This window comes from Pseudomonas azerbaijanorientalis (genome assembly GCF_019139795.1).
GTDB lineage: Bacteria > Pseudomonadota > Gammaproteobacteria > Pseudomonadales > Pseudomonadaceae > Aquipseudomonas > Aquipseudomonas laurylsulfatiphila.
Genome location: NZ_CP077078.1, coordinates 608,074 through 665,744, shown reverse-complemented (window position 1 = coordinate 665,744; position 57,671 = coordinate 608,074). Strand labels below are relative to the sequence as shown.

The window sequence follows — 57,671 nt, the reverse complement described above, 5'->3', positions numbered from 1 at the left end:
GTCCAGCCGCAAATGTTCACCGCTCAGGTGCACCTTGGGCTGTGGCGTGTACGGGGGAAAGCTGTACTGATAATCGTCTTTCGGCGAGTAGAACAGATGGTCGGCAAACCAGGCTTCATGGGCTATCCAGCCGAGAACCGCCAGTACCAGCGGCAACCACCAGGCCACCAGCACACCGATGACGATCAACAGCACCAGCGCAATCAACAGGCCGATGCGTTTAGTGCGCCGATGGCGCTTGAGCAGTTGCTGTTTGCGGCTCATGGCTTGACTCATACGGTGAAGACCGGCACAGGGTTGCACCAGCGATCCTTGTATTCACGGTCGGCGCGACCGAAAGAAAAACGCAACGGTTTGTCCTGCGCCCGGGCATGCTCCCAAGCGCTTTGCGTATTGAGAAAACTCAGCACGCTGCCGGGGCTGAACTCGCGAGTCTCGGGATCGACCCCGCCGTTGATGTACTCAACGCTGATCCACTGCGGGGTTTCGACGCGGTACACCAATTGAATCGCAATCGGCGCATCGTTGAGAAAAATCACCGAACCGATCAGCAACTCGCGCAGCAACTCGATGACCTCGGCCATGCGTTCGGCACCCGTCGCCGGGAAGCCCCAACGGCGCTGGAACAGGTCGCAATAAATCGCCGCCAACTCAGCGCTGGAGAATTCGGACACCGGCCGCACCATACCCCCGGCCTCTTCCAGCAGGCGCAATTCGCGGCGCTGGTTGTAGCGAAACTTCTTCGACAGCTCTTCGGGGGTACGAGCCATGGCCAGTTGCTCGGTCTGCAACCGGATGCCGGTGAACCGCCCCTCGTTCAACGCCGACAGATAGCGCCCGCGATGGCGCAAGGGCGCCTGGGCATCGGCAGCGGCGGGCAGGATGATCTCGGCGTTACCCAGGTCGAACAGGCCCTTTTTACCGCGACGCTTGAGCACGTCCTTGGACAAGGCCAGGTCGCGACCCCAGGTCGGGATCGCCGCCTTGACCTCATCACCCTGCATCCAGGCCAGGTAGCGCACCGGGATGTCGGCCAGTTGCGCCAGGCGCTCGACCACCATGGGATGAGTTGCGACGCTGCCGCCATAACGCTGCCAGGTTTCGGCGTAAATCGAGGCGTCGACTACCGCCCAGCCACGCTCGCGCCAGCCTTGAAATCGGTTGAGCATCAGCCCCTCTGTGCCAGTTCGGTAACGTGCGGCAAGTGCCAGAAAGCATCGCGCACTGCGCGGTCGGAAAAGCGTTCGCGCAAGCGCTCGAGCATCAACTCGGCACACTGCCGGCGTTGCTGATCGTCCATGGCAGCCAGGTGTTGCAGTCCCTGGGCCAGATGCCCGGCATCACCCAACGGGAACAGGATGCCCACGCCTTCGACCACTTCTTTCGCACCGCCGCACGCCGTGGCGAGCAAGGGTACGCCAGCGGCCATGGCCTCCAGCAGCACCATGCCGAACGGTTCGTGATCGGAACTCAGGGCGAACACATCGAAGGCCCGGAAATAGTTGCGCGCATCCGGCACCTGGCCGAGGAACAGCACCCGGTCGCCGATACCCAGCTCGCGGGCCTGAGCCTTGAGGTCTTCCTCCAGGCGCCCCTTGCCGAGAATCACCAACTGGCTGTTGGCCGGCAACTGCGGCAATGCCTCGGCGAAACCATCGAGCAGCGTGGCCTGGTCCTTGTCCGGATGCAGGCGTCCGACGTTGCCGACAATCCAGGCATCCGCCGCCAGCCCGAGGGTTTCCCGGGCCTCGCGAGCCGACACCTGCGTGGCTTGCAAGGCATCCACGTCGATGCGGTTGTACAACGTCTGAATTCGCGAAGCCGGCCACTTCGGCAGGCAACTGCGCATGTCGTCGCGCACCGCGTCGGACACACCGAGCAGGCTCAAACGCTTGCGGAATATATGGGCGAACAGTTTGCGGCTGCCGCGCTTGTAGTCTTCAAACCCGTGGTGCACGCCAATGACCGGCAACGACGTACCGAGCAAGGCAATATAGATAGGCTTGAAGCGATGAGCGATGCAAAAACTGAAGTTGCGCGACGCGGCGATCTTGCGCAGATCGCCGATGGCGCCCAGCTTCAGGCCACGAATGGCCTTGGAGCTGTACTCCATGAACAGCACTTCGTCGGAAGCGCAGCCCGCGGCAACCTCGGCATCGGCAACCCCGGTGAGAAACACCGTGGTCACGCGATAACCGGTCCCGGCGAACAGGCTGGCGTACTGCCGTGCGCAGTCCAGGAACGGCCCGTCATAGCCGTGGCAGAACTGCAGCACATGGCGCTCAGCCGAACGTGTCATAGGCGTTTGCGCCCTCTTTGACCACCAGGATGTCTTCCATGATCAGATACTGTAGATCCGAACCGAAGAACATGTTCAGCGCATCGGTCGGCGAGCAGATCATCGGTTCGCCGCGACGGTTGAGCGAGGTGTTGAGCGACACGCCGTTGCCGGTGAGCACTTCCAGCGCCTTCATCATGTCGTAGTAGCGCGGGTTGTATTCGCGCTTGAGCACCTGGGCGCGGGAGGTGCCGTCTTCGTGGACGACTTCCGGCACGCGGGTCTTCCATTCTTCCGCCACTTCAAAGGTGAAGGTCATGAACGGAGCCGGGTGATCGATCTTGATCATCTGCGGCGCCACGGTGTCGAGCATCGACGGGCAGAAAGGCCTCCAGCGCTCGCGGAACTTGATCTGGTGATTGATGCGATCAGCCACGCCCGGCACGCTCGGGCAACCGATGATCGAACGACCGCCCAGTGCACGCGGACCGAACTCCATGCGGCCCTGGAACCAGGCCACCGGGTTGCCATCGACCATGATTGTGGCGATCTGCTCCGGCATGTTGTCGAGCTTGCGCCACGTCGGCTTGTCGGCATGACGGGCGCAGGCCGCGATCACGTCTTCGTTGCTGTACGACGGGCCGAGGTAGACGTGCTCCATCTTCTCGACCGGTACGCCACGGGCGTGGGACACATAGGCTGCCGCGCCCACTGCGGTACCGGCATCGCCGGACGCCGGCTGTACGAACAGCTCCTTGACGTCGTCGCGGGCGATGATTTTCTGGTTGAGCTTGACGTTCAACGCACAGCCACCGGCATAGGCCAGTTTGCCGGTTTCCTTGAGCACGTCGCCCAGGTAGTAGTCGATCATCTGCAGCGCAATTTTTTCGAACAGCGCTTGAATGCTGGCGGCGTAGTGGATGTAAGGCTCGTCGGCGATGTCGCCTTCGCGCTTGGGACCCAGCCACTCGATCAGCTTCGGCGAGAAGTAGTAACCCTTGCCCTTCTCTTTATAGCGACGCAGGCCGATGACGTTGGCGTAGTCGGTGTTGATCACCAGCTCGCCGTTTTCGAACGAAGCCAGGCGCGAGAAATCGTATTTACTGGCGTCGCCGTACGGCGCCATGCCCATGACCTTGAACTCGCCGTCGAGCATGTCGAAACCGAGGAACTCGGTGATCGCGCCGTACAGGCCGCCGAGGGAGTCCGGGTCGAAGAATTCCTTGATCTTGTGGATCTTGCCGTTTTCGCCATAACCGAAGAAGGTCGTGGCGTACTCGCCCTTGCCGTCGATGCCCAGGATCGCGGTTTTCTCTTTGAAACCGGAGCAGTGGTAGGCGCTGGAGGCGTGGGCCAGGTGGTGTTCGACCGGCTCGATCTTGATCTTCTTCGGATCAAAACCCAGTTGCTCCAGGCACCAGACGATCTTGTTGCGATAGCGTTTGTAGCGACGGTTGCCCATCAGGATCGCGTCGAGTGCACGGTCCGGGGCGTACCAGTAACGCTTGGCGTACTGCCAGCGGGCCTTGCCGAACAGGCTGATCGGGGCGAACGGGATCGCTACCACGTCGACATCGGACGGCTTGATGCCAGCCTGTTCCAGGCAGAACTTCGCCGATTCGTAGGGCATGCGGTTCTTTGCATGTTTATCGCGTACGAAGCGTTCCTCTTCAGCCGCCGCGACCAGCTTGCCGTCGATGTACAGGGCTGCGGAAGGATCATGGCTAAGGGCGCCGGACAGGCCAAGAATCGTCAATGCCACAGGGGTCTAGCCTCTTTAGTCTGCATGCAGGCGCAAGCGCCTCAAAAATTAATGTGCCCTCGCAAGGGGCGAGAGACAGCTAAAGGGCGGGATTATAGCGTAAAAGCAGCGGCTAGCCTCTAGCTACAAGCGGCAAGCAACCAGGGTGGTGCCCTTGCGATTACTTTTAACCGCGCGAAGGCCGCCAGTAGACAAGGATATTGCCGTCCACGCTCTGCCGGTAAATCGTGTAGGGCAAGGCGGCGGTGTCCAGTGCGCCGGACAGGGCCAGGTCGAGCAAAATGAGCGGTACAAGGACACCCGTGGGATCGGGCGGTGCGTTCAATACGCAGAAGTCATAAGCGAGGCCGCTATAGACCCGGGGGATGGACTGGCAATAGGTCTTTTGCCTGCGCAGCCCGTGCGCGGCTTCGGCTTCATCCTGCAGGACCGTAGCGGCGGTCCCGCAGCCCATTAGCGACACGGATAAAACACCTGTTGAAACTGCCATTTTGATCGACAAAGCCTGCCCTCCAAGAACGACAGGCAAACTAGCATCGGGGCAATTTCGGCCACAGTTCATGGCTTCCCAAGATCGCGTAGGACGGTTCACAAGAACCTGTCTGCTCTCTCGGTTGGCAGTTCCGGCCTCTTCGCGGGCAAGCCCGCTCCCACAGGGATTTCTGAGCGACCGGAACCACTGTGGGAGCGGGCTTGCTCGCGAAAGGACCGAAGGTCCGATTCAGGCCGCGCTGGAGATGTCTTTGGGCAAACGCTGATCGATGACCTGATAAAGGGCACTGCCTTCAGGCCAATTGCGCATGAACCGCGCCCGATCCCGCGCATATGCCGGTGCATAACTGTTCAACGAGCCGTGCTGGCACATCGAGTCGAGGTCGATCAACGCCCAGCGATCCTGCTGCCAGAACAGGTTATGGCCCTTGAAGTCGCCATGACTGATACGCAAACGAATCAGCTCGGCAAACAGATGATCCAGCGCCGCCAGTTCGGCCTGCGGTGCGTCACCGCTTTCAACATAGGGCGCAAAACGCTCGATGATGTCCGGCCCCGGCAGATACTCGGTGATCAGGTACGCCCGGCTGCGCAGCCACAGGAAACGCTTCTCCAGCAACGCCAGCGGCTTGGGCGTGGCAATCCCGAGGAACGCCAGGCGATTGCCTTCGCGCCATGAATGCCAGGCCCGGCTCGGGCGCCAGAAACGCTTGAGCCAGTGGGCAAAACCCTTGATGTTGTAGCGTTTGATCACCAGCGTGCGGCCATCCACCTCGACCTTGCCAACACTCGCCGCGCCGCCGGTCTTGTACAGATGCCCCTGATCGAGCAAGGCATCGGCCTGCTCCAGCACCGGCACCATCGACGCCTCTTCCTCGCGGCGAATCGCCCGCAGTTCGAAAGCCCCGCGCCGGACACTGAACAGCGTGCACTCGCGGCCGACCTTGATCAGATAGTCCTTGAGGCGCCAGTTGCGGACCTTGTCGATCTGCTTCTGCAACGCCTCCATGGGCAAGGCGTGCTCGCCGTTGCTGAGCAGGTAATACACCAGCAACTCTTCAATGAAGGGTTCAATCGACTTCGGCAACTGGGCGAAGAACACCCCGAGGTTTTCCAGGACTTTCTGCCGCGACAGCGGCTGGCCAGGCGTCTCGCTGCAGATACCGGCACCATCGATCAGATACAGGCGGCCGCCCTGGCGCAGTAGATTGTCCAGGTGCAGGTCTTCCTGCCACAGGCCCTTGCGATGCATCTGCCCGATCGCACCCAACGCCTCGGCCAGCACTGCCCCTTGTCCATCGGACAGTACGGGCTGTTGCTCAACCTGCTTCCAGGTGTCGCCCAGGCTTTCGGCATGCTCCAGGAAATCAAACAGCAGCCAGCCACCCTCGCCGTCTTTCAGGCCGTCGGCCAACAACTGCGGCGTAGTCAGCCCCTGGTCGGAGAGCAGGCGCACGCCGTCCAGTTCACGCTGAAAATGCCGTGCAGCCTTGCTGCCGACCAGCAACTTGGCCAACACCGGCCGGCCACGCCAGACACCGGCACCGACATAACGCTGCCCCGGCAATACCCGCAACAGGCTCAACAGTTGCAAATCGGCGGGGCCGGCGGCATCGGCCAGCGAAACGCTCAGCGGCAAAGCCGGATGGCGGCCAGCGGATTTCAATTCGGACAAACGCATTAACGTGGCCCCTTTTGGCTGCGCCGTGCGGTCAAGCGCTGCAGCCAGCTGTCGATCAGCGAGCTGTCCTGCGGCTGATCCAGATAGGCCGCCAGCAATTGCCGCAGCTGCGATTCGCCCCACTCGGGCGCGCGGCGCGTCAGCGGTTCCAGGTCCTTGATTCGGTCGCGCTGCCCGTACAGCAGCGGCCGGGTCTTTTCCAGGTCGATCAATTGAGCCTGGTAGCCGTGGCCGGTGGCACGCATGAAAATGTGTTTGGGATAGAAACACCCGTGCACCTGGCGTGCCGCGTGCAGTTGCCGGGCCAGTTCGCCACTGGCCTTGAGGATCTCCGAGTGCTGCTCAGGGCTCAATTGAGCCCAGCGCTGCAACAGCGAGTCGAGGTCGTCCCAACCGTCCAGGGCGCGGGTCAGCAGGATCGCGCGGACTTCGCCATTGACCTTGCGCTGCCCGTAGAACACCGCTTCCAGCGCCGGAATGCCCATCTTCCGGTAACGGGAGATGTTGCGAAACTCGCGGGCGAAACTCGGCTCGCCGAACGGCGCGCGCAAGGTGCGGGTCAGGTAGTTGCTTTGACGCTTGAGGTAGTAGCCATGACCTTCCAGATCCAGCCGAAACACGCTGCTCCAGCCGCCGCGACCGGTGTTGGGTTCGTCCACCGCATCGAGCTCTTTGGCCCAGAGCGCCTCGAACGTGCCGAGACCATGGCGCTCAAGCAGCGCCCGGTCTTCAGCGGCCAGAAAATCAGTCATTCGCGTCCCTCGAAAAATCTCACCACATGCCGGATGCGCTTCTTGTCCGCAGCGTTGAGCCGGGTCCGGTTGCGGTATTGCAGGTAAAAGCGCAGGCGCTGGGTAGCCGACAGTTGATACTTGGCGACCTTGTCCAGGCACGCCAGATCCTTGGTGATTCGGTACTTGAGCCAGAAACCGCGCCAAAAGTCGCCGTTGGGGCAATCGATCAGAAACAGTCGAGCCTCGTCGTCGATCAGCAGGTTGCGCCACTTCAGATCATTATGGGTGAAGCGGTGGTCGTGCATGGTCCGGGTGTACTGGGCCAACTGACGACTGACGGCATCGACCCAGGCCCGATCCGACAGTTTCGGATCGCGTCGCTCGGCCAGTGCCGACAAGTCTTCGGTACGCGGCAGTTCCCGGGTAATCATTGCGCCGCGAGCGTAGGCCGCACCGCGACGTTCCAGCCCCCAGGCCACCACTTCGGCCGTGGGGATGCCCCACTTGGCGAAACGCTTGAGGTTCTGCCACTCCATCTTCACCCGAGGCTTGCCGAGGTAACGCCGCAAGCCTTTGCCAGCGCCCACGTAGCGTTTGACGTAATAGTTGACGCCATTGCGCTGAACGCGAATGACCTCGGAGAGCAGGTCCTTGGTCAACCGCTCGCCCTGAAGCGCAAACACAGCCTCAAGGCTGCCGAAGTCATCGGCCAGATCGCTGTAGGCCGGCTCCAGTTTCCAACCCGACATCAGAGCGCATCCCCGTATCGCTGTTTACGCTCGTAGAGCTTGTTGGCCTTGCCATCGAGCCAGCTCAGCAGCCCGGCTTCTTCGCTCAGGATCTGCCGCAGCGGCTGCTGGAAATAACCTTTGAGAAAACGCAATTTGTCGCGGCGGGTCAAGCCGATGTCCAGGGCGGAAAAGTACAGGGCGGCCAGATCCTTGTTGCGCCAGCGCGAGGTGATCGCCGGACGGGTCTGGGCGCGGTGCAGGTCGATCACCGAAAGCTTGAAGTCATCAAAGGTCACCGGTTTGTCGGTGTGCAGCAGGAAATGGCAGATGTAGCAGTCGCGGTGGTTGACCCCGGCGCGGTGCATCATGCCGGTCATGCGTGCGACTTCGGCGATCAGCGCGCGCTTGAGTTTTGGCTCCGGCGGCTGCTTGACCCAGTTGACGCTGAAGTCTTCGAGGCTGACGGTGGGCGCCAACTCTTCGGTAACGATGAACGAGTGCTGGTCGGCCGGGTTACTGCCCTTCTCGCCATACGCGACAGCGGTCATGGTCGGCACGCCGGCTTCCTGCAGGCGCTGAATGGCCCTCCACTCCTGGCCGGCACCCAGTACCGGGAGCTTGGCCGTGAGCAGGTTCTTGAAGATTTCGCCCCAGCCGATGCCACGGTGGATTTTCACGAAAAACCCGTTGCCGTCGACTTCCGTGCGCAATGTCCGGCGTGCTTCCAGCTCGCGGTACACCTCGCCCTTGAGCCCCTCGACTTCGGCGAACGGGTCGCGTCCGGCCCAGAGGCTCTTGAACGGTTCAGCCAGCATCAACTTCATTTAAGCGTGCTCCGCCAGAATCACATCGGCCGCGTGTTGCGGCATGCTGTAGAGGTCGGCCGTTTCGGCGAAGGCCAGACCATTGCGGCTCCAGGCCGCCCTTGCTTGAGCGTCGTTCAACATACCGGTCAGGTATTGCGTCAGCTGCGCCTGATCGAAGGGCTCGTCCAACACCAGGCCAGCATCGGCCTCGGCGATGTAATGGGCGTAACCGCACACCGCGCTCACCAACACCGGCAAGCCGGCCACCAATGCTTCGAGCAGCACGGTGCCGGTGTTTTCGTTGTACGCCGGGTGGATCAACAGATCGGCACCCAAAAGGAAACGCGGGATATCGCTGCGCCCCTTGAGGAACGTGACGTTGTCACCCAACCCCAATGTCGCACTCTGCATCTGGAATAACTTGGGGTCATCCTGGCCAATTACAAACAGCCGGGTGCGCCTCCTCAGCTCGGCAGGCAATGCCGCCAGCGCCTTGAGGCTGCGATCGACGCCCTTGGTCTTGAACCCGGAGCCGATCTGCACCAGCAGCAGTTCGTCGTCCTTGAGATTGAACTCAGCGCGGAACCCGGCGCGAATGTCATCGGCATCGGCCGGTCGGCGACGGTCCTGGGCGATACCCGGTGGCAGCAGGTGGAAACGCTCCAGCGGCGTGTCGTAATGCTTGATGAACAGCGGCTGCTGGACCTCGGAAATCATCAGCACTTCGGTCTTCGCATCCTTGGCGAACACCGCGCGCTCGTATTCGGCGAAGTGGCGATAGCGGCCCCAGCGGCGGTAGAGCGAGTTGCGCAGGTTCTGCGCCTTGTCTTCGAAGCAGCCGTCGGCGGCGTAGTAGACGTCCAGGCCCGGCATCTTGTTGAAGCCGATCAAGCGGTCGACCGGTCGCTTGGCCAGGTCCGCTTCCATCCATTCACTGAGTTTTTCGTTGCGTCGATGGTTGAAGAACGCCTTGACCGGCGCCACCAGCACTTCGAAACCCGGCGGTACGTCGCCCTCCCAGATCAGCGTGTAGACGCGAATCTGATGACCGCGTTTCTGACACTCCAGGGCAATGCGCATGAAATCGCGCTGCAAGCCGCCAAACGGAAAATATTTGTACAGGACAAATGCCAATTGCATCAGCGCAGCTCCTCAGCCATTAACAACGTGCTCAGTCGGCTGGCGACACGCTCGGGGTTCAGACGCGTGAAGCACAGGGGCCACTCGCGTTTCAGGTCAAATTGACGGGCATCTTCGGCCGTCGGTTGATAGGTGCATTTCTTTTGCAGGCAAGGTGCACAAGGGAAGTCGCTGGCCAGGTGAATCTGCACTTTGCCGTAGGCGCCGGTCAGGCCCGGATTGGTCGGACCGAACAGCGACAGCGTCGGCACATCCAGCGCGGCCGCCAGGTGGCCCAGGCCGGTATCCACCGCCACGCAGGCTTGCGCGCCCGCCAGCACCTTGCCGACACCGGCCAGGTTCAATTTGGGTAACACTTCGGCGTGCTTGAAGCCCGCAGCGATGCGCTCGGCCCGGGCTTTCTCCTGCGCATTGCCCCAAGGCAACTTGACCCCAACGCCAAGGTAGCCGACCCGCTCGGTCAGTTCGCGCCAGTAAGCTTCAGGCCAGTGCTTGGTGTCCCAGGTCGTGCCATGCAGAAACACCACGTACGGGTTCTTGCGCGGCAATTCCACCAGGCGCTCGACATTCAGACCGTAGTCGCCCATGCCTTTTGGCAAGTCATAGCCCAACGCGATGGCGAACAACTGACGCACTCGCTCCACCGCGTGCTGCCCGCGGGCAACGGCCAGACGCCGATTGTAAAAGCGCGCAGCGATGGGCTCGCGCGCCGAGCTTTTATCGAGGCCGGCCACCGGTGCCTTGACGTAACGGGTCAGCCAGGCGCTTTTCAGCAAGCCCTGGGCGTCGATCACCAAGTCGTATTTCGTGGCGCGAACGCTTTGCTTGAAGCGCTTCCACTCACCGCTCTTGATGGTCTGCCAGATGTTTTTGCGCCAGCGACGGATCGCCACCGGAATCACCTTGCCCACCGCCGGATGCCAGGTCGGGATTTCGGCAAAGCCTTCTTCCACCACCCAGTCGAATTTGATGCCGGGAATCGCCCGCGCCGCGTCGGTCAACGCCGGCAACGCATGAATGACGTCGCCCAGCGAAGAAGTCTTGATCAACAGAACCCGCAAGCTATTTGACCTCGACCACAGTGCCTTGCAACCGCTGCAAGGCTTCGTTCACCGCCTGCGGCATGAGCTGGCGCAGGCAGTTGTAATGGCCGAAACGGCAGGTGCGATCGAAGCACGGGCTGCACTCGATGCCCAGGCGTACGATTTCGACATGCTCGGCCAACGGTGGCGTGAAACCCGGCGACGTCGAGCCGTAGACCGCGACCAGCGGGCGGTTCAGCGCAGCGGCGACGTGCATCAGGCCGGAGTCGTTGGACACCACCGAGTCGGCACAGGACAGCAGGTCGATGGCTTCGGCCAGCGAGGTGCCGCCGCTGAGGTTGACCGATTCTTCGCGCAGGCCGGGAATCAGCCGCGCGCGGATCTCTTCGCCCACGGCGTGGTCGTTTTTCGAACCGAACAGCCAGACTTGCCAGCCTTCACGAATCTTCGTTTCGGCGACCTTGGCGTAATGCTCCGACGGCCAGCGCTTGGACTCGCCGAACTCGGCGCCGGGGCACAGGGCCAACACCGGACGGTCGAGGGTCAGGCCGAACCTGGCCAGTGCCGCCTCGCGGGTGACCGGGTCGATCTGCAGCGTCGGACGCGGATAGGGTTTTGGCAACTCGACGCCCGGCTCGTAGGCCAGAGCCATGAAGCGCTCGATCATCAGCGGATAACGATCTTTGTCCAGCGTGCGCACGTCATTGAGCAGGCCATAGCGGAATTCGCCACGCCAGCCGGTGCGTTTCGGGATGCCGGCAAAGAACGGCACCAGCGCCGACTTCAGGGAATTGGGCAACAGGATCGCCTGATCGTACTGGCCGGCCAGGGATTTACCGATGCGCCGGCGCGTCGCCAACTCCAGCACGCCATGACCGAGCGGAAAGCTCAAGGCCTGGCGAACTTCGGGCATGCGCTCAAGAATCGGCCGACTCCACTCGGGGGCCAGCACGTCGATTTCGCACTGCGGGTGGCGTTGCTTGAGACACTGGAAAAGTGTCTGCGCCATCACCATGTCACCGACCCAACTGGGCCCAACGATCAGAATTTTCATGTGGTTTCCATAAACGAACCGGGGAGGCCTACGCCTCCCCGCCTCGAGAATCTCTGCGGGAACATGCTGGCTTGCGATGGGTCATCACCTTCAACATTGCTGTCGACTGTCACTCCGCTATCGCGAGCAGGCTCGCTCCCACATTGGGTATTGGTGTACTTCGATCGGCATGACACTGCAGATCTACTGTGGGAGCGGGCTTGCCCGCGAAGGGGCCATCACATTCAATATCTCTATCGACTGACACTCCGCCTTCGCGAGCAAGCCCGCTCCCACATTTGAATCCAGTTGCTCCAATGACGCGTTTCAGCGTAGCCCCAGCTCACGCCAGATCCGCATGACCTGCTGCCGTTCGTCCACGAACTGGTCGGCCGGTATCACCCCCGGGTTCTTCTGCAGAGCCTGCCGGTGGGCGGCGGAACGGTACGCTTTATACGCTTCACGCAACAGGCTGGCATCTTCGACGGGCATCAGCCCTTCGTGCTCCAGCTCTTCCAGAATGCGGATGTTATCGGTCCAGCGCAGCAATGGCGGGTGTGTTTCGGACCACGCCAGGGCCGCGTATTGCACCATAAATTCAATATCGACGATACCTCCGGCGTCCTGCTTGATATCGAACGGCGCCGTGGCTTCGAAGGCATTTGCCCCGGTACCGGCCACCGTGCTCTTGCTGCCAAGATTATCGCGCATCTTGGCCCGCATCTCGCTGACCTCCTGGCGCAAGGTCGGCAAATCACGCGTCTTGCCCAATATCGCGGCACGGACTTTCTCGAAGGCCTGGCCGACATCCTGACTGCCCACCAGCACCCGCGCCCGCACCAGCGCCTGATGCTCCCAGGTCCAGGCTTCGTTCTCCTGATAACGGGCAAACGCCCCCAGAGAACTCACCAGCAATCCCGACGCACCGGACGGCCGCAGGCGCATGTCCACTTCATACAACTGCCCGGAGTTGGTCTGCGCCGTCAGCAGGTGAATGATCCGCTGCCCCAGCCGAGTGAAAAATTGCGCGCCGTCGATGGGTTTGGGCCCATCGGTTTCAGCTTGCGGATCACCGTCGTGGATGAACACCAGGTCCAGGTCCGAACCATGCCCGAGTTCCAGGCCGCCGACTTTCCCATAACCGACAATGATGAAGCCGGGATCGCACAAGGTGCCATCGGTGCGTAGCGGCGTGCCGTACTTGGCCACGGTCTGGCGCCAGGCCAGTGCGAGCACCTGTTCCAGAATCGCTTCGGCGAGCCAGGTCAGGTAGTCGCTGACTTTCATCAGCGGCAGGCTGCCGGCGATTTCCGATGCGGCCACCCGCAAGCGGTGCGCCAGCTTGAAGTGACGCAGCGCTTCCATTTGCTGCTCGAGGTCGTCCTCGGGAATCCGCGTCAGGCGCTCGCGCAACTCGGCTGCCAGTTCTGGTGCCAGTGGCGGCTTGAACAGTCGACCTTCGTTGAGCAATTCGTCGAGCAGCAGCGGGAAACGGGTGATTTGCTCGGCGATCCACGGGCTCGCGGCGCACAGCGTCAGCAAACGCCGCAAGGCGCCAGGGTTCTCGGTCAGCAGCACCAGGTATGCAGAGCGACGGGCCACGGCTTCAACCAGCGGCAACACGCGTTCCAGCACCAGATCCGGATTGGCGTGTTCCACGGCCTGCGCCAGCAAACGCGGAATAAACGCATCGAGACGTTCGCGCCCCAGACGCTGCATCGCCCGCAATTGCGGACTGCTGCGCAAGCCGGCCAAGGCGTTCAAGGCCTTTGGCGCATCCTTGAAACCACCCTCTTCCAGTTGGCGGCAAGCGGCCTCATCGTCCTGAGCCTCTTCCCACAGCGGCAACCACTCACCGCCGACCACCACTTCGCTTTCGGCACCCTGCTCTTCGTCGGGATCGGCGATCACCTGCCCGAAGTGCCAGGCAACGCGACCACGCCAGTACATCAGTTGTTCGTGGAAAGCCGTCCAGTTGGCGAAACCCAGCATAAAGGCAATGCGCGCCTGATCCTGCTCGCCATCGGGCAACATTTGCGTCTGGCGGTCAGCGATCGCCTGAATCGCATGTTCGGTGTAACGCAGGAATTCGTAGCCTTCGCGCAGCTCGCTGATCACCGCCGGCGGCAGATAACCCTGACCTTCCAGCGTGCTCAGCACCTTTAGTAGCGGGCGCTGCTGCAAGCTCAGATCGCGGCCGCCGTGGATCAGCTGGAACGCCTGGGCGATGAACTCGACTTCACGAATACCGCCGGATCCGAGCTTGATGTTGTCGGCCATGCCCTTGCGTCGCACTTCCTGCTGGATCAACTGCTTCATGGTGCGCAGCGCTTCGATGGCCGAGAAGTCCAGGTAACGCCGGTAAACGAATGGCCGCAGCATCTCTTGCAGTTGCGCGCCAGCCACCTGGTCGCCGGCCACCACCCGCGACTTGATCATCGCGTAGCGTTCCCAGTCGCGACCCTGGTCCTGGTAATACTGCTCCAGCGCATTGAAGCTCAGCACCAGCGCGCCCGCCGAACCGTAGGGGCGCAAGCGCATGTCGACGCGGAATACAAAGCCGTCGACGGTCATCGGGTCCAGGGCCTTGATCAGCCGCTGGCCCAGACGAATGAAGAACTCCTGGTTATCCAGCGCGCGCTTCACGCCAACGGTTTCGCCACCCTCGGGATAGGCGAAAATCAGGTCGATGTCCGATGACAGGTTCAACTCCACGGCACCGAGCTTGCCCATGCCGAGGATGACCATCTGCTGCGGCTCGCCGCTGCGCCGCCCGGTCGGCACGCCGAACTGCTGGCAATGCCGCACGTACAACCACTGATAGGCCTGATCGATGCTGGCATCGGCCATGTCCGAGAGGTCGCGGCAGGTCTGGATCAAATCGGCCTGGCGGGTCAGGTCGCGCCAGATGATCCGCACCTGATGGCGCGCGCGCTGGCGGCGCAGGGCACGGCCAAGCAGATCGTCGGTCTCGGCCGTGCTCACGGCGGCCGCGATCTGCGCGCACAACTCACCGGGGGCGTAGCTGCGGTCCAGCTCACCGGACTGCACCAGTTGCAGCAACATCAAAGGGTCACGAACAGACTGTTCAATCACGAAATCGCTGGCGGCAGTGACGCGGGCAAATTGTGCCCAGCGCTCTGGCGACCAGGCAGACAGCCCGTGGTCATCGTCCAGAGTGGCGACGGCAGCCCGGAACGACTGCTCGGCGCGGGTGACAAACGGCAGGAGAATGGCCGGCAGTTCGGCAAGCGAAGGGAGGCTCATGGTCTATCCTTGATCGGCGTACAACGGACTGCATGTAGTGGTTTGCGAAAACCCACTACATGAAGGAGTGTCGAACAAAAGTTAGAAATAGCTGAAATTTCTTTTATTTTGGCAGCCAGCATCAAGCTTTTACCTTTTGTAGTTGGAAAAAGACCAACCTTAACGATTATTCTCACAACGCAGCCGGGGGCCACAAGCCGCTCATCTGTAGTTTTACTACTCGTATATACATTAGACGGGCTGAAATGCCGGATGATTTGTAGTAAAACTACACGCCGCCGGAACAACCTGTCGGCAATCCAAGAATTCATAACGTCTGCCCACAAGGCCAGTCGCTAACTCAGGCAACCGATTCTGGTAGCCTTTCCGCCCTGGAGCAAGCCATGCAAGACCTCGATCCCGTCGAAACCCAGGAATGGCTGGACGCCCTGGAATCGGTTCTCGACAAAGAAGGCGAAGACCGTGCTCACTATCTGATGACCCGTATGGGTGAACTGGCGACCCGCAGCGGTTCGCAGTTGCCTTACGCCATCACCACGCCTTACCGCAACACGATCCCCGTTACCCACGAAGCACGCATGCCTGGCGACCTGTTCATGGAACGCCGCATTCGCTCGCTGGTACGCTGGAACGCGATGGCCATGGTGATGCGTACGAACCTGAAAGATTCTGACCTCGGCGGTCACATCTCCAGCTTCGCTTCCAGTGCGACCCTTTATGACATCGGCTTCAACTACTTCTTCCAGGCCCCGACCGACGAACACGGCGGCGACCTGATCTACTTCCAGGGCCACACCTCGCCAGGCGTTTACGCCCGCGCATTCATGGAAGGCCGCATCACCGAAGACCAGATGAACAACTTCCGCCAGGAAGTCGACGGCCAGGGCCTGTCGTCCTACCCGCACCCTTGGCTGATGCCTGACTTCTGGCAGTTCCCGACCGTATCCATGGGTCTGGGCCCGATCCAGGCGATCTACCAGGCACGCTTCATGAAGTACCTGGAACACCGCGGCTTCATCCAGCCAGGCAAACAAAAAGTCTGGTGCTTCCTGGGCGACGGCGAGTGCGACGAGCCGGAATCCCTGGGCGCGATCTCCCTGGCCGGCCGCGAGAAGCTGGACAACCTGATCTTCGTCATCAACTGCAACCTGCAGCGCCTCGACGGCCCGGTTCGCGGCAACGGCAAGATCATCCAGGAACTCGAAGGCGTGTTCCGCGGTGCTCAGTGGAACGTGACCAAAGTCATCTGGGGCCGTTTCTGGGACCCACTGCTGGCCAAGGACGTCGACGGCATCCTGCAACGCCGCATGGACGAAGTCATCGACGGCGAGTACCAGAACTACAAAGCCAAAGACGGCGCGTTCGTGCGCGAACACTTCTTCAACACGCCGGAACTCAAGGCGATGGTTGAAGACCTGTCCGACGACGAGATCTGGAAACTCAACCGTGGCGGCCACGACCCTTACAAGGTCTACGCGGCGTACCACGAAGCGGTCAACCACAAGGAACAACCGACCGTCATCCTGGCCAAGACCATCAAGGGTTATGGCACCGGTGCCGGCGAAGCGAAAAACACTGCGCACAACACCAAGAAAGTCGATGTCGACAGCCTGAAGTTGTTCCGCGATCGTTTCGACATCCCGGTCAAGGACGACGAGCTGGAAAACCTGCCGTTCTTCAAACCGGAAGAAGGCAGCGCCGAAGCCCGTTACCTGAGCGAGCGCCGTACCGCACTTGGCGGTTTCGTGCCTCAGCGTCGCGCCAAGAGTTTCAATATCCCGACTCCGCCACTGGACACCCTCAAGGCGATCCTGGACGGCTCGGGCGACCGTGAAATCTCCACCACCATGGCCTTCGTGCGGATCCTCGCGCAACTGGTCAAGGACAAGGAAATCGGCCCGCGCATCGTGCCGATCATCCCGGACGAAGCCCGTACCTTCGGTATGGAAGGCATGTTCCGTCAGTTGGGCATCTACTCCTCCGTCGGCCAGCTCTACGAGCCAGTCGATAAAGACCAGGTGATGTTCTACAAGGAAGACCAGAAGGGCCAGATCCTCGAAGAAGGCATCAACGAAGCGGGCGCCATGAGCTCCTTCATCGCTGCCGGTACTTCGTACTCCAGCCACAACCAGCCGATGCTGCCGTTCTACATCTTCTACTCGATGTTCGGCTTCCAGCGTATTGGCGACCTGGCCTGGGCCGCTGGCGACAGCCGCACCCGTGGCTTCCTGATCGGCGGCACCGCCGGCCGTACCACCCTGAACGGTGAAGGCCTGCAACACGAAGACGGTCACAGCCACCTGCTGGCTGCCACCATCCCGAACTGCCGCACCTACGATCCAACCTACGGCTACGAGCTGGCGGTGATCATTCAGGACGGCATGAAGAAGATGACCGAAGAGCAACAGGACGTCTTCTACTACATCACCGTGATGAACGAGTCGTACCAGCAGCCAGCCATGCCGGCCGGTGCCGAAGAAGGCATCAAGAAAGGCATGTACCTGCTCGAGGAAGACAACCGCGAAGCAGCGCACCACGTTCAGCTGATGGGCTCCGGCACCATCCTGCGTGAAGTCCGTGAAGCCGCGAAGATCCTGCGTGAAGAGTTCAACGTCGGCGCCGACGTGTGGAGCGTTACCAGCTTCAACGAACTGCGTCGCGACGGCTTGGCCGTAGAACGCAGCAACCGTCTGCACCCTGGCCAGAAGCCTAAGCTGAGCTACGTCGAAGAGTGCCTGAACGGCCGCAAGGGTCCGGTCATCGCCTCTACCGACTACATGAAACTGTTCGCCGAGCAGATCCGTCAGTGGGTACCGTCCAAGGAATTCAAAGTCCTGGGCACCGACGGTTTCGGCCGCAGCGACAGCCGCAAGAAACTGCGTCATTTCTTCGAAGTCGACCGTCATTTCGTGGTGTTGGCAGCCCTGGAAGCATTGGCTGACCGTGGTGACATCGAACCCAAGGTTGTGGCCGAGGCCATCGCCAAGTTCGGTATCAACCCGGAAAAACGCAACCCACTGGACTGCTGAGGAGAGATTCTGTGAGCGAACTCATTCGCGTACCTGACATCGGCAGCGGTGAAGGTGAAGTAATTGAACTGTTTGTGAAGGTCGGCGACCGTATCGAAGCCGACCAGAGCATCCTGACGCTGGAATCGGACAAGGCGAGCATGGAAGTGCCCGCGCCGAAGGCCGGTATCATCAAGAGCCTGAAAGTGAAGCTGGGCGATCGCCTGAAAGAAGGCGACGAACTGCTGGAACTGGAAGTCGAAGGTGCCGCTGCGGCCCCTGCGGCTGCCGCTGCACCGGCGGCCAAGGCTGAAGCCAAGCCGGCTGCTGCTCCTGCAGCTGCCGCCCCTGCTGCTGCGCCGGCTGCCGCCAGCGTTCAGCAAGTGCACGTGCCGGACATCGGTTCGTCGGGCAAGGCCCAGATCATCGAGATCCAGGTCAAGGTCGGCGACACCGTCGCGGCTGATCAGTCGCTGATCACCCTGGAATCCGACAAGGCGAGCATGGAAATCCCGTCGCCTGCCGCTGGCGTGGTCAAGGCCATCAGCGTCAAGCTCAACGACGAAGTCGGCACCGGCGACCTGATCCTGGATCTGGAAGTGGCAGGTGCTGCGGCACCGGCTGCCGCCCCGGCCCAGGCTGCCGCTCCAGCTGCTGCAGCTGCACCGGCACCTGCAGCAGCTCCGTCTGCACCGGTTGCCGACAGCGTCCAGGACATCCACGTTCCGGACATCGGTTCGGCGGGCAAGGCCAAGATCATCGAAGTCCTGGTCAAGGCCGGCGACACCGTTGTGGCCGACCAGTCGCTGATCACCCTGGAATCCGACAAGGCCAGCATGGAGATTCCATCGCCAGCCGCTGGCGTGGTGGAAAGCGTTTCCATCAAGCTCGATGACGAAGTCGGTACCGGCGACCTGATCCTCAAGCTCAAAGTCAAAGGCGCTGCCCCGGCTGCTGCGACCGCACCTGCCGCTGCTGCTCCGAGCGCACCTGCTCCAGCCGCTGCTGCTCCTGCCGCGGCCGCACCGGTTGCTGCCCCGGTCGCTGCTCCAGCCAAGCCTGGCGCAAAAGTTCACGCCGGCCCTGCCGTGCGTCAACTGGCCCGTGAGTTCGGCGTCGAGCTGAGCGCCGTGGGCGCCAGCGGTCCGCACGGTCGCATCCTGAAAGAAGACGTGCAGGTTTACGTCAAGGCCATGATGCAGAAGGCCAAGGAAGCACCGGCCGCTGCTGGCGGCGCAACCGGTGGCGCGGGCATCCCGCCGATTCCGGTCGTGGACTTCAGCCGCTTCGGTGAAATCGAAGAAGTGCCGATGACCCGCCTGATGCAGGTCGGTGCTGCCAACCTGCACCGCAGCTGGCTGAATGTGCCGCACGTGACGCAATTCGATTCGGCGGATATCACCGAACTCGAAGCGTTCCGTGTTGCCCAGAAAGCCGTTGCAGAGAAGGCCGGCGTCAAGCTGACCGTCCTGCCGTTGCTGCTCAAGTCCTGCGCACACCTGCTCAAGGAACTGCCGGACTTCAACAGCTCGCTGGCACCAAGCGGCAAAGCGATCATCCGCAAGAAGTACGTGAACATCGGCTTCGCCGTCGACACCCCGGATGGCCTGCTGGTACCGGTCATCAAGAACGTCGACCAGAAGAGCCTGCTGCAACTGGCTGCCGAAGCCGCTTCCCTGGCTGAAAAAGCCCGGACCAAGAAGCTTTCGTCGGACGAGATGCAAGGCGCCTGCTTCACCATTTCCAGCCTCGGCCACATTGGCGGCACCGGCTTCACGCCGATCGTCAACGCGCCGGAAGTGGCAATCCTCGGTGTTTCCAAGGCCACCATCCAGCCAGTCTGGGACGGCAAAGCCTTCCAGCCGAAACTGATGCTGCCACTGTCGCTGTCCTACGATCACCGTGTGATCAACGGCGCCGCTGCTGCACGCTTCACCAAGCGTCTGAGCGACCTGCTGGGCGACATCCGCACCATGCTCCTGTAATACCGACCGGCCCTCCTTCACCGGAGGGCCGATCGCGTTCCACGTTTCCGAGCGCCACGCTCGTACCTCAACCCCGCCAATTTGGCGGGGCTTTTTTTGCCTGAAGTTATTGTTTCAACACCTTCCTACATTTGTGGCTGATATCGCCCACAACTTGAATCCATTTCTGCCGAGTATTTATTCAGGCCAAATAATTAGTCTTGGCTGAACACCCAATTACATCCGAAATAACCAACTTCCTGATTAACTGGCAGCGAATGGACTCAAGTATGCTAAAACCAACTGTCGGCCCGATTATTGGCCACACAACAACTAATCACGCGCGTATTCTTGTACGCGGCCAAGCGCAAAACAGTGCACCCGTATTTGCCGGAATTCGTTACCGGCAATCCGGGCATGAACAATGGCTTAATAGTGTCTTTGCAAGGCTGACATACCTGCAGGACATGTCCGATGTCATTGTTCTCAATAACCTGGCAGCCGATACCGAGTACGAATACCAGGCCGGCTGGTTCAGCACCCAGAGTACCGAACACACCGCGGATTTGCTGCAGGAACTGCCGCTGCAATGGCCACCAGAACTCTATCGCTTGCGCACCCGGTCTGGCGCCGCCGGTACACCACAAGCCTATTTCGTCGGCTCATGTCGTTACCTGCGGATGACAGCTGGCATCCCGTCGGCACCACAACAGGGTGACCGGATATTTGCCTCGATGGGACAACTGGCAGAGCAAGCCGACCCACCGGTCAGCGCAGTACTGATGACTGGCGACCAGATCTATGCCGATGACTTGAATTTTTTTGCGCCTGACCGCGAATATCAGCAAATACTCGCAAAATACCATGCGGCTTTCTCCCAGCCGCATATTTCCAGGTTAATGGCCAATGTATCGACTTACATGATCCTCGACGATCATGAAATTAAAGACAACTGGCCGGACAAAAAAAGTTCGACCGACGAGGACTTATACAAAAACGCCATCACTGCATATGAGTTATATCAAGCCAGCCACAGCCCGGCATTTGAATTACTTGACGATGGCCGGATCAGCCGGATTCCGAATCACTACTGGTATCAGTTCACCGATGGCGATATCGAATGGTTCGTCACCGATAGTCGCACTCGGCGCAACTTGTCCGCCGATGATCGACGCATGATTGATGCCGAACAGGAACATGCCTTGTGCCAATGGCTGATCAACAGCCCTGCCCGGGTCAAGCTGGTGGTTACCAGCGTGATGTTCTTTCCCGACGCCAAACAGGATGGGAATGACGCTTGGGCCGGATTTTCCGGGCAACGGCTGCGGTTGCTCGAGTTCATTCGTTCACACCGGCTGAAGAATGTCATTTTCGTTTCCGGTGACATCCACGCCTCCTTGACCAGTCGACTGACCCACAGCGAAGACCCGGACTTCGAAGTGCACACCATCGTGTCGTCGCCATTGTGCAACACCAAACTGCTGCCCTATGCCAGTCAATCCAGCTTTATCCTCGACCGGCCACTGGCACGGAACGCTGCTGGCGAATATCGGCAGGAATTGACCGGCAAAGTCATCAGCCAGGATAACTTCGCGCACCTGGTCATCGATGCAGAGCGCATTCAGGTGAATTACCACGATCGAGATGGCAAGTTGCTGCAATCGACAGGCATTAATTTGCGCTGATGGCAAAAAAATCACAGCCTTCGAGACGCCCCCCCTCAAGGCTGTGGCCTGATCAATAGCCATACTTTTTTGGGAAACTGCAGAAATCTTCGAGCCTGCCGACATATTCTTATAGCACTTAGCCTTCATCTCTCTTGTCAGTCGGTGTCGCAATGATGCAACCTTGCCGCAGGCAACAGTAAAGAGGGCGTGAGCCCAGCGCGTTCAGCATATTCGAAGCGAGTTTCCCTCCATGAAAAGCCAACCCGATGCCGCCAGCCGTATGGTGGCCGAGGTAGTGACGCAGTTGCCTGTGCCCTCGCGGCTCGGCATGCTGCGTTTCGAACGGCTTAATGAACCCAGCTGGGCGCTCCTGTTTCTCGACCCCAATTGCGAACGCCAGTTCGGCCTGCCGGCCTGCCGGCCGTGGAGCTGTGTGCACTGGTGGGCTCGCCCTACGCCAGCCTGATGGAGCCGGAAGCGCGCTATCAACTTCATGATGCGGTCCAGCACCAGCTGACTCAAAGCACGCATTACCTGATCCGCTACACCCTGCACACGGCCTCCGGCTCCCTGAATCTGCTGGAACTGGGCGAAGCCTACAAACAACACAATCGCCACCTGTTGCGCGGCTACTTGCTGGTCATTGACGGCCTGTACGAGGATGACCCGCTGCAACCGGCCCTGGATCTGGAAACCCGGAACTCGCGCCTGCAAATCGCCCTGGAGCTCAATCAGCGCGCCCAGCAGGAGCAGCTGCTGCATCTGGACCGGGTGCGCGCCCAGCAGGACCTGATCCTGCTGCTTACCCGTCAGCGCTACAGCAGCAACAACTCCTTGCGCGAAGCCGCCGAGCTGATCACCCGCAGTGCCTGCGACATTTACCAAATCGACTGCGCCAGCCTGTGGAGCCTCGAAGGTTCGATGCTGGTGCCAATCTCGGCCTATCACCGCACGAATCAGGAATACCTGCTGCCGCAGCCGATCGACGTCAGCGTGTTCCCTGATTACCTCGACGCCCTGCACACCGGTCGCGCCATCGACGCCCATAACGCCATGCACGACCCGCGCACCCGGGAGATGGCCGAAAGCCTGCGCCCGCGCGACGTGAACGCAATGCTCGACGCCAGCATCCGTGTCGATGGCCAGGTGGTTGGCGTTTTGTGCCTGGAGCAAATCGGTGCCACCCGTGCCTGGCAGTCGGATGAAATCGCCTTCGCCGGCGAACTGGCCGACCAGTTCGCCCAGGTCATCAGCAACCACAACCGGCGAACCGCTACCAGCGCCCTGCACCTGTTCCAGCGTGCGGTCGAGCAAAGTGCCAACGCCTTTCTGCTGGTCAACTGCGACGGCGTGGTGGAGTACGTCAATCCGAGCTTCACCGCAATCACCCAGTACTCCACCGAAGAAGTGCACGGTCAGCGCCTGTCGGAACTGCCAGCCCTGGAAAACCTCAGCGAACTGCTGTTCGACGCGCCCTCGGCACTGGCCAAGAGCAACAGCTGGCAGGGCGAATTCAAGAGCCGCCGGAAAAACCTCGAACCCTACTGGGGCCAGTTGTCGATCTCCAAGGTTTATGGTGACAACCGCGAGCTGACCCACTACATCGGCATCTACGAAGACATCACCCAGACCAAGCTCGCTCAGCAGCGCATCGAGCGCCTTGCCTACACCGACAACCTGACCAATCTCGGCAACCGCCCGGCGTTCATCCGCAACCTCGATGAACGCTTCGCCCGCGACAGCGACGCGCCGATCAGCCTGTTGCTGGTGGACATCGACAACTTCAAGCGGATCAACGACAGCCTCGGCCACCAGACTGGCGACAAATTGCTGATCAGCCTGGCCCGACGCCTGCGCAACAGCCTGATCCCGAGCGGCAGCCTGGCGCGATTCGCCAGTAACGAATTCGCCGTGTTGCTGGACAACAGCGACCTCACGATGGGTCAGCAGGTGGCCAATCAGTTGCTGGCGACCCTCGACAAACCGATGTTCGTCGACAACCAGTTGATCAGCGTCACGGGCTCCGTGGGTCTGGCCTGCGCGCCGCTGCACGGGCGCGACCCGCAAACCCTGATGCGCAACGCCGGGCTGGCGCTGCACAAGGCCAAGGCCAACGGCAAACATCAGGTGCAAGTGTTCACCGAAGCGCTGAACGCCGAGGCCAGCTACAAGCTGTTCGTCGAAAACAACCTGCGCCGCGCCCTGACACAGAACGAACTCGACGTGTTCTACCAGCCCAAGCTATGCCTGCGCAGCGGCCGCTTGCTGGGCATGGAAGCATTGCTGCGCTGGGATCATCCGGAAAAGGGCATGATCCGCCCGGATCAGTTCATCAGCGTCGCTGAAGAAACCGGGCTGATCATTCCGATCGGCAAATGGATCGCCCGCCAGGCCTGCCGCATGAGCAAAGCGCTGACCGCCGCCGGCCTGGGCAACCTGCAAGTGGCGATCAACCTGTCGCCCAAGCAATTCTCCGATCCGGACCTGGTGGCCTCCATCGCCGCCATCCTCAAGGAAGAAGCCCTGCCGGCTCATTTGCTGGAGCTGGAGCTGACCGAAGGCCTGCTGCTGGAGGCCACCGAAGACACCCACTTGCAGCTCGACCAGCTCAAGCGCCTGGGCCTGACCCTGGCCATGGACGACTTCGGCACCGGTTACTCGTCGCTCAGTTACTTGAAAAAATTCCCCATCGACATCATCAAGATCGATCGAAGCTTCATTCACGAAATCCCGGACAACCAGGACGACATGGAAATCACCTCCGCGGTGATCGCCATGGCCCACAACCTGAAAATCAAGGTCGTGGCTGAAGGCATCGAAACCGCCGAACAGTTATCGTTCCTGCGCCGTCACCGCTGCGACGTCGGCCAGGGCTACCTGTTCGACCGTCCGATCCCGGGCAATGAGCTGATCGAAAAGCTCAAACGCTACCCGCGTGGCCCAATCGCCTGACAGACACAGAACCTGTGGGAGCGAGCTTGCTCGCGATAGCGGTGGATCAGTCGACATTGATGCTGAAAGTTATGCCCTCATCGCGAGCAAGCTCGCTCCCACAAGAGTAGTGCGTATCTGGCCGGCATTGGGCACACTGGCAGTCTGTTTATTTACAACCCAACCTGACTGAGAGGACTGATCATGGTTCTGCGCTCGGAAATTCTGGTGAACAAAAACGTGCTCCCTACTAAAGAACAAGCTCTGCCTGGCCGCGAAACCGCGATGACCCTGCCTGAAAAGCACTTTGTGTTTAAAGACACCCCCTTGCTCGGCCCGTTCTTCGAAGATGTCGACTTCGCGATCTTTGGCCTGGGCTGTTTCTGGGGTGCGGAACGCCGCTTCTGGCAGCGTGAAGGCGTGGTCAGCACCGTGGTGGGTTACGCCGGCGGCTTCACGCCAAACCCGACCTACGAAGAAGTCTGCTCGGGCCTGACCGGCCACGCCGAAGTGGTGCTGGTGGTGTATGACAAGGCCAAGGTCAGCTACCAGGAGCTGCTGGCGATGTTCTGGGAACTGCACAACCCGACTCAGGGCATGCGTCAGGGCAACGACATCGGCACCCAGTACCGCTCGGTGATCTACGCCACCTCGCCTGAACAACTGAAAGCCGCGCTCAAGAGCAAAGAAGCGTACCAGGCTGAGCTGTCCAAGGCCGGCCTCGGTGAAATCAGCACCGAAATCGACCAAGCCCCGACCGTCTACTTTGCAGAGACGTATCACCAGCAGTACCTGGCCAAGAATCCGGAAGGCTACTGCGGGATCGGCGGTACAGGCGTGACCTGCCCGATCTGATTACTGTAGGAGCGAGCTCGCTCGCGAAAAACCAAAGGGCGCCGCTGGGCACCTGGTTTTACGCGTTAACGTTCACGAACATCGTCGGAACGCCGCCCGGAGCTAGTTCGCTCCTACAGATCAACTCTCGGCAATCAACCAATCCATCCGCCACCCACCCTGGGTCTGTCCAAGCTTCTCGGACAACCACGGCAGCAGCTCACGCAACTCTTCCTCCAGCCCCCACGGCGGATTGGCAATCGCCAACCCGGAGCCATTCAGGCTGTTCGGCGTATCCAGCGGATGCACCAGCAACTCCACCCGCAACAACTTCGGCGCACCGGTACCGGCCAGGTCCTGGTAGAAACGACGCAGCGCACGCTGATCCTTCACCGGGTACCAGATCGCCGCCACGGTCTGGCGCATCCGGCCAATCGCTTCCTTGAGCGACGCGGCACAACGCTGCATCTCGTCGAGCTTCTCGAACGGCGGATCGATCAACATCACCGCACGCTTCTCCGGCACCGGCAGCAAGGCCCGCGACACATGCCAGCCTTCGCCCAGGTGCACCTTGACCCGACGATCGCCGGCCATGTTGTCCTTGAGCAGCACACCGTCTTCCGGGTGCTTCTCGTTGAGCAACACACGGTCCTGCGGGCGAGTCAAACGTCGCGCCAGCTCCGGCGACCCCGGGTAATAGCGCAACTGGCCATCCGGGTTCATTTCGTGCAGCACCTGCATGTAATCAGCGGTCAGGATCGGCAGATCCGGTTGCCCCCACAAACGCGCAATGCCTTCCAGATACTCACCGGTACGGCTGGCCTGGTCACCCTGAAGGTCATACAGACCGATGCCGGCGTGGGTGTCGAGATAGGCAAACGGCTGCTCCTTGCGCGACATCAGGGCGATGAGGCGGGTCAAGGTCAGGTGTTTGAACACATCGGCGTGATTGCCGGCATGGAAGGCGTGACGATAATTCATGGTTGCTCCTGCGAAGGCCGGGAAGTTTACCTTTTACCGGCCGGCAAGTCAGGGGTTGGCGACTGAGCGGACACTTCAAGCATTCATAGCGGCAACAAGCACACACCATCACTCGACAAATTCAGAAGCGCCTCACAACAGGAAGACTCCCGAACCGGCAAACCGGTGTGATAGCGTTCTTTGTCGAAAAGAGCAAAGGACGCACAAATGACCATTCGCTACGCAAAGATTGCAATGACCCTGGCGCTCGCCGCATTCGCCTTCATGACCGTGTTCAACAACATCACCGACTACGGTTCCAACTTCAACTTCGTCCGGCATGTGCTGAGCATGGATACCACCTTCCCTGACAACGCCGCCCGGTATCGCGCAATTGATCTGCCTTGGGTGTGGCATGGGGCTTACTGGCTGATCATCCTTGGCGAAGCCATTACCTGCGGACTTCTTGGCTACGGCGCACTACAGCTCTGGCGCTCGCGGTCAGCCGGTGGGCATGAGTTCAGACAGGCCAGGAAGTGGGCCGTAGCGGGTTTGACGACCGGGTTTTTCGTGTGGTTTTTCGGCTTCATGGTTGTTGGAGGTGAGTGGTTTCTGATGTGGCAATCCGATATCTGGAATGGTCAGGACGCAGCCTTCAGGTTCTACATGGCAATACTGGGCGTGCTGATCTTTCTGAATCAGCCCGATACCGATCTTGACTGATCCCCAATAAAAAAAGGCCCGCAACCATCGGATGCGTGCCGTCTTCTTCAATCAGCAAGCTAATGCCTCGCTGAAAGCCTCATTTGTTCAACCTGAAATCCTTTTCCGCCGCGGCGAATCGCTGCAGCGTGCCCGCAGACGGTGCGCCCAATTTACTGACGATACAGATCGTCAGGCTGGCGAAGATGAAGCCCAGGTTCTTTTGATCTTGTGGCGACGCTTATGCCGCCGCTGCAGGCCCCGCCCGCAACCGCCGCCCAACCACATCCAGCACATCACAGCCATCGCGCAATGGAATAGCGCAGAGCAAGGCGAAATCACTGAGGATGAACGACTCGCACTCGATCGAACCGCGCATGGACAGGTTCTCAAGCACTTGGGTGACTGCGCGGATTCTGTAGTTGGCAGCGTCGGTGAGGATGTCGAGTGGCGCCTGGGTGTCGACGAACAGGGTGGGCATATCGGTGCAGTTGCTGGTCAATGCCATGAAGCGGTTGTCGGGATGGGGGATTGGTTTTTCGTAGGGTGGGTCGGGGTGAATTGTTTTCATTAGTAGCTCCCAAAGATGGATCGGAGCTGCCATCAGCCTTCCTACAGGCCAGGGTGGCAGCTAAGCGCGGGGTAGGAATATCGAGACCTTTGGGAAAACCCGACCACGCCGAAGCGTGCCCGCGCATAGCTGCCGCAACTGATCTTACGGACGCATGTAAACGACCGCAAACCAAGTATTGACGCTAAGTGCTTCCCATCGGTCTTGAGAGGTTCCTACACCCCACCACTGAATGGTCAGTGACCGCCAAAGACTATCGATGGAACTCACATCGCACCACTTCATGAAAACCGCTACGTTTTGAAGGAAACGTCCGAGGACCTTGCCCGGAAAATTCGCAGCACCCCCCAATCAATCAAAGTTGATTTGAGACTGTTGCGCTCAAGCTGGGTAAGTCGTTGAAGGATAGTGTTAATCACTAAGGCATCCTCCCAACCCACCCGACAGGAAAGTGGCATGAAGAATGGGCACGCCAACCAAGTTGGGTGCCCATTTTTTGTGGAGGGAAGATTATTTGAGTCGATCTGATCTTCATGAAGACTTTAACTATATCCAATCAGCGGCTGCACCAACGCCACCGAACAACAAAAGCAATCCACAAAGAATCAGCACCCCCCAGCGCCAAATGACAAGCTTGCGCTTAAGTGAAGTAGGAAGACTATTTAGGTCGTCAGCACTTAGAGTGCCATTGTTAATATGACGATCAGGGAACGCGACAAGTGCTGCGATTCCCGCAATCAAATGCAAGTGGCCCCATGCACCGAGACGCCGATAGTGAGATAAAGCCATGACCGCAGTACTGTTTTTCAGATGTTTTAGCATCACGTCAATCTTGGTGTAGGACAAGTAAAGTGCAAACCCCATCCAAATAAATATCATCAGCAGGACCGCGCCACCGAAAACGCCGAAAATCAATTTTGCCGGGGTCATTAATTCATCTCGTAAACGATGTCGCCAAACAACTCACCAAGCCCGCTACCCACTGCGCCGCCTACTAACGACCCAGCTGTCACCACCACCACGCCACATACTAAGGCTCCAACTCCTGCCGTAGTCACGCCGACCGCGATGCAAATCCCACCAACTGTCTTAGCGGTTAAGGCTGTACCTATTACTGCGCCGCCTGCGGTTCCACCGGCAAAACTCCCCGCTTCAGTAAATTTAACTCGCTTGCAAGCCTCGGTATTTCCCGCCGAACACACATCTTGCACTTTCATCGCCGACGCCCCTCCACCGGCCGCAGTGCCGACCCAGCCACCGTACTTGAGGTACTTGGAAGCCCCGGCCACACCCTCAAGGTGAGTGGCGTATCCCGGCATCTGCCCTACGCCACCGGCTTCAGTCCAGCGGTGAACCAGGCTGGGAGGCGAGAGGAACATTGCACGATTCAAATTGGGGTGGTGTGGGAAACCGATACCTTTGCGCGTCAGGCTTGTCAGGTGACTATCGAGTTGAGCGAGCAGCTTTTGGCGCTCTGCCAGAAACGTCGGTGAGCTCAGGTGGCCATCGCGCAGGAATGAATGCTGATGCAGCGCTTCCATTTTTTTCAGGGTGTCGATGACGTTATCCAGATTGTTTTTGAGAATACTCGCGCCAATGCCGATTGCGGTCGAGCCATGGCCCAGGAAGGTCTGGATGGCATCACGGTGCTGCACCATGAAATCCGCCTCTTCCGGGCTGAGCGTTTCAAGTATCTGGTTGGTCTTGGCCGCCACATCCATGAGCAAGGCTTCTTCACGGGTGCATTGGTAGTTGTTCGGGTCGCTCAGCACGACCATCGAGCCGGCTTTGACGTCGCCCAGGTTGGGGTTCAGCAGCTTGAATTTGCCCATCACCGCCGGGTCGCGCAGGGTGAACAATGAGGCCTCAAGTTGTTCGCGGGTGGTGCTTTTTGGAACGATGTAAAAGCCGGGCTCTACAGCCTGTGCACTGTTGTCACGCATTGGCACGGGAGAGCTTGGTGCAGAGGCGTAGCTGGATGATCGTGACGCGGCCGGAGCACTGACTGCGGCGGGCGAAGCCTGCGCAGTGGTGGTCTGCATGGTGTGTGGTTCCGTACTGCGGCTGGACTCGTACTTCGCCGTGGACTGCGATGGGATCAGCCCGGCTTTGCAAGGGCAACTACTGAAGCTATCCAGCGATCCCGCCACCATCCTGCCGCTGCTTTTGATGTATGAAACACCGCCAGTGATGACGTAGGTTTTATTGTTTTTTCCGCAGGAAACCCTATCCCCGTCGCGCGCGTGCGCGAAGCCAAACATCGTGATGTGCGTATCGGCTTCCAGAACTTTGCCACCGCAGGTGGTCTTGTCACCTTCACGAATGAAGTATCCCTTTGCCATTGCTGATTTCCCTCTCTACAGGCGCCTCACTCATGGGAAACGCGCCACTGCTAACGATGGGTAACACCGACTCGGAATGAGTGGGCTAACGCAAAGTACGTGGGCAGAGAGGAAACTCAAGACGGCCGAGAAAATCAGGAAATTTCTCACGACCAACACTGAAAAGGACCACGGATACTGGGGTACCAACACCAGCTACCCGCACCAGGCGTGCAAAAAAAAACGGCCCGCACCATAAAGCTGCGAGCCGTTCTTTTATCAGGGATGGGAAGCACTCCCCCCATCACTCATCACTTGTTCAGACGATAATCACGCTCTGCAGCCTCAAAGCGCTGGAACATGCCGGCAGTCGGCGTGCCCATCTTGCTGACGAAGTAGATCGCCAGGCTGGCGAAGATGAAGCCCGGGATGATTTCGTACAGGCCCAGCAGTTCGAAGTGCTTCCAGACGATCACGGTGATCGCGCCGACCAGGATACCGGCCAGTGCGCCGTTGCGGGTCATGTCTTTCCAGATCACGGAAATCAGTACGACCGGACCGAATGCGGCACCGAAGCCGGCCCAGGCGTAGCTCACCAGGCCCAATACACGGTTTTCCGGGTTGGACGCCAGGGCGATCGCCACCAGGGCAACCAACAACACCATGGCACGACCGACCCAGACCAGTTCCAGCTGCGAAGCGGATTTACGCAGGAAGGTCTTGTAGAAGTCTTCGGTCAGGGCGCTCGAGCACACCAGCAACTGGCAGCTCAGGGTGCTCATCACCGCCGCCAGAATGGCCGACAGCAGGATACCCGCGATCCATGGGTTGAACAGGATCTTGGCCAGCTCGATGAACACACGCTCGTGGTTCTCGGTGACTGCGCCAGCCACGTCCGGGTGTGCCGAGAAGTAGGCGATACCGAAGAAGCCCACAGCCACGGTGCCGCCCAGGCACAGGATCATCCAGGTCATGGAGATGCGACGGGCGTTGGCAATCGATTTCACCGAATCAGCCGCCATGAAACGCGCGAGGATGTGCGGCTGACCGAAGTAGCCCAGACCCCAGCCCATCAGCGAGATGATGCCGATGAAAGTGGTGCCCTTGAGCATGTCGAAGTTGCTTGGATCTTGCGCTTCGATGGCCAGGAAGGTGGTGTCGACACCACCGGTTGCCAGCAGCACGATGATTGGCGTCAGGATCAACGCGAAGATCATCAGGGTGGCTTGTACGGTATCGGTCCAGCTTACAGCCAGGAATCCGCCGATAAAGGTGTAGGCAATCGTCGCCGCAGCACCGGCCCACAGCGCCGTCTCGTAGGACATGCCGAAGGTGCTTTCGAACAGACGGGCACCGGCCACGATGCCGGAAGCGCAGTAGATGGTGAAGAACACCAGGATCACGACCGCGGAGATGATCCGCAGCAGGCCGCTCTTGTCTTCGAAACGGCTGGCGAAGTAGTCCGGCAGGGTCAGTGCATCACCGTTGTGCTCGGTTTGCACACGCAGACGGCCGGCGACGAACAGCCAGTTCAGGTAGGCGCCGACGATCAGGCCGATGGCGATCCAGCTTTCGGAAAGACCGGACATGTAGATCGCGCCAGGCAAGCCCATCAACAACCAGCCGCTCATGTCGGAGGCACCGGCGGACAGTGCAGTCACGACGCTGCCCAGGCTGCGACCGCCCAGGATGTAGTCGGAAAGGTTGTTGGTGGAGCGATAGGCCATCAGGCCGATCAGCACCATTGCTGCGATGTAGATCACGAACGTGATCAGGGTTGGATTGCTTACGCTCATTAAGTTACGCCCTGGCTTTGTTTTTATGTAGCGGCGGCTGGTGAACCGCTCGCAAACGCATACGTTTGACAGACGATTCGGATTCCCGCGCATTTATGACTGATGTTTCCCCAGGAAAGCCATCAGCCGGAGCACCCGGTTTCTGTCCGGGTTGCACCTTTGGCGCGAATGCTATTCAACAAAGTAAATATGGTGCAACCTGTTTCTTGAGATTAAGTTGCACCCTTTTCAATTTGCGACAAATCCTACGGTTTTTGCTCCCTTTTAGCGCAGTCCAGCCGCTTTGCTAGAAGAAAAAGCACCAAGCAAGCGCGGTACAGGCGTACCAGAATTTATTTCCTGACGAGCCGCGTAATATTCCGACAAAAAAAGGGTTGCACCCGGTTGCACCTCAACAATCGCACAGCTAATCTTGGCGCCAGCTGATGCCACGCAGTCGTGGCAAACATGAGGATAAAAACATGGCTACCACCACCCTTGGGGTCAAACTTGACGACCCGACCCGCGAACGCCTCAAGGCCGCCGCGACCTCGATTGATCGCACGCCGCACTGGTTGATCAAGCAGGCAATCTTCAATTACCTGGAAAAACTCGAGGGTGGTGCAACCCTGACCGAGCTGAGCGGTTTGACCAAGGATTCCGACGACAGCGTCGACGCGCCTCTGGATCACGCCCACCAGTGCTTCCTCGAATTCGCCGAAAGCATCCTGCCGCAGTCGGTTCTGCGCGCCTCGATCACCGCCGCCTACCGCCGCCCTGAGCCGGAAGTCGTGCCGATGCTGATCGAGCAGGCTCGCCTGCCGGCACCGATGTGCGACGCCACCAACAAACTCGCTGCCTCGATTGCTGAAAAACTGCGCAATCAGAAGAGCGCTGGCGGCCGTGCCGGCATCGTTCAGGGCCTGCTGCAGGAATTTTCCCTGTCGTCCCAGGAAGGCGTGGCGCTGATGTGCCTGGCCGAAGCGCTGCTGCGTATCCCGGACAAAGGCACCCGTGACGCCCTGATCCGCGACAAGATCAGCACCGGCAACTGGCAGCCGCACCTGGGCAACAGCCCTTCGCTGTTCGTCAACGCTGCCACCTGGGGCCTGCTGCTGACCGGCAAGCTTGTATCCACGCACAACGAGGCCGGCCTGACTTCGTCCCTGAGCCGCATCATCGGCAAGAGCGGCGAACCGATGATCCGCAAGGGCGTCGACATGGCCATGCGCCTGATGGGCGAGCAGTTCGTGACCGGCGAAACCATCGCCGAAGCCCTGGCCAACGCCAGCAAGTTCGAAGCCAAGGGCTTCCGTTATTCCTACGACATGCTGGGTGAAGCTGCACTCACTGAGCACGACGCACAGAAGTACCTGGCCTCGTACGAACAAGCCATCCACTCGATCGGCAAAGCGTCCCACGGTCGCGGGATTTATGAAGGCCCGGGCATTTCCATCAAGCTGTCGGCCCTGCACCCTCGCTACAGCCGCGCCCAGTACGAGCGCGTGATGGATGAGCTGTACCCGCGCCTGCTGTCGCTGACCCTGCTGGCCAAGCAGTACGACATCGGCCTGAACATCGACGCCGAAGAAGCCGATCGCCTCGAGCTGTCGCTGGATCTGCTCGAACGCCTGTGCTTCGAGCCGCAACTGACCGGCTGGAACGGCATCGGTTTCGTGATCCAGGCTTATCAGAAGCGTTGCCCGTATGTAATCGACTACGTGATCGACCTGGCTCGTCGCAGCCGTCATCGCCTGATGATCCGCCTGGTAAAAGGCGCGTACTGGGACAGCGAAATCAAGCGCGCCCAGGTCGAAGGCCTGGAAGGCTACCCGGTCTATACCCGCAAGGTGTACACCGACGTGTCCTACATCGCTTGCGCACGCAAGCTGCTGTCGGTGCCTGAAGTCATCTACCCGCAGTTCGCCACGCACAACGCCCACACCCTGTCGGCCATTTATCACATCGCCGGTCAGAACTATTACCCGGGCCAGTACGAGTTCCAGTGCCTGCATGGCATGGGTGAACCGCTGTACGAACAGGTTGTAGGTAAAGTCTCCGAAGGCAAGCTGAACCGTCCGTGCCGCGTGTACGCACCGGTCGGTACCCACGAAACCCTGCTGGCTTATCTGGTGCGTCGCCTGCTGGAAAACGGCGCGAACACCTCGTTCGTCAACCGTATCGCCGACCAGTCGATTTCGATCCAGGAACTGGTGGCCGATCCGGTGGCGAGCATCGAACAGATGGCGACCGTGGAAGGTGGTTTCGGCCTGCCGCACCCGCGCATTCCGTTGCCGCGTGACCTGTATGGCTCCGAACGCGCCAACTCCAGCGGTATCGACATGGCCAACGAACATCGCCTGGCGTCCCTGTCCTGCGCGCTTCTTGCTACCGCACACAACCACTGGAAAGCCGCACCGATACTCGGCTGCGCATCCAGCAACGAAGCCCCGGCTCCCGTGCTGAACCCGTCTGATCTGCGTGACGTGGTCGGCCATGTGCAGGAAGCCACCGTCGAAGACGTCGACAACGCGATCCAGTGCGCCCTCAACGCTGCACCGATCTGGCAGGCCACCCCGCCCGCCGAACGCGCCGCGATCCTGGAACGTGCCGCCGACCTGATGGAAGCCGAGATCCAGCCGCTGATGGGCCTGCTGGCTCGCGAAGCCGGCAAGACCTTCGCCAACGCCATCGCTGAAGTCCGCGAGGCCGTGGACTTCCTGCGTTATTACGCGGTGCAGGCACGCAACGATTTCACCAACGACGCTCACCGCCCGCTGGGTCCAGTGGTGTGCATCAGCCCGTGGAACTTCCCGCTGGCAATCTTCAGTGGTCAAGTGGCTGCTGCCCTCGCCGCCGGCAACCCGGTATTGGCCAAGCCTGCGGAACAGACTCCGCTGGTCGCCGCTCAAGCCGTGCGCCTGCTGCTCGAAGCCGGCATTCCCGAGGGTGTGCTGCAACTGCTGCCGGGTCGCGGTGAAACCGTGGGTGCCGGCCTGGTCGGCGACGATCGCGTCAAAGGCGTGATGTTCACCGGTTCCACCGAAGTCGCACGCTTGCTGCAACGCAACATCGCTGGCCGCCTGGACAGCCAGGGCCGTCCGATCCCGCTGATCGCCGAAACCGGTGGCCAGAACGCGATGATCGTCGACTCTTCGGCACTGACCGAACAAGTGGTGATCGACGTGGTTTCGTCGGCCTTCGACAGCGCCGGCCAGCGTTGCTCGGCCCTGCGCGTCCTGTGCCTGCAGGAAGATTCCGCCGACCGCGTCATCGAAATGCTCAAGGGCGCGATGGCTGAAAGCCGTCTTGGCAACCCTGAGCGTCTGTCCGTGGACATCGGCCCGGTCATCGACGCCGAAGCCAAGGCCGGCATCGAGAAGCACATCCAGGCCATGCGCGACAAAGGTCGCAGCGTGTACCAGGTGGCCATCGCCGATGCTGAAGAAGTCAAACGCGGCACCTTCGTGATGCCGACCCTGATCGAACTGGAAAGCTTCGACGAGTTGCAGCGGGAGATTTTCGGTCCGGTGCTGCACGTGGTTCGCTACAAGCGCAAGGACATCGATCAACTGATCGGTCAGATCAACGCTTCCGGCTACGGCCTGACCCTGGGCGTGCACACCCGCATCGACGAGACCATCGCCAAGGTGATCGACAACGTCAATGCCGGTAACGTCTACGTCAACCGCAACATCGTCGGTGCCGTGGTCGGCGTGCAGCCGTTCGGCGGCGAAGGCCTGTCGGGTACCGGCCCGAAAGCCGGTGGCCCGCTGTACCTGTACCGCCTGCTGTCGACCCGCCCTGCGGATGCGATCGAACAATCCTTCGCTCGTGGCGATGCCGCCGCAGCACCGGACGTTCGACTGCGCGACGCCATGAGCAAGCCGCTGACCGCCCTGAAAGCCTGGGCCGACAGCCACAAGTTTGCCGACCTGAGCACCCTGTGCGTGCAGTTCGCCGCGCAATCGCAAAGCGGCATCACCCGCGTACTGGCCGGCCCGACCGGCGAGCGCAACAGCTACGCGATCCTGCCACGGAAACACGTGCTGTGCCTGGCGGAAGTCGAAGGCGACCTGCTGACTCAACTGGCGGCGGTACTGGCTGTCGGCGGTTCGGCGGTGTGGCCGGAAGGTGAACTGAGCAAGGCGCTGTTCGCACGTCTGCCGAAGGATATTCAGACGCGCATCAAGCTGGTTTCCGACTGGAACAAGGACGAAGTGGTGTTTGACGCGGTTGTTCATCACGGCCATTCCGACCAGTTGCGTGCGGTTTGCCAGCAGGTTGCCAAGCGTGCTGGTGCGATTGTCGGGGTTCAGGGCCTGTCGCAGGGCGAGACCAACATTGCGCTGGAGCGTTTGGTGATCGAGCGTGCGTTGAGCGTCAACACGGCGGCGGCGGGTGGTAACGCGAGCTTGATGACCATCGGCTAAACCCGATAAGCCAGGCAGCCACGATAGCTGCCTGGCAATCAAATCCCTTTGGGAGCGGGCTTGCTCGCGAAAGCGGACTATCAGTCAACTTAAATGTTGAATGTGACGACCTCTTCGCGAGCAAGCCCGCTCCCACAATTGTTTATGGCGCCTGTTAAGTTGGCGCTCTGGCCTACCATCACGCTCATCAATCATCCTGTTCAGCCTTTATTCCCAACCTTAGACTCGGCCCATCCCAACAAAAGGTAGGCCGCCATGTCCGAGACATTGCTCAGTTCCCGTAATCTGGCTTTCGAGCTGTATGAAGTCCTCGATGCCGAGGGCCTGACCCAGCGTGAACGTTTCGCCGAGCACAATCGCGAAACCTTCGATGCGGCCATTGGCACTGCCCGCAGCATCGCCGAGAGGTTCTTCGCCCCGCACAACCGCAAGGGCGACGAGAATGAGCCGCGCTATGAGAACGGTCAGGCGATTCTGATTCCGGAAGTGAAACCGGCGGTGGATGCTTTCCTCGAAGCCGGCTTCCTCAACGCCGCGCGCAGCTTCGACGCCGGCGGCATGCAACTTCCTACGCTGCTGTCCCAAGCCTGCTTCGCACACTTCCAGTCGGCCAACGCCGCGTCGACCTCTTATCCGTTCCTGACCATGGGCGCGGCCAACCTGATCGAAAGCTTCGGCACCGATGAGCAGAAACGCCGCTTCCTGCAACCGATGATCGACGGCCGTTTCTTCGGCACCATGGCCCTGACCGAACCCCACGCGGGCTCATCGCTGTCGGATATTCGTACCCGCGCCGAGCCTGCGTCCGACGGCACTTATCGCCTCAAGGGCAACAAGATCTTCATTTCCGGTGGCGATCATCCGCTGTCGGAAAACATCGTGCACATGGTCCTGGCCAAGCTGCCGGACGCGCCCGCCGGGGTGAAGGGCATTTCGCTGTTCATCGTGCCCAAGTTCCTGGTCAACGATGACGGCAGCCTCGGCCAGCGCAACGACGTGCTGCTGGCCGGGCTGTTCCACAAGATGGGCTGGCGTGGCACCACGTCCACCGCACTGAATTTCGGCGATAACGGCGAGTGTGTCGGCTATCTGGTGGGCAAGCCGCACCAGGGCTTGAGCTACATGTTCCAGATGATGAACGAGGCGCGGATTGGCGTCGGCATGGGCGCGGTGATGCTCGGCTACGCCGGCTACCTGTACTCGCTGGAATATGCCCGCGAACGTCCGCAAGGTCGCGTGCCGGACAGCAAGGACCCGAACACTGCGCCGGTAGCGATCATCCAGCACGCCGACGTCAAACGCATGCTGCTGACACAAAAGGCCTACGTTGAAGGCTCGTTCGACCTCGGCCTGTACGCGGCGCGACTGTTCGACGACACCACCACCCTTGCAACCGAAGCCGAGCGCAAGCAGGCCCATGAACTGCTGGACCTGCTGACGCCGATCGTCAAATCCTGGCCGTCGGAGTTCTGCCTGAAGGCCAACGAACTGGCGATCCAGATCCTCGGCGGCCATGGCTACACCCGTGAATACCCGGTGGAGCAGTACTATCGCGACAACCGCCTGAACCCGATCCACGAAGGCACCCACGGCATTCAGTCGCTGGACCTGCTGGGGCGCAAACTGGCGCAGAACGGTGGCGCGGGGCTCAAGCAACTGATCCGCCTGATCGCCGACACCGCCGAGCGTGCCCAGGCGTTCGAGTCGCTGACGCCGCTGCGCGAGCCGCTGGAGAAACTGGTGGCGCGCCTGCAGGCCGTGACCATTGGTCTACTGACCGACCTGGCTCAGGGCAAGGTCAACAGCAGCCTGGCGAACTCGGCGCTGTACCTGAAGGTGTTCGGGCACACGGTGATCGGCTGGCGCTGGCTGGAACAGGCCATTCGTGCCGAGGAAGGGCTGGCAAAAGGCAATGCGGCGGATGCGAGCTTCTATAAAGGCAAGTTGCAGGCGGCGCGCTACTTCCTGACGTGGGAAGTGCCGGGGTGCCACCATGAACTGGCGATTCTAGAGGCGCGGGATGATGTGTGCCTGGGCATGCAGGATGAGTGGTTCTAGCTCCAAATACTTGTAGTGCTGCTTAGATCCATTCGCGAGCAAGCCCGCTCCCACAGGTGAATGTATTTCAAATGTGGGAGCGGGCTTGCTCGCGAAGACGTCCGCGCAGACGCCACATCACCCAAGCTTGAACCCCCCCATCTGCCGCGCCAGATCATCAGCCAACCGCTGCAACGTCTGGCAGTCCTCACGACAAGCCCTGACCTCCCCCGCCGTCGCCCGCGCCAGATCGGAAATGCCCTGCACATTGCGATTGATTTCCTCGGTGACTGCCGACTGCTCTTCCGTCGCCGTCGCCACCTGATGGTTCATATCGCTGATGCGCTCCACTTGCCCGGTAATCGCCGTCAACGAGGTGCCGGTACGCTGGCTCGACTCGACACCCGTGCCCGTCGCGGCTTGCCCGGAGTGCATCGACGACACTGCGTTCTCCGCGCCTTGCTTGAGGCTGCCGATCATCTGCTGGATTTCATCGGTGGACGATTGCGTACGCCGCGCCAGGGTGCGCACTTCATCGGCCACCACGGCGAACCCACGGCCCATGTCGCCCGCGCGCGCCGCTTCGATAGCGGCGTTGAGCGCCAGCAGGTTGGTCTGCTCGGAAATTCCGCGAATCACCGCCAGCACCTGATCGATGGACGCCACTTGATGAGCCAGCTCGGCCACCGCCGTGGCCGCGACGCCGATTTCCCGGGACATGCTTTCAATATGGCGGATAGAACCACCCACCACCTCCCGCGCCTGCATCGCTTCGTCACGGGCGGTTTGTGACGCGAACGCCGCGTTGCCGGCATTCTGCGCGATGTCCTGCACCGTCAGGCCCATTTCGTGAACAGCGGTGGCGACCATGTCGGTCATTTCCTGCTGACGACCAGAGCGTTCGGCGGTGTTGTCCACCACCCGCGCCACTTGGCCGACAGCGGTGCGCAGGTGCTCGCTGGTTGTCAGCACTTCGCCGATCATGTCGCGCTGGCTATCCAGGAATCGATTGAAGCCACGAGCCAGATCGCCCAGCTCATCGGCGCGACTGGAATCTAACCTGTGGGTCAAATCTCCACCACCGCTACCGATGGCAACCAGCGCCGCTGTTACCTGACGAATCGGTCGCACCAGCCCTCGGGCCAGCAACACCACCAGCAACAGGCACACCAGCGCCACCGCCAGGCCGATGCCGCTGCTCATCCACATGGCACGGCGGGCTTCGGCGTAGATCTGCGATTGCGGCACTTCGGCCACCAGGGTCCAGCCGAGATCACGCAGCGGCAAGCTCAAGGCGAGGAAGTCTTCGTCGTCGCGCTGGAAGCCACTGCTGGTGGCGGCTTTTTGACTCATCACCGCTTGCGCCGCTGTAGCACCAATCTGCTCGGCCAAGGTGCGTTTACCGCTGAACTGCGCCTCGGGATGCACCTGGATCAAACCGTCGGAACGCACGAGATAGACCTTGCCGCGCTCACCGAAGCTGAAATTGTGAATCAGCTCCGACAGCTCTTTCATGCTCAGGCCAAGCCCGGCAACGCCCACGACTTTGCCGGCCTGCTCGACCTTGAGGTCGATGAACAGCGCCAATTCTCCGGTGGCCGTGTCGTTGTCGATATTGAGCGTGCGTGGCTGGTTACTGTCGAGGAAGGAGTAGAACCAGGCGTCCTTGGGGTTGGATCGGCTGAGGGTTCGATCCAGGCCTTTCTCGGTGAAATAGTGGTTGGAGGCGGTCCCGACAATCAGCGCAGTAAACGCCTTGTGCTCAGCGCGGATGCCTTCCAGATAGGTGGCAAAGGTGTTGGTCTGGGCACTGTCTTCCCCTCCGGCCAACCAGTCGCGCACCATGCTGTTGCTGGCGATGTCCTTCGCGGCGGTGAGGGGCTGGACGAGGATCCGCTCGATGTCGTTGCGCATCGCCTCGATGCTCGACGGCAATGCCTGCTCGACCAGATAGCTCTGGGCGAGACGGTTGACCACGAGGGTATAAATGCCAACCACGATCAGGATACTGACCAGCAGGGCGGTGCCCATGCTCAGGATCAACTGCCATTGAATACTGCGTCGCCAGAACTGCATGGAGCACCCCCAAAGAATAAGAGGCTGAAACTCTGCAACAGCCGTGCCGATTGTATACAAACCAATCGACAATCTATTCTTTGGTTGTGCGCAAAGCCGATCAGGCCTGATTGATCGTCTTGGAGATCACTTCAACCGTGGCGCTGACTTGCTCTTGGTAACGGTCGAGTTCGAGCTTGTGCTGTTTCTGCATTTCAATCTGCTGGGAGCACAGATTCATCGCCGCCAGCACCAGCAGTCGGTCACCGATCAGCGTCGGGTACTTCCTCTTGGTTTCGGCCAGGGCTGCCTTCAACATCATCGCGGCGTCCAGCAGGGTTTGTTCTTCCCCGGCCGGTGCCTTGATCGAATAGTCCTCCCCCAGGATCGAGACGACTTTTACCCCTGCGGCGTTGTAACTCATGCGCTGACAGGACCTGCGCTGACGCGCTCAACCAGGGCCTGGATGCGAGCCGCCGTAGCGCCTTGTTTCTCTTCCTGCTCCATCAGGCTCAGTTGCAGGCTTTCGTTTTCATCCTTGGCCTGGGCCAGTTCTGCAGTCAGGGTCTGGTTGGTGCCGAGCAACGTCTGGTTCTGTTGCACCAGGTCGCTGACCAGTTGTTCCAATTGGCTTAGGGATGCTTCCAACATTTTGATATTCCGGGCTTTTTCAAAGGGCGCGTACGATAAAGAAAAGTCACCGTGGATGCCAGGGTTATACAGGCGCAAAGCCTTGATTTTGCTGACGGGCGACCTTCCTCGCGAGTTTTAAAGACTGCGGCAGGCCAATCTGGTTCCTGCACTTCGTCGCCGAGTCCTTTGCTCTGTAACAGAGTGATGCCGCAAAGATCGCAGCCTGCGGCAGCTCCTACACGCAGATCGCGCATTTCCCTAACGTAGGAGCTGCCGCAGGCTGCGATCTTTTGATCTGCAAAAGCTTTTTGACAGCATCACATTTCAACAGGTTAGAATCGCTGGCACGCAGACTGCATGGTCAGTTTGTGCCCGCCTTTCAGCTTTCTGGAGTACTGCCTTTGAATGCGACGACCATCAACAGCCTGTTCTTGATCGGCGCGTTGCTGGTAGGTGCGAGCATTCTGGTGAGCTCCCTTTCGTCGCGCCTCGGCATCCCGATTCTGGTGATCATCCTGGCTGTCGGCATGGCGGCCGGCGTCGATGGCGGCGGCATTATCTTCGACAACTACCCCACGGCCTACCTGGTCGGCAACCTCGCACTGGCGGTGATCCTGCTCGACGGTGGCTTGCGTACCCGGGTCTCGAGTTTCCGCGTGGCGTTATGGCCGGCGCTCTCATTGGCCACGGTCGGGGTGCTGATTACCACCGGGCTGACCGGCATGGCGGCCGCCTGGCTGTTCGACCTGAACCTGATCCAGGGCCTGCTGATCGGGGCCATTGTCGGCTCCACCGACGCCGCGGCGGTGTTCTCGCTGTTGGGTGGCAAAGGCCTGAACGAACGGGTAACCGCCAGCCTTGAAATCGAATCCGGCAGCAACGACCCGATGGCGGTGTTCCTCACCGTCACCCTGATCGACATGCTCGCCAGCGGCCAGACCGGCCTGCACTGGAGCCTGCTGACCCACCTGATCCGCGAGTTCGGCATCGGTGGCGTCATTGGCCTGGGCGGTGGCTGGCTCATGCTGCAACTGGTCAACCGCATCAACCTGGCCACCGGTCTTTATCCGATCCTGGTCATCGCCGGTGGTCTGTTGGTGTTTGCCCTGACAAACGCCCTGCACGGCAGCGGCTTCCTTGCCGTATACCTGTGCGGTCTGGTGATCGGCAACCGTCCGGTGCGCAGCCGCCACGGCATTTTGCACATGCTCGACGGCATGGCCTGGCTGGCGCAGATCGGCATGTTCCTGGTGCTCGGGCTGTTGGTGACACCTCACGACCTGCTGCCAATCGCCTTGCCGGCACTGGCACTGGCGCTGTGGATGATTCTGTTTGCCCGACCACTGTCGGTGGTGGTCGGCCTGCTGCCGTTCAAGGCATTCCATGGTCGTGAGAAAGTGTTCATTTCCTGGGTCGGCCTGCGCGGCGCGGTCCCGATCATTCTGGCGGTGTTCCCGCTGATGGCCGGCCTGCCCAACGCCCAGCTGTACTTCAACCTCGCCTTCTTTATCGTGTTGGTGTCGCTGCTGGTTCAGGGCACGAGCCTGCCGTGGGTCGCCAAGCTGCTCAAGGTGACGGTGCCTCCGGAGCCTGCCCCCATCTCGCGCTCGGCCCTGGAAGTGCACGTTACCAGCGAGTGGGAGCTATTCATTTATCGCCTCGGCGCGGAAAAATGGTGCATCGGTTCGCCCCTGCGTGAGCTGAAAATGCCCGAAGGCACCCGTATCGCTGCCCTGTTTCGTGGTCAACAATTGCTCCATCCGTCGGGTAGTACGGTGCTGGAAGTCGATGATTTGCTGTGTGTTATCGGCCATGAACACAACCTGCCGGCCCTCGGAAAACTCTTCAGCCAGGCACCCCAACGGGGCCTCGATCTGCGCTTCTTCGGCGACTTCGTACTCGAAGGAGACGCCCAGCTGGCCGCGGTTGCAGCCCTGTATGGGCTGAAGGTCGAAGGCATCGATCCGGACATGTCCCTGGGCCACTTCATTGCCCAGAAAGTCGGCGGCGCGCCGGTGGTGGGCGACCAGGTGGAATGGAACAACACCATCTGGACCGTGGCGGTCATGGACGGGAACAAGATCGGCAAAGTGGGCGTCAGATTCCCCGAAGGAAGTCGCCCGGGTCCCGGACTCTTCCTCTAAACTGCTTCCACTCTCACTTGCTTGACCGGTCTTTATGCCTAACCTGCGCTCCTTTTTCGCCATTGCCCTTCTGGGCTTGAGTCTCTCTGTCGGCCCCCTTGGTTTTTCACAAGCGGCACAAGCGGCCGAACCGCCCTCCAGCGAAGCTGTGCAAGCGAGCCTGGACAAGATAGCCGACCGCAAACTGCCTGAAGCCGATCAGAAGGCTTTGCAATCCGTCCTGCAAGGCACGCTGAACCAGCTCAACAACAAGCGTGATTACGAGCAGAAGCTGATCGATCTCAAGCAAACGTTGAGTTCTGCCCCCAAGCAGACGATCGAGAACCAGCGCGAACTGACTCGCCTCAAGGCCAGCACTGTGGTGCCGGTGGCGCAGCGCTTCGCCAAAGAGTCGATCCAGCAGCTGGAGCAAATGCTCACTGAGCGCTCCACCCAGCAAAGCGACCTGCAGAAAGCCCTGGGCGATGCCAACAGCCTGATCATCACTGCCCAGACCCGCCCCGAGCGTGCCCAGGCGGAGATATCCGCCAGTCAGACGCGCATCCAGCAGATCAACAATATCCTCAAGAACGGCAAGGACGCCGGCAAGACCCTGAGCGCCGAGCAGCGCGACCAGCTCAATGCCGAACTGGCGGCACTGAACGCCCTGATCCCGCTGCGCCGCCAGGAACTGGCCGGCAATACCCAATTGCAAGACCTCGGCAACAGCCAGCATGACCTGTTGTCGGAGCGATCCGACCGCCTGGACAAGGAAATCCAGGAACTGCAAACCCTGATCAACCAGAAGCGTCTGGCGCTGTCCCAGGAAACGGTCACCCAGCAATCCATCGAAGCGCAGAAAGCAGGCGGCAGCAGCCTGCTGGCCACCGAAAGCGCGGCCAACCTGAAGCTCTCGGACTATCTGCTCAAAAGCACCGACCGCCTCAACGAAGTCACCCAGCAGAACCTGCAGACCAAGCAACAACTGGACAGCCTGACCCAGAGCGATTCGGCGCTGGACGAGCAAATCAACGTGCTCAAAGGCAGCCTGCTGCTCTCGAAGATTCTCTACAAACAGAAACAGGCGTTGCCGCGCCTGCGGCTCGACCGCAACCTGGCCGACCAGATCGCTGACATTCGCCTGTATCAGTTCGAAGTCAGCCAGCAACGGGAACTGCTGAGCAATCCGACTACCTACGTTGAAAACCTGCTGTCGACCCAGCCTCCCGAGCAAGTCACGCCGCAGTTGCGCAAAAGCCTGATGGAACTGGCCACCACCCGCGCCGACCTGCTGGAGCGGCTCAATCGCGAACTGAGCGCAGTGCTCAATGAATCCATCACCCTGCAACTGAACCAGAAGCAACTGCTCAGCACCGCGCAAAGCCTGAGGGCGACGCTCGATGAACAGATGTTCTGGATTCCAAGCAACAAGCCGCTGGACCTGGAGTGGATTCACAGCGTACCGGATCGCCTCCAGCGTCAACTCGATTCACTGCCGGTACTTTCAAGCCTGAGCGAACTGACCGACGGCTTGACCCAACGCCCGCTGCTATTCCTGCCATTGGCGCTACTGATCGGTGCGCTGCTGTGGCGACGCAAGAGTCTGTACGCACGGCTGAACAAGGTTCACCAGGACATCGGTCACTTCAAACGCGATAGCCAGTGGCACACCCCGCAGGCGATTCTGATCAACATCCTGCTGGCGATGCCGGTTTCCCTGGGCCTCGCCTTGTGCGGGCTGGCCCTGCAAATCGACGCCCGTGGGCAGAACGCCAATATGGGCGCGGCGCTGCTGCAAATGGCCGGGGCCTGGCTGGTGTTCTACACCGCCTACCGGATCCTCGCGCCGGGTGGCGTGGCAGAACTGCATTTCCGCTGGGAAAAGCCCCAGGTGGAATTCCTGCGCAGATGGATCCGCCGCCTCGGCATCGTGGTGATGGCGCTGGTGACCGTAGTGGCCGTTGCCGAACAGCAACCGGCGGCGCTGGCCGATGACGTGCTCGGCATGCCGGTGGTGCTCACCTGCTACGCCTTGATGACCTTGCTGCTCAGCCGCTTGCTCATCAGCAGCCCGACCCACGAGAACGCCTCGCTGTTCCGCAAACTGGTGGGGATCCTGTTCACCGCCCTGCCTGTCGCGCTGTTCGTGGCGGTGTGCTTCGGCTACTACTACACCGCGCTGAAGCTCAGCGACCGCTTGATCAATACCCTGTACCTGCTGATGTTCTGGCTGGTGATCGAAGCCACCTTCGTGCGCGGCCTCAGCGTGGCGGCCCGGCGGCTGGCCTACCAGCGCGCCCTGACCAAGCGCCTGGCCGCCAAAGAGGCCGGCGATGGCGAAACGGTGATCGAAGAGCCGACCATGGACATCGAGAAGGTCAACGAACAGTCCCTGCGCCTGATCCGCCTGGCACTGCTCGGCGGCTTCATGGCGGCGCTGTATTGGGTCTGGGCCGACCTGATCACCGTGTTCTCGTACCTGGACAACATCACCCTCTACGAATACACCAGCGGTACCGGCGCCAACATGAGCATGGTGCCGATCAGCATCGGCGACATGCTCGGTGCGCTGATCATCATCGGCATCACCTTCGCCCTGGCGCGCAACTTGCCCGGCCTGCTGGAAGTCTTCGTGCTGTCCAAGCTCAACCTGGCCCAGGGCAGCGCCTACGCGACCACCACGTTGCTCTCGTACGTGATCGCCGGCGTCGGTTTCGTCTCGACGCTGTCGACCCTGGGCGTGAGCTGGGACAAGTTGCAATGGCTGGTGGCGGCGCTGTCGGTCGGCCTCGGTTTCGGCATGCAGGAAATCTTCGCCAACTTCATTTCCGGCATCATGATCCTGTTCGAACGTCCGGTGCGGATCGGTGACACCATCACCATAGGCAACCTGTCGGGTACGGTGAGCAAGATCCGCATCCGTGCCACGACCATCACCGACTTCGACCGCAAGGACATCATCGTCCCGAACAAGACGTTCATCACCGGGCAACTGATCAACTGGTCGCTGACCGACACCATCACCCGGGTGACCCTCAAGCTCGGCGTCGACTACGGCTCGGACCTGGACCTGGTGAAAGAGTTGCTGCTCAAGGCTGCCCGGGAAAACCCGCGCGTCCTGAAAGATCCGGAGCCGCATGTGTACTTCCTGAATTTCGGCGAAAGCACCCTCGACCACGAGTTGCGCATGCACGTGCGCGACCTCGGCGACCGCAACCCGGTGCTCGACGAGGTCAACCGCTTCATCAACCGCGAGTTCAAGAAGCAACACATCAACATCTCGTTCCGGCAGATGGAGGTTTACCTCAAGAACCTGCACGGCCAGGAATACAAGATGGTGCCAATCGAGCCTGAAGCGAAAACCATCGTGCCGATCGTCGACGGCAGGCCGACGCAAGAACCGCCCGCCGCCAAACTCGACTAACCGGTCTTTCCCCAGCAGAATGCTCGGACATTCTGCTGGAGCCGGTCCTTGAAAGCCCTCGACGAACTCACCTTCGATAATCGCTTCGACCGCCTGGGCGACGCGTTTTCCGCCCATGTGCTGCCAGAGCCCATCGACAATCCGCGCCTGGTCGTGGCCAGCCCCGCCGCCATGGCCCTGCTGGATCTCGACCCGGCCGTAGCCGAAACCCAGGAGTTCGCCGAACTGTTCAGCGGCCACAAGCTCTGGGCCAATGCGATTCCGAGGGCGATGGTCTATTCCGGGCATCAGTTCGGCTCCTACAACCCGCAACTGGGCGACGGTCGCGGCCTGTTGCTCGGCGAGGTGTACAACGAGGCCGGCGAACACTGGGACCTGCACCTCAAGGGCGCCGGCCAGACGCCGTTTTCACGCATGGGCGATGGCCGGGCGGTACTGCGTTCGTCGATCCGCGAGTTTCTCGCGTCCGAAGCCCTGAATGCCCTGAACATCCCGACCACCCGCGCCCTGTGCGTGATCGGCTCCGACACCCCGGTGTGGCGTGAAAAGCAGGAGCGCGCGGCCATGGTCCTGCGCCTGGCGCCAAGCCATGTACGCTTCGGCCACTTCGAATACTTCTACTACACCAAACGCCCCGAGCAGCAGAAAGTGCTGGGTGATCACGTGCTGGCCATGCACTTCCCAGAGTGCCTGGAACAACCGGAACCGTACCTGGCGATGTTCCGCGAAATAGTGGAGCGCAACGCCGAACTGATCGCCAAATGGCAGGCCTATGGCTTCTGCCACGGGGTGATGAACACCGACAACATGTCGATCCTGGGCATCACCTTTGATTTCGGCCCTTTCGCCTTCCTCGACGATTTCGACGCCAACTTCATCTGCAATCACTCCGACGACCAGGGCCGTTACTCCTTCAGCAACCAGGTGCCGATTGGCCAGTGGAACCTCAGCGCCTTGGCTCAGGCTCTGACGCCGTTCATCAGCGTCGAAGCCCTGCGCGAAACCCTGGGCCTCTACCTGCCGCTGTTCCAGGCCCATTACCTGGACCTGATGCGCCGCCGCCTCGGCCTGACCACGGCGGAGGATGACGACCAGAAACTGCTGGAGAACCTGCTGCAACTGATGCAAAACAGTGGCGTCGACTACAGCCTGTTTTTCCGCCGCTTGGGTGATGAAGCACCGGAACAGGCCATCACCCGCTTGCGCGATGACTTCGTCGACCTCAAGGGCTTTGATGCCTGGGGCGAGCTTTATGTCGCCCGGGTCGCCCGTGAAGGCGCACTTGATCAGGAACTGCGCCGCCAGCGGATGCACGCAGTCAACCCGCTGTACATCCTGCGCAATTACCTGGCGCAAAAGGCCATCGATGCGGCAGAGAGCGGCGACTATTCAGAAGTTCGACGACTGCACGCAGTGCTGAGCAATCCGTTCGAGGAACAACCGGGGATGGAAAGCTACGCAGAGAGGCCGCCGGAATGGGGCAAGCATCTGGAGATCAGTTGTTCGTCGTGAGGCGCTACACAATTGAAAATCTGGAGACCTGTCTCCAGATAAGGATCATTCGCTTTCGACTGGACGACTTGTCATGACCGACCCACTCCTCATCCCCTGCCCCCACTGCAACGGCCTCAACCGCATCCCCGCCGAGCGTCTCAACGACCACCCGAAATGCGGACGCTGCAAGGCCGAAGTCCTGCTGAACAAGCCGTTTGAATTGAAACAAGGCGACTACGCCAGCCAGATCAAAGGCGATCTGCCGTTGCTGGTAGACGTGTGGGCGGACTGGTGCGGGCCGTGCAAGTCATTTGCACCGGTGTTCGAGCAGGCGGCCGGGCAACTGGAGGGCAAGTGCCGGTTGGCCAAGCTGGACAGCGAGGCGAACCAGCAGTTGTCGGCGCAGTTGGGGATTCGCTCGATCCCGAGCCTGATCCTGTTCAAGAACGGCCGGGAAATCGCCCGGCAGAGCGGGGCTTTTCCGTTACCGCAGTTGATGGCCTGGCTGCGTAGCCAGGGTATCTGAAGCAACACAGCCCCTGTGGGAGCGAGCTTGCTCGCGATGACGATGTGTCAGTCAACAGAGATGTTGAATTTGACGTCCTCATCGCGAGCAAGCTCGCTCCCACAGGGTTTTGTGTCGTCTGGAAGATCAGGCGTTTTCCAGCAGGTTATGCAGCTCGACAAATTGCCGGGTCAGCTTGTGCCGCGGGTCGAGATGGATCAGCGGCGTGTTGGCCTGGTGGGATTCGCGCATGCGTACCGAGCTGGCCAGGTACACCGGCAGCACCGGCAGGCCTTCGGCGATCAGTTCGTCGAGGATTTGCTGGGGCAGGCTGGCGCGGGCCTGGAACTGGTTGACGACGATGCCTTCGACTTCCAGGCCTTCGTTATGGTCGTCCTTCAACTCTTCGATTTCCGCCATCAGGCCATACAGCGCCTGACGTGAAAAACTGTCGCAATCGAAGGGAATCAACACACGATCAGCGGCAATCAATGCAGAAACCGCATAAAAATTCAGCGCTGGCGGAGTATCGAGGTAAATCCGGTCGTAGTCTTCGCTAAGTTCCTCAAGCAACTTACGCAGCTTGTTGATCTTGTGCTTGGCTTCGAGTTTTGGCTGCAAGTCCGCCAGTTCGGCGGTGGCGGTAATAACGTGGAGGTTATCGAAGGGGGTTTCGTAGATGTCGACCTGATTCTTTTTGGAGAACGGCCCGGAAGACAGCGTCTGCTTGAAGAAATCGGCGATGCCCATCGGGATGTCGCTACCAGTGAGCCCCGTCAGGTACTGAGTGGAGTTGGCCTGGGCATCGAGATCCACCAATAAGGTGCGAAAACCCTCGCTGGCACTGACCGCCGCCAGATTGCAGGCAATGCTGGATTTGCCAACGCCACCTTTCTGATTGAACACCACGCGCCGCATGTCAAAACCTCCGTGTATCAAAGAATGACCGAGTGTAGTGGTGCACGGCGTTGCTTCGCTACCTTGTCGGCACAGGGACTACACAGTCAGTTACCTTCTCTTGCTTGAAAAGCCCTGAACGGCCCGATGGTTTGACGCAGGAACCGACAGACGGAGTAGTGATTGTGTGAATAATTACCAATCGCTCAGTTTTTGCGAGCCAGTCGCTGCATCTTGCTGAGCAAAATGTAACCAGCATTTGCTACACGTTCCCGGCACCGGGATAATGCGCGCCACTCGGCGGCAAACGCCGCGCAGGGTGAGTCTCGGCTCTCGGCCACTCCCCGCGTCAAGTAAGCCTGTGAGGGCGGGATGAATGTCTGTGATCAACTTCAACATCGCCCAATGGCGCGCATGGGCCCCGGGGCTTGAGAGCGTGAACGATTGGCAGGCCTGGAGCCGGCAACCCGTCGTGCTGCCGGACAGCGATGCCGCTCCCGACGTTTCCTTTCTGCCGGCCATGCAGCGCCGCAGGCTCAGCCGCCTGGCACGGATGGCATTCAGTGTCGGCTGGCCATTGGCCGAAGGCCGGCAGGATCTGCCATTGGTCTTTGTTTCCCGTCACGGCGAAACGCCGCGCACTGTCGATATTCTCAGTGATCTGGCCACCGACCAGCCGCTGTCGCCGACCCGGTTCAGCTTGTCGGTGCATAACGCGATTATTGGTTTGTGGTCGATCATGCGCGGTGAAACCAGCGAAATGACGGCCCTGGCCGCCGCAGGCGATGGCCTGGAGCACGGCATGCTCGAAGCTGCCGCGCTGCTGGCCGAAGGCGCTGGCGCGGTACTGCTGGTGGTCACCGAAGAGCGGCCGCCGGAGGCTTACGCGACCTGGATCGACGACGTGCCGTTCCCTTATGCCGTCGGCCTGCTGATCACACCCGGTACCGACTGGCAGCTGTCCCTGAACAGCCCCTCGGATGCGTTGTCCAAATCCCGCTGGCCCCACGCGCTGAATCTGTTGCGTATGCTGCTCGGCCAGCAAACCACCTGCCAACATGCCTGGAAAAATCGTGTATGGACCTGGCAACGCAACCCGTGACCGAGAAAAACCGCGACGCCTATTACTGGCGCTTGCTGGCCACCGCCGCGAGCTTTGCCCTGTTCGGGTTGGGCGGCCTGTGCCTGCGCCTGGTGATTTTCCCTGTGCTGAACTGCCTGCCGGGCGACGCCCGGACCCATCGGCTGCGGGCCCGGCAAACGGTCAGCCGCTGTTTCTGGATTTTTGTGCGCTTCATGGCCCGTACCGGGGTGCTGACCTACGACATTGAAGGCGCGGAAAAACTCGGTCGCCCCGGGCAAATGATCCTTGCCAATCACCCCTCGCTGATCGACGTGGTGTTTCTGATCGGCCTGGTGCGTCACGCCAACTGCGTGGTCAAGCAAAGCCTGTGGGAAAACCCTTTTACCCGCGGACCGCTACGCTGCACCGAATACATCAGCAACGACGGCAGCATGGACATGCTCGACGCGGCGGCCGACGCGCTGAAAGACGGCCAGACCCTGATCATTTTCCCCGAAGGTACGCGCACCCGCCCCGACCAGGCACCGGCCTTTCATCGGGGCGGTGCGGCAATCGCCGTGCGGGGTGCGAAAATCCTCACCCCGGTCATTATCAAGGTCAACCCGACCACATTGACCAAGGCCGAGCCCTGGTACCGCATCCCCAAGCGCCGCGTGCACTTCAGTTTCCGGGTCGGGGCCGATATAGACCCACAGGCCTTCGCCGCGCTGGGGCCAGCTCCACAAGCCTCGCGCAAGCTCAACGATTATCTACATTCTTACTTCATCAAGGAGCTCGCCGAAGATGAGCGATCGGAACACCCATAGCCTGGTGCTGGAAATCAAAGAGCTGATCATCGAAGCCCTGGGCCTCGAGGACATCAGCGCCGAAGACATCGGCAACGAGCAGACACTGTTCGGCGAAGGCCTGGGCCTGGACTCGGTGGACGCCCTGGAACTGGGCCTGGCCATCCAGAAAAAGTACGGCATCAAAATCGATGCCGATGCCAAAGACACCCGTAACCACTTCAGTAACGTGGCGAGCCTTGCGGCGTTCGTCACTGCAAAACAGGCAGCTTGAGACCGGACCATGCAAACTCGTGACGACATCTTCAACACCCTGCGCGATGCCCTGGTCGAGCTATTCGAACTGGACCCCGAGCGTGTGAGCCTGGAATCCAACCTGTATCAGGACCTGGAAATCGACAGCATCGACGCGGTTGACCTGATCGATCACATCAAACGCCAGACGGGCAAGAAAATCGCCGCCGAAGAATTCAAATCGGTGCGTACCGTCAGTGACGTGGTCGAGGCGGTCTACCGTCTGGTTCAACCGGCCGCATGAGTCGACTGATCGGCCTCGGCCTGCTGCTGGCAGGCCTTTTGTATCCCTTTGCGGTGTATTTCGGCATGGAGCACTTCGCCCCCTGGCAGTTCGGCCTGCTGCTGGGCGGACTGTGGCTGGCCCGGGCGCTGACCGGCAAACGTCGGCCCGGCAGCCTGTGGATGGCGACGGTGGCCATTGTGTTCTGCCTGTTGCTGGCACTGTTCGACAGCCCGGCGCTGTTGCGCTGGTATCCGGTGTTGATCAGCGCCTTCATGTTGGTGCTGTTCGGCTCGAGCCTGACATTCGGCCCACCGATCGTCGAACGCCTGGCCCGGGTGCGCGAGCCGCAATTGCCGGCCGAGGGCATTCGCTATACCCGTCAGGTGACCGTCGCCTGGAGCGTCTTTTTTCTATGCAACGGTTTGTGTGCCGCCGCCCTGACCCTCTGGGCGCCGCTGAGCTGGTGGACGCTGTACACCGGCCTGATCTCCTACGGATTGATAGGCCTGATGTTTGCCATTGAATGGCTGATACGACTTAGGGTACGAGGCCACCCATGAATTGGATAAAACTTGAGCACCTGCTGCTCAAGGCTCAGCCGGACCGCGCCATCACGACCGGTCCGGCACTGGATCACGCCCGACTCTGCGGACTGGCGCTGAGCCTGGCCGCCGGCCTGCAAGCCCGGGGTGTCCGGCAGATTGCCGTGCACCTTGAGGATGCCGCCGACCTGGCGATTGCCCTGCTCGGCGCCTGGCGTGCCGGGGTCATTGTGCTGCTGCCGTCCGACCTGCAGCCGCAGACCCGCCAACGCTGGTCAGCCGAAGTTGATCTGTGGCTGACCGATCAGCCCGACGACACGCACCTTGGCGATCTCCAACAGCCACCGCTCAGCGCCGCCGCGCTGGACCTGGGTAACTGTCGACTCAGCCTGTGCACATCAGGTTCCAGTGGCGAACCCAAGCGCATCGAAAAAAACCTGCGACAACTGGCCAATGAAGTCGAAGCCCTGGAACAGCTGTGGGGTCCTGGTCTGGGCCCGGCGTGCATCATTGGCAGCGTCGCCACCCAGCACATCTACGGTTTGTTGTTTCGGGTACTGTGGCCGTTGTGCGCCGGGCGTCCGTTCGTACGCAAGCAACTGGCGTTCCCGGAAGACCTGCAACGTGCCAGCCGCGAGCACCCGGCCTTCGCCTGGGTGGCCAGCCCGGCGCTGCTCAAGCGCATGGGCGACAACCTCGACTGGCCGGCCTTGAGCTGCGTTCGCCAGGTGTTTTCCTCCGGCGGCGCATTGCCGGTCGAGGCCGCACAGAGCCTGCATGAACGTCTCGGGCAATGGCCAACGGAAATTTTCGGCAGCTCGGAAACCGGCGGCATCGCCTGGCGTCAGGGCGCTGAACCCTGGCAGCCCTTTGCCGATGTCACGCTGACTCAAGACAGTGAGGGCGCGCTGCTGATCGCTTCGCCTTACTTGCCTGACGGTCATGTCGAACAGACTGCCGATTCAGCACGCATCGCCGTCGATGGTCGCTTCGAATTGCTCGGGCGACTGGACCGGATCGTCAAACTGGAAGAAAAGCGCATCTCGCTGCCGATGCTGGAACAGGCTCTCATGGCCCATGACTGGGTCAGCGAGGCGCGGCTCGGCGTGGTTCGGGAAAACCGCGCTTCCCTGGGGGCGTTGGTGGTCCCGAGCGAAGCCGGTTTGCATGCTCTGCGTAATCTGGGCCGACGCAGCCTCACCGAGCACTTGCGCCAACACCTGAGCCAACACTGCGAAACCCTGGCCCTGCCAAGGCGCTGGCGCCTGCTGCGACAACTGCCGTTGAACGCTCAGGGCAAACTGCCCCAGGCCGACGTCGACGCACTGCTGCTGGCGCCGCGCCCCAAAGCCCCGGAGGTGCTGGAGCAAGTCGAAAGCGAGGGCGAGTGGAGCCTGCAACTGGCCGTACCACCGGACCTGGCCTATTTCAGCGGTCATTTCCCCAAGGCGCCGGTATTGCCTGGCGTGGTGCAGGTGGACTGGGCGCTGAGCCTGGGCCGGCAACTGATGAACCTGCCGGAAAAATTCGCCGGCATGGAAGTCTTGAAGTTCCAGCAACTGGTGCGCCCGGGCGATGAAATCCAGCTGCACCTGCGCTTCGACCCGGCGCGCGGCAAACTTTATTTCGCCTACCGCAACGAAACCGCTACCTGCTCCAGCGGGCGGATCTTGCTGGAGGTGGCGCATGTGTAAGTTTGGTGAGTGCTGCGCACTCATTCGCGAGCAAGCTCGCTCCCACACTGGATTTGTGTCGAGCACAAATTTCGAGTTCGGATGCGATCCAATGTGGGAGCGGGCTTGCTCGCGAAGCAAACACCTCGGTCTTTCAGGTGTACACCAACATGCATAGCCCCTGCGCCGTCGTCCCGGTGTACAACCATGAGGGCGCCATCACCACAGTGGTCGATGCGCTGATCGCCAGCCATCTGCCGTGCATTCTGGTGGACGATGCCAGCAGCCCGCGCTGCGCCCGGGTACTGGACCGACTGGCCCAACGTGAAATGGTTTACCTGATCCGCCTCGCCGAAAACCAGGGCAAGGGCGGCGCGGTCATGACCGGCTTGCGCGAAGCTTCACGCCTGGGTTTCAGCCATGCCTTGCAGGTGGATGCCGATGGCCAGCACGACCTGCAGGACGTCAAACGCTTCATCGAACAATCACGCCGCCACCCACGGGCGGTGATCTGCGGTTATCCGCAATATGACGCCAGCGTGCCGAAAGGCCGTTTGTATGCGCGCTACCTCACCCACGTCATGGTCTGGATCAACACCCTGTCGTTGCAGATTCGCGACTCCATGTGCGGTTTCCGGGTTTACCCGTTGCCACCGGTCCTGGCGTTGATCGAGTCGGCGAAAATCGGCAAGCGCATGGACTTCGACTCCGACATCCTGGTGCGCCTGGCCTGGCGCAATCAGCCGATGTTATGGCTGCAAACCAAAGTCCGTTACCCGCTGGACGGCGTTTCGCATTTTCGGATGTTCCACGACAACGTGCTGATTTCCAGCATGCACACGCGGCTGTTCTTCGGCATGTTGCTGCGCTCACCCATGATCCTCTGGCGACGGTGGCGGACATGAGTGCCGACAAACAACACTGGGCCGACCGCGAGGAGCGCGGCAGTTTCTGGCTGATGAAGCTCACCGCATTCGGCGCCAAAGTGCTGGGCCGTCGAGTACTGAGCCCGGTGTTGTACGGCATCGTCCTGTACTTCTTCCTGTTCGGTCGCAGTGCCCGACACAGTGCCTGGCAATACCAGCAACGCCTGGCCGACTGGAGCGGTCGCAACGAACTGCGCCCGAGCCATTGGCGGGTGTTCGGCCAGTTCATGGCGTTCGCCGACTCCATGCTCGACAAACTCGACGTCTGGAACGGCAGGCTGAGCATCGAGCAAATCGAAATCATCGACCCGGCGCTGCTGCGCGACCAGTTGCGCGCTGCCCGCGGCCAGATGCTGGTGGGCGCACACCTGGGCAATCTGGAAGTCTGCCGCGCACTGGCGGAAATCGGCGAAAAGGTCACGATGAACGTGCTGGTGCACACCAAGCACGCCGAACAGTTCAACCGTTTGCTGGGCGAAGCCGGGGCGACCAACTTGCGGCTGATTCAGGTCAGCGAGCTCGACCCGGGGATCATGCTGCAATTGAGCGAACGCCTGGAGCGTGGCGAGTGGCTGGCGATTGCCGGCGACCGCGTGCCGCTGCATGGCGGGCGCAGCGTGACCGTGGATTTTCTCGGCCATCCGGCCAGATTCCCTCAAGGCCCGTGGCTGTTGGCCGGCCTGCTGAAATGCCCGATCAATCTGCTGCTGTGCCTGAAAAAGCCCGACGGCGACTATCGACTGACCATTGAACCCTTCGCTGAGGCAATCACCTGGATACGCAGCGACCGCGAACAGGTCATTCATCAGTGGGCGTCCCGCTACGCCGAGCGCCTGAGTCACTATTGCCTCGAAGCGCCCCAACAATGGTTCAACTTTTACCCTTTCTGGAAGACCGATGACGACGCCAACGCTTGAGCCGGTAACCTTCGGCGAACGCCCTCTGCGCATTGAAGATGTGCTGGCACTGGCCAACCGCAAGGTGCCGGCGCAGTTGCAAAGCGATCCCGCCTACCGCGAGCGCATCGCCAAGGGCGCGCGTTTTCTCGACTCGCTGCTGGACAAGGAAGGCGTGATCTACGGCGTGACCACCGGTTATGGCGATTCCTGCGTGGTCGCGGTGCCGCTTCATCACGTCGAAGCGCTGCCGCAGCATCTGTACACTTTCCATGGCTGCGGGCTGGGTAAACTGCTCGACGCCCAGGCCACCCGCGCGGTATTGGCGGCGCGTCTGCAGTCGCTGTGCCACGGTGTTTCCGGGGTGCGCGTGGAGCTGCTGGAACGCCTGCAGGCGTTCCTTGAGCACGACATCCTGCCGCTGATTCCGGAGGAAGGTTCGGTGGGCGCCAGCGGTGACCTGACACCGCTTTCGTACGTTGCCGCCACGCTGTCCGGCGAACGCGAAGTGATGTTCCGTGGCGAACGCCGGCAAGCTGCCGATGTGCACCGCGAACTCGGCTGGCAGCCGCTGGTGTTGCGGCCGAAAGAAGCTTTGGCGCTGATGAACGGCACTGCCGTAATGACCGGCCTCGCCTGCCTGGCATTCGCCCGCGCCGATTACCTGCTGCAACTGGCCACGCGCATCACCGCGCTGAACGTGGTCGCCCTGCAGGGCAATCCGGAGCACTTCGACGAGCGCCTGTTCGCCGCCAAGCCACATCCGGGGCAGATGCAGGTCGCCGCGTGGCTGCGCAAGGATCTGGCCATCGACGCACCGACCGCCCCCTTGCATCGCCTGCAAGACCGCTATTCCCTGCGCTGCGCGCCCCATGTGCTGGGCGTGCTGGCCGACAGCCTGAACTGGCTGCGCTCGTTCATCGAGATCGAACTCAACAGCGCCAACGACAACCCGATCATCGACGCCGAAGCCGAGCGCGTGCTGCACGGCGGGCACTTCTACGGCGGGCACATCGCGTTCGCCATGGACAGCCTGAAAAACCTCGTGGCCAACGTCGCCGACCTGCTGGACCGGCAACTCGCGCTGCTGGTGGACGAGCGCTACAACCATGGCTTGCCGAGCAACCTGTCCGGTGCCACGGCTGACCGCGCCATGCTCAACCACGGCTTCAAGGCCGTGCAGATCGGCACCAGCGCCTGGACTGCCGAAGCGCTGAAGAACACCATGCCGGCCAGCGTCTTCTCGCGCTCCACCGAATGCCACAACCAGGACAAAGTGAGCATGGGCACCATCGCCGCCCGGGATGCGATCCGCGTATTGGAACTCACCGAACAAGTGGCAGCCGCTACGCTACTGGCGGCCAATCAGGGCGTCTGGCTGCGCGGCCAGGCCGAAGATGCGCGCCCACTGCCACCCGCACTGGCCGCCATGCACGAAGCCTTGGCCGAGGACTTCCCACCGGTCATCGAAGACCGCGCGCTGGAAGGCGAGTTGCGCCTGTGCCTGCAGCGCATCGCCGAACAACACTGGAGGCTGCATGCGTAGCAAGGGACTTCTGCACACCGACACGGAAATCGTCGTGCCCTTCTTTGACGTCGACAGCATGCACGTGGTCTGGCACGGCCATTACGTCAAATACCTGGAAGTCGCCCGCTGCGCGCTGCTGGACCAGATCGGCCACAACTACACGGCGATGAATGAGTCAGGCTACGCATGGCCGGTGATCGACCTGCAATTGCGCTACGTGCGCGGCGCGGTGTTCGGCCAGAAACTCAACGTGCGCGCCAACCTGGTGGAGTGGGAAAACCGTTTGAAGATCAATTACCTGATCAGCGATCTGCAAACCGGTGAACGCCTGACCCGGGCCATGACGGTCCAGGTCGCCGTCGACCTCGCCAGCCGCGAGATGCAACTGGCCTCGCCGAAGGTGTTCACCGATGCGG

The 57,671-nt window shown here is 60.7% G+C and carries 43 protein-coding genes and 3 pseudogenes (2 of these 46 only partly in view); 22 read left to right on the top strand and 24 right to left on the bottom strand.

All coding sequences use genetic code 11. The features are described from left to right. The 13 genes from KSS91_RS02910 to glnE form a co-directional block, all read right to left on the bottom strand. On the bottom strand, positions 1–264 hold the start of the coding sequence (locus KSS91_RS02910; RefSeq protein ID WP_217837009.1) for a PIG-L deacetylase family protein. 1,179 nt of this gene lie to the left of the window's left edge; 264 of the gene's 1,443 nt are visible here — the first part of the coding sequence; its start codon is at positions 262–264; its stop codon lies off the left edge, out of view. 8 nt (positions 265–272) lie between these two features. Next, on the bottom strand, positions 273–1,169 hold the full coding sequence (locus tag KSS91_RS02905) for an antimicrobial resistance protein Mig-14 (protein ID WP_217837008.1): 897 nt from the start codon (positions 1,167–1,169) through the stop codon (positions 273–275). After that, on the bottom strand, positions 1,169–2,299 hold the full coding sequence (locus KSS91_RS02900; protein ID WP_217837007.1) for a glycosyltransferase: 1,131 nt from the start codon (positions 2,297–2,299) through the stop codon (positions 1,169–1,171). Before KSS91_RS02900 ends, KSS91_RS02905 begins: the two co-directional genes overlap by 1 nt. Then, positions 2,283–4,040: a carbamoyltransferase family protein gene (locus KSS91_RS02895; protein WP_217837006.1), complete on the bottom strand. Its 1,758-nt coding sequence runs from the start codon at positions 4,038–4,040 to the stop codon at positions 2,283–2,285. Before KSS91_RS02895 ends, KSS91_RS02900 begins: the two co-directional genes overlap by 17 nt. 166 nt (positions 4,041–4,206) lie before the next feature. Continuing rightward, positions 4,207–4,542 carry a YceK/YidQ family lipoprotein gene (locus tag KSS91_RS02890; protein WP_217837005.1) on the bottom strand — a complete coding sequence of 112 codons (336 nt, stop codon included), beginning with the start codon at positions 4,540–4,542 and terminating at the stop codon, positions 4,207–4,209. Between the two features lie 219 nt (positions 4,543–4,761). Continuing rightward, positions 4,762–6,213, bottom strand: coding sequence for a lipopolysaccharide kinase InaA family protein (locus KSS91_RS02885; RefSeq protein WP_217837004.1), 1,452 nt, complete (start codon positions 6,211–6,213; stop codon positions 4,762–4,764). Next, positions 6,213–6,965: a lipopolysaccharide kinase InaA family protein gene (locus tag KSS91_RS02880; RefSeq protein WP_217837003.1), complete on the bottom strand. Its 753-nt coding sequence runs from the start codon at positions 6,963–6,965 to the stop codon at positions 6,213–6,215. Before KSS91_RS02880 ends, KSS91_RS02885 begins: the two co-directional genes overlap by 1 nt. Next, positions 6,962–7,696: a lipopolysaccharide kinase InaA family protein gene (locus KSS91_RS02875; RefSeq protein WP_015093188.1), complete on the bottom strand. Its 735-nt coding sequence runs from the start codon at positions 7,694–7,696 to the stop codon at positions 6,962–6,964. The genes KSS91_RS02880 and KSS91_RS02875 overlap by 4 nt, the downstream gene beginning before the upstream one ends. Further along, a complete protein-coding gene (gene rfaP, locus KSS91_RS02870; RefSeq protein WP_015093187.1) occupies positions 7,696–8,502 on the bottom strand; it encodes a lipopolysaccharide core heptose(I) kinase RfaP in 807 nt (268 codons plus the stop codon). The genes KSS91_RS02875 and rfaP overlap by 1 nt, the downstream gene beginning before the upstream one ends. After that, entirely contained in the window at positions 8,503–9,624 is a 1,122-nt protein-coding gene (locus KSS91_RS02865) for a glycosyltransferase family 4 protein (RefSeq protein WP_217837002.1), read from the bottom strand. Continuing rightward, the gene (gene waaC / locus KSS91_RS02860) at positions 9,624–10,685 is read right to left on the bottom strand and encodes a lipopolysaccharide heptosyltransferase I (protein ID WP_007971808.1); all 1,062 of its coding nucleotides are present in this window, start codon (positions 10,683–10,685) and stop codon (positions 9,624–9,626) included. The genes KSS91_RS02865 and waaC overlap by 1 nt, the downstream gene beginning before the upstream one ends. A gap of 1 nt (position 10,686) precedes the next feature. Then, the gene (gene waaF / locus KSS91_RS02855) at positions 10,687–11,721 is read right to left on the bottom strand and encodes a lipopolysaccharide heptosyltransferase II (protein ID WP_015093185.1); all 1,035 of its coding nucleotides are present in this window, start codon (positions 11,719–11,721) and stop codon (positions 10,687–10,689) included. A 306-nt stretch (positions 11,722–12,027) separates the two neighbouring features. Next, positions 12,028–14,967 (bottom strand): bifunctional [glutamate--ammonia ligase]-adenylyl-L-tyrosine phosphorylase/[glutamate--ammonia-ligase] adenylyltransferase, encoded by a 2,940-nt coding sequence (gene glnE, locus KSS91_RS02850; RefSeq protein ID WP_217837001.1) that lies wholly within the window; start codon positions 14,965–14,967, stop codon positions 12,028–12,030. A gap of 383 nt (positions 14,968–15,350) precedes the next feature. Between glnE and aceE the strand changes: the two genes are divergently transcribed. From aceE to msrA, 5 genes and pseudogenes are all read left to right on the top strand, one after another. Beyond that, positions 15,351–17,996 (top strand): pyruvate dehydrogenase (acetyl-transferring), homodimeric type, encoded by a 2,646-nt coding sequence (aceE, locus tag KSS91_RS02845; protein ID WP_015093183.1) that lies wholly within the window; start codon positions 15,351–15,353, stop codon positions 17,994–17,996. An 11-nt stretch (positions 17,997–18,007) separates the two neighbouring features. Beyond that, positions 18,008–19,960: a dihydrolipoyllysine-residue acetyltransferase gene (gene aceF, locus KSS91_RS02840; protein WP_217837000.1), complete on the top strand. Its 1,953-nt coding sequence runs from the start codon at positions 18,008–18,010 to the stop codon at positions 19,958–19,960. Positions 19,961–20,229: 269 nt separating this feature from the next. Then, entirely contained in the window at positions 20,230–21,624 is a 1,395-nt protein-coding gene (locus KSS91_RS02835; RefSeq protein WP_217838355.1) for an alkaline phosphatase D family protein, read from the top strand. A 232-nt stretch (positions 21,625–21,856) separates the two neighbouring features. Beyond that, a pseudogene (locus tag KSS91_RS02830) lies at positions 21,857–24,558 on the top strand (putative bifunctional diguanylate cyclase/phosphodiesterase). A gap of 183 nt (positions 24,559–24,741) precedes the next feature. Continuing rightward, a complete protein-coding gene (gene msrA / locus KSS91_RS02825) occupies positions 24,742–25,392 on the top strand; it encodes a peptide-methionine (S)-S-oxide reductase MsrA (protein WP_217836999.1) in 651 nt (216 codons plus the stop codon). 120 nt (positions 25,393–25,512) lie between these two features. On the opposite strand, the gene KSS91_RS02820 is transcribed toward msrA, so the two are convergent. Further along, positions 25,513–26,352 (bottom strand): 23S rRNA (adenine(2030)-N(6))-methyltransferase RlmJ, encoded by an 840-nt coding sequence (locus KSS91_RS02820; RefSeq protein ID WP_217836998.1) that lies wholly within the window; start codon positions 26,350–26,352, stop codon positions 25,513–25,515. Between the two features lie 207 nt (positions 26,353–26,559). On the opposite strand from KSS91_RS02820, the gene KSS91_RS02815 reads away from it, so the two are divergent. Next, complete coding sequence (locus KSS91_RS02815) at positions 26,560–27,054, top strand: DUF2165 family protein (RefSeq protein WP_007971825.1); 495 nt, start codon at positions 26,560–26,562, stop codon at positions 27,052–27,054. Positions 27,055–27,133: 79 nt separating this feature from the next. On the opposite strand, the pseudogene KSS91_RS28685 reads toward KSS91_RS02815, so the two are convergent. From KSS91_RS28685 to putP, 5 genes and pseudogenes are all read right to left on the bottom strand, one after another. Beyond that, a pseudogene (locus tag KSS91_RS28685) lies at positions 27,134–27,247 on the bottom strand (sodium:solute symporter family transporter); the annotation flags it as partial. A 27-nt stretch (positions 27,248–27,274) separates the two neighbouring features. After that, positions 27,275–27,604, bottom strand: coding sequence for a hypothetical protein (locus KSS91_RS02810; protein ID WP_217836997.1), 330 nt, complete (start codon positions 27,602–27,604; stop codon positions 27,275–27,277). A 546-nt stretch (positions 27,605–28,150) separates the two neighbouring features. Continuing rightward, a complete protein-coding gene (locus KSS91_RS02805) occupies positions 28,151–28,534 on the bottom strand; it encodes a hypothetical protein (RefSeq protein WP_217836996.1) in 384 nt (127 codons plus the stop codon). Beyond that, complete coding sequence (locus KSS91_RS02800; protein ID WP_217836995.1) at positions 28,534–29,946, bottom strand: PAAR domain-containing protein; 1,413 nt, start codon at positions 29,944–29,946, stop codon at positions 28,534–28,536. The genes KSS91_RS02805 and KSS91_RS02800 overlap by 1 nt, the downstream gene beginning before the upstream one ends. Positions 29,947–30,236: 290 nt before the next feature. Next, positions 30,237–31,721: a sodium/proline symporter PutP gene (gene putP, locus KSS91_RS02795; protein WP_015093176.1), complete on the bottom strand. Its 1,485-nt coding sequence runs from the start codon at positions 31,719–31,721 to the stop codon at positions 30,237–30,239. A gap of 461 nt (positions 31,722–32,182) precedes the next feature. Here putP and putA point away from each other — a divergent pair, with 461 nt between their 5' ends. Together putA and KSS91_RS02785 are read left to right on the top strand one after the other, a co-directional pair. Further along, positions 32,183–36,133, top strand: coding sequence for a trifunctional transcriptional regulator/proline dehydrogenase/L-glutamate gamma-semialdehyde dehydrogenase (gene putA, locus KSS91_RS02790; protein ID WP_217836994.1), 3,951 nt, complete (start codon positions 32,183–32,185; stop codon positions 36,131–36,133). Positions 36,134–36,388: 255 nt separating this feature from the next. Continuing rightward, on the top strand, positions 36,389–38,191 hold the full coding sequence (locus tag KSS91_RS02785; RefSeq protein WP_217836993.1) for an acyl-CoA dehydrogenase: 1,803 nt from the start codon (positions 36,389–36,391) through the stop codon (positions 38,189–38,191). Between the two features lie 117 nt (positions 38,192–38,308). Here the strand turns inward: KSS91_RS02785 and KSS91_RS28680 are convergent, their stop codons facing one another. From KSS91_RS28680 to KSS91_RS02770, 4 genes and pseudogenes are all read right to left on the bottom strand, one after another. Beyond that, a complete protein-coding gene (locus tag KSS91_RS28680) occupies positions 38,309–39,040 on the bottom strand; it encodes a methyl-accepting chemotaxis protein (protein ID WP_371319509.1) in 732 nt (243 codons plus the stop codon). Between the two features lie 132 nt (positions 39,041–39,172). Beyond that, positions 39,173–40,201 (bottom strand): annotated as a pseudogene (locus KSS91_RS28675) (HAMP domain-containing protein); the annotation flags it as partial. Between the two features lie 145 nt (positions 40,202–40,346). Beyond that, positions 40,347–40,649: a cell division protein ZapA gene (locus KSS91_RS02775; protein WP_007981180.1), complete on the bottom strand. Its 303-nt coding sequence runs from the start codon at positions 40,647–40,649 to the stop codon at positions 40,347–40,349. Beyond that, positions 40,646–40,876: a hypothetical protein gene (locus KSS91_RS02770; protein WP_007971835.1), complete on the bottom strand. Its 231-nt coding sequence runs from the start codon at positions 40,874–40,876 to the stop codon at positions 40,646–40,648. The genes KSS91_RS02775 and KSS91_RS02770 overlap by 4 nt, the downstream gene beginning before the upstream one ends. A 383-nt stretch (positions 40,877–41,259) precedes the next feature. Here KSS91_RS02770 and KSS91_RS02765 point away from each other — a divergent pair, with 383 nt between their 5' ends. The 4 genes from KSS91_RS02765 to trxC all read left to right on the top strand — a co-directional run bounded on the left by KSS91_RS02765 (position 41,260) and on the right by trxC (position 48,425). After that, positions 41,260–43,002 carry a potassium/proton antiporter gene (locus tag KSS91_RS02765; protein ID WP_126048831.1) on the top strand — a complete coding sequence of 581 codons (1,743 nt, stop codon included), beginning with the start codon at positions 41,260–41,262 and terminating at the stop codon, positions 43,000–43,002. Between the two features lie 34 nt (positions 43,003–43,036). Beyond that, entirely contained in the window at positions 43,037–46,405 is a 3,369-nt protein-coding gene (mscK, locus tag KSS91_RS02760) for a mechanosensitive channel MscK (RefSeq protein WP_217836991.1), read from the top strand. Positions 46,406–46,453: 48 nt separating this feature from the next. Then, the gene (gene selO, locus KSS91_RS02755; protein WP_217836990.1) at positions 46,454–47,917 is read left to right on the top strand and encodes a protein adenylyltransferase SelO; all 1,464 of its coding nucleotides are present in this window, start codon (positions 46,454–46,456) and stop codon (positions 47,915–47,917) included. Positions 47,918–47,990: 73 nt separating this feature from the next. Beyond that, positions 47,991–48,425: a thioredoxin TrxC gene (gene trxC, locus KSS91_RS02750; protein WP_217836989.1), complete on the top strand. Its 435-nt coding sequence runs from the start codon at positions 47,991–47,993 to the stop codon at positions 48,423–48,425. A 126-nt stretch (positions 48,426–48,551) separates the two neighbouring features. On the opposite strand, the gene KSS91_RS02745 is transcribed toward trxC, so the two are convergent. Further along, positions 48,552–49,322 (bottom strand): ParA family protein, encoded by a 771-nt coding sequence (locus KSS91_RS02745; RefSeq protein ID WP_217836988.1) that lies wholly within the window; start codon positions 49,320–49,322, stop codon positions 48,552–48,554. 355 nt (positions 49,323–49,677) lie between these two features. Here KSS91_RS02745 and KSS91_RS02740 point away from each other — a divergent pair, with 355 nt between their 5' ends. The 10 genes from KSS91_RS02740 to KSS91_RS02695 form a co-directional block, all read left to right on the top strand. Beyond that, a complete protein-coding gene (locus KSS91_RS02740; RefSeq protein ID WP_126048825.1) occupies positions 49,678–50,403 on the top strand; it encodes a beta-ketoacyl synthase chain length factor in 726 nt (241 codons plus the stop codon). Continuing rightward, the gene (locus KSS91_RS02735) at positions 50,379–51,191 is read left to right on the top strand and encodes a lysophospholipid acyltransferase family protein (RefSeq protein WP_015093165.1); all 813 of its coding nucleotides are present in this window, start codon (positions 50,379–50,381) and stop codon (positions 51,189–51,191) included. The genes KSS91_RS02740 and KSS91_RS02735 overlap by 25 nt, the downstream gene beginning before the upstream one ends. After that, positions 51,169–51,444: a phosphopantetheine-binding protein gene (locus tag KSS91_RS02730; protein ID WP_007972202.1), complete on the top strand. Its 276-nt coding sequence runs from the start codon at positions 51,169–51,171 to the stop codon at positions 51,442–51,444. The genes KSS91_RS02735 and KSS91_RS02730 overlap by 23 nt, the downstream gene beginning before the upstream one ends. Positions 51,445–51,453: 9 nt before the next feature. Next, on the top strand, positions 51,454–51,708 hold the full coding sequence (locus tag KSS91_RS02725; protein WP_007992314.1) for an acyl carrier protein: 255 nt from the start codon (positions 51,454–51,456) through the stop codon (positions 51,706–51,708). Beyond that, the gene (locus KSS91_RS02720; RefSeq protein WP_015093164.1) at positions 51,705–52,250 is read left to right on the top strand and encodes a COG4648 family protein; all 546 of its coding nucleotides are present in this window, start codon (positions 51,705–51,707) and stop codon (positions 52,248–52,250) included. The genes KSS91_RS02725 and KSS91_RS02720 overlap by 4 nt, the downstream gene beginning before the upstream one ends. Beyond that, a complete protein-coding gene (locus KSS91_RS02715) occupies positions 52,247–53,926 on the top strand; it encodes an acyl-CoA synthetase family protein (protein ID WP_217836987.1) in 1,680 nt (559 codons plus the stop codon). Before KSS91_RS02720 ends, KSS91_RS02715 begins: the two co-directional genes overlap by 4 nt. Positions 53,927–54,075: 149 nt before the next feature. Beyond that, positions 54,076–54,810 (top strand): glycosyltransferase family 2 protein, encoded by a 735-nt coding sequence (locus KSS91_RS02710; protein ID WP_217836986.1) that lies wholly within the window; start codon positions 54,076–54,078, stop codon positions 54,808–54,810. After that, entirely contained in the window at positions 54,807–55,748 is a 942-nt protein-coding gene (locus KSS91_RS02705) for a lysophospholipid acyltransferase family protein (RefSeq protein WP_217836985.1), read from the top strand. Before KSS91_RS02710 ends, KSS91_RS02705 begins: the two co-directional genes overlap by 4 nt. Continuing rightward, positions 55,729–57,273, top strand: coding sequence for an HAL/PAL/TAL family ammonia-lyase (locus KSS91_RS02700; protein ID WP_217836984.1), 1,545 nt, complete (start codon positions 55,729–55,731; stop codon positions 57,271–57,273). Before KSS91_RS02705 ends, KSS91_RS02700 begins: the two co-directional genes overlap by 20 nt. Further along, a protein-coding gene (locus tag KSS91_RS02695) for an acyl-CoA thioesterase (protein ID WP_015093159.1) crosses the window boundary here: on the top strand, positions 57,266–57,671 show its 5' portion. The gene runs 20 nt beyond the window's last position; 406 of the gene's 426 nt are visible here — the first part of the coding sequence; its start codon is at positions 57,266–57,268; its stop codon lies beyond the right edge, outside the window. The genes KSS91_RS02700 and KSS91_RS02695 overlap by 8 nt, the downstream gene beginning before the upstream one ends.

Excerpts from the sequence above, each read along its gene's own strand:
- rfaP (WP_015093187.1), bottom strand. The coding sequence starts at position 8,502 with ATGAAGTTGATGCTGGCTGAACCGTTCAAGAGCCTCTGGGCCGGACGC.
- KSS91_RS02700 (WP_217836984.1), top strand. The coding sequence starts at position 55,729 with ATGACGACGCCAACGCTTGAGCCGGTAACCTTCGGCGAACGCCCTCTG.
- KSS91_RS02735 (WP_015093165.1), top strand. The coding sequence starts at position 50,379 with ATGGACCTGGCAACGCAACCCGTGACCGAGAAAAACCGCGACGCCTAT.
- msrA (WP_217836999.1), top strand. The coding sequence starts at position 24,742 with ATGGTTCTGCGCTCGGAAATTCTGGTGAACAAAAACGTGCTCCCTACT.
- KSS91_RS02715 (WP_217836987.1), top strand. The coding sequence starts at position 52,247 with ATGAATTGGATAAAACTTGAGCACCTGCTGCTCAAGGCTCAGCCGGAC.
- aceE (WP_015093183.1), top strand. The coding sequence starts at position 15,351 with ATGCAAGACCTCGATCCCGTCGAAACCCAGGAATGGCTGGACGCCCTG.
- KSS91_RS02785 (WP_217836993.1), top strand. The coding sequence starts at position 36,389 with ATGTCCGAGACATTGCTCAGTTCCCGTAATCTGGCTTTCGAGCTGTAT.
- KSS91_RS28680 (WP_371319509.1), bottom strand. The coding sequence starts at position 39,040 with ATGGTCGCCACCGCTGTTCACGAAATGGGCCTGACGGTGCAGGACATC.
- KSS91_RS02745 (WP_217836988.1), bottom strand. The coding sequence starts at position 49,322 with ATGCGGCGCGTGGTGTTCAATCAGAAAGGTGGCGTTGGCAAATCCAGC.
- KSS91_RS02835 (WP_217838355.1), top strand. The coding sequence starts at position 20,230 with ATGCTAAAACCAACTGTCGGCCCGATTATTGGCCACACAACAACTAAT.
- KSS91_RS02810 (WP_217836997.1), bottom strand. The coding sequence starts at position 27,604 with ATGAAAACAATTCACCCCGACCCACCCTACGAAAAACCAATCCCCCAT.
- putP (WP_015093176.1), bottom strand. The coding sequence starts at position 31,721 with ATGAGCGTAAGCAATCCAACCCTGATCACGTTCGTGATCTACATCGCA.
- glnE (WP_217837001.1), bottom strand. The coding sequence starts at position 14,967 with ATGAGCCTCCCTTCGCTTGCCGAACTGCCGGCCATTCTCCTGCCGTTT.
- KSS91_RS02805 (WP_217836996.1), bottom strand. The coding sequence starts at position 28,534 with ATGACCCCGGCAAAATTGATTTTCGGCGTTTTCGGTGGCGCGGTCCTG.
- mscK (WP_217836991.1), top strand. The coding sequence starts at position 43,037 with ATGCCTAACCTGCGCTCCTTTTTCGCCATTGCCCTTCTGGGCTTGAGT.
- KSS91_RS02865 (WP_217837002.1), bottom strand. The coding sequence starts at position 9,624 with ATGCAATTGGCATTTGTCCTGTACAAATATTTTCCGTTTGGCGGCTTG.
- KSS91_RS02775 (WP_007981180.1), bottom strand. The coding sequence starts at position 40,649 with ATGAGTTACAACGCCGCAGGGGTAAAAGTCGTCTCGATCCTGGGGGAG.
- putA (WP_217836994.1), top strand. The coding sequence starts at position 32,183 with ATGGCTACCACCACCCTTGGGGTCAAACTTGACGACCCGACCCGCGAA.
- KSS91_RS02815 (WP_007971825.1), top strand. The coding sequence starts at position 26,560 with ATGACCATTCGCTACGCAAAGATTGCAATGACCCTGGCGCTCGCCGCA.
- KSS91_RS02900 (WP_217837007.1), bottom strand. The coding sequence starts at position 2,299 with ATGACACGTTCGGCTGAGCGCCATGTGCTGCAGTTCTGCCACGGCTAT.
- KSS91_RS02820 (WP_217836998.1), bottom strand. The coding sequence starts at position 26,352 with ATGAATTATCGTCACGCCTTCCATGCCGGCAATCACGCCGATGTGTTC.
- trxC (WP_217836989.1), top strand. The coding sequence starts at position 47,991 with ATGACCGACCCACTCCTCATCCCCTGCCCCCACTGCAACGGCCTCAAC.
- KSS91_RS02880 (WP_217837003.1), bottom strand. The coding sequence starts at position 6,965 with ATGACTGATTTTCTGGCCGCTGAAGACCGGGCGCTGCTTGAGCGCCAT.
- KSS91_RS02740 (WP_126048825.1), top strand. The coding sequence starts at position 49,678 with ATGTCTGTGATCAACTTCAACATCGCCCAATGGCGCGCATGGGCCCCG.
- KSS91_RS02710 (WP_217836986.1), top strand. The coding sequence starts at position 54,076 with ATGCATAGCCCCTGCGCCGTCGTCCCGGTGTACAACCATGAGGGCGCC.
- KSS91_RS02705 (WP_217836985.1), top strand. The coding sequence starts at position 54,807 with ATGAGTGCCGACAAACAACACTGGGCCGACCGCGAGGAGCGCGGCAGT.
- KSS91_RS02905 (WP_217837008.1), bottom strand. The coding sequence starts at position 1,169 with ATGCTCAACCGATTTCAAGGCTGGCGCGAGCGTGGCTGGGCGGTAGTC.
- KSS91_RS02800 (WP_217836995.1), bottom strand. The coding sequence starts at position 29,946 with ATGGCAAAGGGATACTTCATTCGTGAAGGTGACAAGACCACCTGCGGT.
- KSS91_RS02730 (WP_007972202.1), top strand. The coding sequence starts at position 51,169 with ATGAGCGATCGGAACACCCATAGCCTGGTGCTGGAAATCAAAGAGCTG.
- KSS91_RS02725 (WP_007992314.1), top strand. The coding sequence starts at position 51,454 with ATGCAAACTCGTGACGACATCTTCAACACCCTGCGCGATGCCCTGGTC.
- KSS91_RS02885 (WP_217837004.1), bottom strand. The coding sequence starts at position 6,213 with ATGCGTTTGTCCGAATTGAAATCCGCTGGCCGCCATCCGGCTTTGCCG.
- KSS91_RS02770 (WP_007971835.1), bottom strand. The coding sequence starts at position 40,876 with ATGTTGGAAGCATCCCTAAGCCAATTGGAACAACTGGTCAGCGACCTG.
- KSS91_RS02720 (WP_015093164.1), top strand. The coding sequence starts at position 51,705 with ATGAGTCGACTGATCGGCCTCGGCCTGCTGCTGGCAGGCCTTTTGTAT.
- KSS91_RS02875 (WP_015093188.1), bottom strand. The coding sequence starts at position 7,696 with ATGTCGGGTTGGAAACTGGAGCCGGCCTACAGCGATCTGGCCGATGAC.
- waaF (WP_015093185.1), bottom strand. The coding sequence starts at position 11,721 with ATGAAAATTCTGATCGTTGGGCCCAGTTGGGTCGGTGACATGGTGATG.